At 53.5% G+C, this 57671-nt stretch carries 53 protein-coding genes (2 of these 53 cut by a window edge); 29 read left to right on the forward strand and 24 right to left on the reverse strand.

Annotated elements, in window-relative coordinates:
* A protein-coding gene (gene purM, locus ACJHWR_RS12395; protein ID WP_001295474.1) for a phosphoribosylformylglycinamidine cyclo-ligase crosses the window boundary here: on the reverse strand, positions 1-384 show its 5' end (the start). It extends 654 nt beyond the left edge of the window; 384 of the gene's 1038 nt are visible here — the first part of the coding sequence; it begins with the start codon at positions 382-384; its stop codon lies off the left edge, out of view.
* Positions 385-708: 324 nt separating this feature from the next.
* Here purM and upp point away from each other — a divergent pair, with 324 nt between their 5' ends.
* From upp to ACJHWR_RS12410, 3 genes are all read left to right on the forward strand, one after another.
* Positions 709-1335: a uracil phosphoribosyltransferase gene (upp, locus tag ACJHWR_RS12400; protein WP_001295473.1), complete on the forward strand. Its 627-nt coding sequence runs from the start codon at positions 709-711 to the stop codon at positions 1333-1335.
* 85 nt (positions 1336-1420) lie between these two features.
* Positions 1421-2710: a uracil permease gene (uraA, locus tag ACJHWR_RS12405; RefSeq protein ID WP_000198327.1), complete on the forward strand. Its 1290-nt coding sequence runs from the start codon at positions 1421-1423 to the stop codon at positions 2708-2710.
* Between the two features lie 94 nt (positions 2711-2804).
* Positions 2805-3506, forward strand: coding sequence for a DnaA inactivator Hda (locus ACJHWR_RS12410; protein ID WP_001307333.1), 702 nt, complete (start codon positions 2805-2807; stop codon positions 3504-3506).
* A 105-nt stretch (positions 3507-3611) separates the two neighbouring features.
* Here ACJHWR_RS12410 and arsC read toward each other — a convergent pair whose 3' ends face one another.
* Complete coding sequence (gene arsC / locus ACJHWR_RS12415) at positions 3612-3971, reverse strand: arsenate reductase (glutaredoxin) (protein WP_000166465.1); 360 nt, start codon at positions 3969-3971, stop codon at positions 3612-3614.
* Between the two features lie 20 nt (positions 3972-3991).
* Complete coding sequence (bepA, locus tag ACJHWR_RS12420) at positions 3992-5455, reverse strand: beta-barrel assembly-enhancing protease (protein WP_000489677.1); 1464 nt, start codon at positions 5453-5455, stop codon at positions 3992-3994.
* 212 nt (positions 5456-5667) lie between these two features.
* On the opposite strand from bepA, the gene ACJHWR_RS12425 reads away from it, so the two are divergent.
* On the forward strand, positions 5668-6729 hold the full coding sequence (locus ACJHWR_RS12425) for an AI-2E family transporter (protein WP_000892044.1): 1062 nt from the start codon (positions 5668-5670) through the stop codon (positions 6727-6729).
* Positions 6730-6765: 36 nt separating this feature from the next.
* Here ACJHWR_RS12425 and focB read toward each other — a convergent pair whose 3' ends face one another.
* From focB to ACJHWR_RS12495, 14 genes are all read right to left on the reverse strand, one after another.
* Positions 6766-7614, reverse strand: a complete 849-nt coding sequence (focB, locus tag ACJHWR_RS12430; protein WP_001244756.1) for a formate transporter FocB — start codon at positions 7612-7614, stop codon at positions 6766-6768.
* A 21-nt stretch (positions 7615-7635) separates the two neighbouring features.
* Positions 7636-9648 carry a DNA-binding transcriptional regulator HyfR gene (gene hyfR / locus ACJHWR_RS12435; RefSeq protein WP_001251553.1) on the reverse strand — a complete coding sequence of 671 codons (2013 nt, stop codon included), beginning with the start codon at positions 9646-9648 and terminating at the stop codon, positions 7636-7638.
* 29 nt (positions 9649-9677) lie between these two features.
* On the reverse strand, positions 9678-10091 hold the full coding sequence (gene hyfJ, locus ACJHWR_RS12440) for a hydrogenase 4 assembly chaperone HyfJ (protein ID WP_012311761.1): 414 nt from the start codon (positions 10089-10091) through the stop codon (positions 9678-9680).
* Entirely contained in the window at positions 10084-10842 is a 759-nt protein-coding gene (gene hyfI / locus ACJHWR_RS12445) for a hydrogenase 4 catalytic subunit HyfI (RefSeq protein WP_000075546.1), read from the reverse strand. Before hyfI ends, hyfJ begins: the two co-directional genes overlap by 8 nt.
* On the reverse strand, positions 10839-11384 hold the full coding sequence (gene hyfH / locus ACJHWR_RS12450) for a hydrogenase 4 subunit H (RefSeq protein WP_000916073.1): 546 nt from the start codon (positions 11382-11384) through the stop codon (positions 10839-10841). The genes hyfI and hyfH overlap by 4 nt, the downstream gene beginning before the upstream one ends.
* Positions 11385-11393: 9 nt before the next feature.
* Positions 11394-13109, reverse strand: a complete 1716-nt coding sequence (hyfG, locus tag ACJHWR_RS12455; protein WP_001102312.1) for a hydrogenase 4 catalytic subunit HyfG — start codon at positions 13107-13109, stop codon at positions 11394-11396.
* Positions 13099-14679: a hydrogenase 4 subunit F gene (gene hyfF / locus ACJHWR_RS12460; RefSeq protein ID WP_000122529.1), complete on the reverse strand. Its 1581-nt coding sequence runs from the start codon at positions 14677-14679 to the stop codon at positions 13099-13101. The genes hyfG and hyfF overlap by 11 nt, the downstream gene beginning before the upstream one ends.
* Positions 14680-14683: 4 nt before the next feature.
* Positions 14684-15334, reverse strand: a complete 651-nt coding sequence (gene hyfE / locus ACJHWR_RS12465; RefSeq protein ID WP_000147993.1) for a hydrogenase 4 membrane subunit — start codon at positions 15332-15334, stop codon at positions 14684-14686.
* 11 nt (positions 15335-15345) lie between these two features.
* On the reverse strand, positions 15346-16785 hold the full coding sequence (hyfD, locus tag ACJHWR_RS12470) for a hydrogenase 4 subunit HyfD (RefSeq protein WP_000429084.1): 1440 nt from the start codon (positions 16783-16785) through the stop codon (positions 15346-15348).
* A gap of 16 nt (positions 16786-16801) precedes the next feature.
* Positions 16802-17749, reverse strand: coding sequence for a hydrogenase 4 subunit HyfC (gene hyfC / locus ACJHWR_RS12475; RefSeq protein ID WP_001361594.1), 948 nt, complete (start codon positions 17747-17749; stop codon positions 16802-16804).
* A 10-nt stretch (positions 17750-17759) separates the two neighbouring features.
* The gene (gene hyfB, locus ACJHWR_RS12480) at positions 17760-19778 is read right to left on the reverse strand and encodes a hydrogenase 4 subunit B (RefSeq protein ID WP_000339473.1); all 2019 of its coding nucleotides are present in this window, start codon (positions 19776-19778) and stop codon (positions 17760-17762) included.
* Entirely contained in the window at positions 19778-20395 is a 618-nt protein-coding gene (gene hyfA / locus ACJHWR_RS12485; RefSeq protein WP_012311936.1) for a hydrogenase 4 subunit HyfA, read from the reverse strand. Before hyfA ends, hyfB begins: the two co-directional genes overlap by 1 nt.
* Before the next feature lie 252 nt (positions 20396-20647).
* Positions 20648-21118: a thioredoxin-dependent thiol peroxidase gene (bcp, locus tag ACJHWR_RS12490; RefSeq protein ID WP_001068682.1), complete on the reverse strand. Its 471-nt coding sequence runs from the start codon at positions 21116-21118 to the stop codon at positions 20648-20650.
* Positions 21118-21690 carry a glycine cleavage system transcriptional repressor gene (locus tag ACJHWR_RS12495; protein ID WP_000176187.1) on the reverse strand — a complete coding sequence of 191 codons (573 nt, stop codon included), beginning with the start codon at positions 21688-21690 and terminating at the stop codon, positions 21118-21120. Before ACJHWR_RS12495 ends, bcp begins: the two co-directional genes overlap by 1 nt.
* 145 nt (positions 21691-21835) lie before the next feature.
* Here ACJHWR_RS12495 and dapA point away from each other — a divergent pair, with 145 nt between their 5' ends.
* The 6 genes from dapA to ypfH all read left to right on the forward strand — a co-directional run bounded on the left by dapA (position 21836) and on the right by ypfH (position 28524).
* A complete protein-coding gene (dapA, locus tag ACJHWR_RS12500) occupies positions 21836-22714 on the forward strand; it encodes a 4-hydroxy-tetrahydrodipicolinate synthase (RefSeq protein WP_001295469.1) in 879 nt (292 codons plus the stop codon).
* A 16-nt stretch (positions 22715-22730) separates the two neighbouring features.
* Positions 22731-23765: an outer membrane protein assembly factor BamC gene (gene bamC / locus ACJHWR_RS12505; protein WP_001297320.1), complete on the forward strand. Its 1035-nt coding sequence runs from the start codon at positions 22731-22733 to the stop codon at positions 23763-23765.
* Positions 23766-23977: 212 nt separating this feature from the next.
* A complete protein-coding gene (gene purC / locus ACJHWR_RS12510; RefSeq protein ID WP_001295467.1) occupies positions 23978-24691 on the forward strand; it encodes a phosphoribosylaminoimidazolesuccinocarboxamide synthase in 714 nt (237 codons plus the stop codon).
* A 167-nt stretch (positions 24692-24858) separates the two neighbouring features.
* A complete protein-coding gene (locus tag ACJHWR_RS12515; RefSeq protein WP_001267498.1) occupies positions 24859-25722 on the forward strand; it encodes a neutral zinc metallopeptidase in 864 nt (287 codons plus the stop codon).
* Positions 25723-25736: 14 nt separating this feature from the next.
* Positions 25737-27752, forward strand: coding sequence for a tRNA cytosine(34) acetyltransferase TmcA (tmcA, locus tag ACJHWR_RS12520; protein ID WP_000829312.1), 2016 nt, complete (start codon positions 25737-25739; stop codon positions 27750-27752).
* A gap of 73 nt (positions 27753-27825) precedes the next feature.
* Positions 27826-28524 (forward strand): esterase, encoded by a 699-nt coding sequence (gene ypfH / locus ACJHWR_RS12525; RefSeq protein ID WP_000679812.1) that lies wholly within the window; start codon positions 27826-27828, stop codon positions 28522-28524.
* A gap of 80 nt (positions 28525-28604) precedes the next feature.
* Here ypfH and ACJHWR_RS12530 read toward each other — a convergent pair whose 3' ends face one another.
* From ACJHWR_RS12530 to ACJHWR_RS12540, 3 genes are read right to left on the reverse strand one after another with little or no spacing between them, the layout of a single operon-like run.
* A complete protein-coding gene (locus ACJHWR_RS12530) occupies positions 28605-28805 on the reverse strand; it encodes a YpfN family protein (protein ID WP_000383836.1) in 201 nt (66 codons plus the stop codon).
* Between the two features lie 27 nt (positions 28806-28832).
* Positions 28833-29960, reverse strand: coding sequence for a succinyl-diaminopimelate desuccinylase (dapE, locus tag ACJHWR_RS12535; protein ID WP_001277801.1), 1128 nt, complete (start codon positions 29958-29960; stop codon positions 28833-28835).
* Between the two features lie 3 nt (positions 29961-29963).
* Positions 29964-30320 carry an ArsC family reductase gene (locus ACJHWR_RS12540; protein ID WP_000258253.1) on the reverse strand — a complete coding sequence of 119 codons (357 nt, stop codon included), beginning with the start codon at positions 30318-30320 and terminating at the stop codon, positions 29964-29966.
* A 380-nt stretch (positions 30321-30700) separates the two neighbouring features.
* On the opposite strand from ACJHWR_RS12540, the gene ypfM reads away from it, so the two are divergent.
* A complete protein-coding gene (ypfM, locus tag ACJHWR_RS12545; protein ID WP_001386977.1) occupies positions 30701-30760 on the forward strand; it encodes a protein YpfM in 60 nt (19 codons plus the stop codon).
* A gap of 98 nt (positions 30761-30858) precedes the next feature.
* On the opposite strand, the gene acrD is transcribed toward ypfM, so the two are convergent.
* Together acrD and narQ are read right to left on the reverse strand one after the other, a co-directional pair.
* Positions 30859-33972 (reverse strand): multidrug efflux RND transporter permease AcrD, encoded by a 3114-nt coding sequence (gene acrD, locus ACJHWR_RS12550; protein ID WP_001273112.1) that lies wholly within the window; start codon positions 33970-33972, stop codon positions 30859-30861.
* Between the two features lie 163 nt (positions 33973-34135).
* On the reverse strand, positions 34136-35836 hold the full coding sequence (narQ, locus tag ACJHWR_RS12555; protein ID WP_001296285.1) for a nitrate/nitrite two-component system sensor histidine kinase NarQ: 1701 nt from the start codon (positions 35834-35836) through the stop codon (positions 34136-34138).
* Between the two features lie 205 nt (positions 35837-36041).
* Here narQ and aegA point away from each other — a divergent pair, with 205 nt between their 5' ends.
* The 3 genes from aegA (at position 36042) to ACJHWR_RS12570 (ending at position 39833) form a co-directional block, all read left to right on the forward strand.
* On the forward strand, positions 36042-38021 hold the full coding sequence (aegA, locus tag ACJHWR_RS12560; protein WP_001078911.1) for a formate-dependent uric acid utilization protein AegA: 1980 nt from the start codon (positions 36042-36044) through the stop codon (positions 38019-38021).
* 67 nt (positions 38022-38088) lie between these two features.
* Positions 38089-38664 carry a GDP-mannose pyrophosphatase NudK gene (gene nudK, locus ACJHWR_RS12565; protein WP_001330582.1) on the forward strand — a complete coding sequence of 192 codons (576 nt, stop codon included), beginning with the start codon at positions 38089-38091 and terminating at the stop codon, positions 38662-38664.
* A 125-nt stretch (positions 38665-38789) separates the two neighbouring features.
* Positions 38790-39833 carry a DUF1176 domain-containing protein gene (locus tag ACJHWR_RS12570; RefSeq protein ID WP_001270513.1) on the forward strand — a complete coding sequence of 348 codons (1044 nt, stop codon included), beginning with the start codon at positions 38790-38792 and terminating at the stop codon, positions 39831-39833.
* 102 nt (positions 39834-39935) lie between these two features.
* Here ACJHWR_RS12570 and tkt read toward each other — a convergent pair whose 3' ends face one another.
* Both tkt and tal read right to left on the reverse strand, forming a co-directional pair.
* The gene (gene tkt / locus ACJHWR_RS12575; RefSeq protein WP_000087280.1) at positions 39936-41939 is read right to left on the reverse strand and encodes a transketolase; all 2004 of its coding nucleotides are present in this window, start codon (positions 41937-41939) and stop codon (positions 39936-39938) included.
* 19 nt (positions 41940-41958) lie between these two features.
* Positions 41959-42909, reverse strand: a complete 951-nt coding sequence (tal, locus tag ACJHWR_RS12580) for a transaldolase (RefSeq protein ID WP_001003709.1) — start codon at positions 42907-42909, stop codon at positions 41959-41961.
* Positions 42910-43197: 288 nt separating this feature from the next.
* Here tal and maeB point away from each other — a divergent pair, with 288 nt between their 5' ends.
* The 15 genes from maeB to eutC form a co-directional block, all read left to right on the forward strand.
* Positions 43198-45477 (forward strand): NADP-dependent oxaloacetate-decarboxylating malate dehydrogenase, encoded by a 2280-nt coding sequence (maeB, locus tag ACJHWR_RS12585; RefSeq protein ID WP_000342643.1) that lies wholly within the window; start codon positions 43198-43200, stop codon positions 45475-45477.
* A 292-nt stretch (positions 45478-45769) separates the two neighbouring features.
* Positions 45770-46105, forward strand: a complete 336-nt coding sequence (gene eutS, locus ACJHWR_RS12590) for an ethanolamine utilization microcompartment protein EutS (protein ID WP_000356956.1) — start codon at positions 45770-45772, stop codon at positions 46103-46105.
* A 12-nt stretch (positions 46106-46117) separates the two neighbouring features.
* Positions 46118-46597: an ethanolamine utilization acetate kinase EutP gene (gene eutP / locus ACJHWR_RS12595; RefSeq protein WP_000820782.1), complete on the forward strand. Its 480-nt coding sequence runs from the start codon at positions 46118-46120 to the stop codon at positions 46595-46597.
* Entirely contained in the window at positions 46572-47273 is a 702-nt protein-coding gene (eutQ, locus tag ACJHWR_RS12600) for an ethanolamine utilization acetate kinase EutQ (protein ID WP_000733881.1), read from the forward strand. Before eutP ends, eutQ begins: the two co-directional genes overlap by 26 nt.
* Positions 47270-48073: an ethanolamine utilization cob(I)yrinic acid a,c-diamide adenosyltransferase EutT gene (eutT, locus tag ACJHWR_RS12605; protein WP_000651281.1), complete on the forward strand. Its 804-nt coding sequence runs from the start codon at positions 47270-47272 to the stop codon at positions 48071-48073. Before eutQ ends, eutT begins: the two co-directional genes overlap by 4 nt.
* Positions 48070-49086 (forward strand): phosphate acetyltransferase, encoded by a 1017-nt coding sequence (gene pta, locus ACJHWR_RS12610; protein WP_000582993.1) that lies wholly within the window; start codon positions 48070-48072, stop codon positions 49084-49086. The genes eutT and pta overlap by 4 nt, the downstream gene beginning before the upstream one ends.
* A 38-nt stretch (positions 49087-49124) precedes the next feature.
* On the forward strand, positions 49125-49418 hold the full coding sequence (gene eutM, locus ACJHWR_RS12615) for an ethanolamine utilization microcompartment protein EutM (RefSeq protein ID WP_000387713.1): 294 nt from the start codon (positions 49125-49127) through the stop codon (positions 49416-49418).
* A gap of 106 nt (positions 49419-49524) precedes the next feature.
* Positions 49525-49812: an ethanolamine utilization microcompartment protein EutN gene (eutN, locus tag ACJHWR_RS12620; RefSeq protein ID WP_000762196.1), complete on the forward strand. Its 288-nt coding sequence runs from the start codon at positions 49525-49527 to the stop codon at positions 49810-49812.
* Positions 49813-49823: 11 nt separating this feature from the next.
* Positions 49824-51227 carry an aldehyde dehydrogenase family protein gene (locus tag ACJHWR_RS12625; protein ID WP_001075695.1) on the forward strand — a complete coding sequence of 468 codons (1404 nt, stop codon included), beginning with the start codon at positions 49824-49826 and terminating at the stop codon, positions 51225-51227.
* 10 nt (positions 51228-51237) lie between these two features.
* Complete coding sequence (gene eutJ / locus ACJHWR_RS12630; RefSeq protein WP_000929699.1) at positions 51238-52074, forward strand: ethanolamine utilization protein EutJ; 837 nt, start codon at positions 51238-51240, stop codon at positions 52072-52074.
* Positions 52064-53251 (forward strand): ethanolamine utilization ethanol dehydrogenase EutG, encoded by a 1188-nt coding sequence (gene eutG, locus ACJHWR_RS12635; RefSeq protein WP_001178776.1) that lies wholly within the window; start codon positions 52064-52066, stop codon positions 53249-53251. Before eutJ ends, eutG begins: the two co-directional genes overlap by 11 nt.
* 169 nt (positions 53252-53420) lie before the next feature.
* Positions 53421-54647, forward strand: a complete 1227-nt coding sequence (eutH, locus tag ACJHWR_RS12640; RefSeq protein ID WP_000512405.1) for an ethanolamine utilization protein EutH — start codon at positions 53421-53423, stop codon at positions 54645-54647.
* The gene (gene eutA, locus ACJHWR_RS12645; RefSeq protein WP_001097471.1) at positions 54644-56047 is read left to right on the forward strand and encodes an ethanolamine ammonia-lyase reactivating factor EutA; all 1404 of its coding nucleotides are present in this window, start codon (positions 54644-54646) and stop codon (positions 56045-56047) included. The genes eutH and eutA overlap by 4 nt, the downstream gene beginning before the upstream one ends.
* An 11-nt stretch (positions 56048-56058) precedes the next feature.
* Positions 56059-57420: an ethanolamine ammonia-lyase subunit alpha gene (gene eutB / locus ACJHWR_RS12650; RefSeq protein ID WP_000769961.1), complete on the forward strand. Its 1362-nt coding sequence runs from the start codon at positions 56059-56061 to the stop codon at positions 57418-57420.
* Between the two features lie 20 nt (positions 57421-57440).
* Positions 57441-57671 carry the 5' end (the start) of an ethanolamine ammonia-lyase subunit beta gene (eutC, locus tag ACJHWR_RS12655; RefSeq protein ID WP_000372327.1) on the forward strand. The gene runs 657 nt beyond the window's last position, so only the first 231 of its 888 coding nucleotides appear in the window; its start codon is at positions 57441-57443; the stop codon falls past the right edge of the window.

Genomic DNA, 57671 nt, shown 5'->3' on the forward strand with positions numbered 1-57671 from the left:
TTCCGCGATGCCGCTGATCACCGCTGAAGCGGTATCAACATCCAGTTTTCCGGTTGCGTAATAGTCGAGGAAAAACAGCGGTTCCGCACCTTGCACCACCAGGTCATTAACGCACATGGCGACCAGATCAATACCAATGGTGTCGTGACGTTTTAAGTCCATCGCCAGACGCAGCTTGGTACCTACGCCGTCAGTGCCGGAAACCAGCACAGGTTCACGATATTTTTGCGGCAATGCACACAGCGCACCGAAGCCGCCCAGACCGCCCATCACTTCCGGACGACGCGTTTTCTTCACTACGCCTTTGATTCTTCCAACCAGAGCATTACCCGCGTCAATATCAACACCGGCATCTTTGTAGCTAAGAGAGGTTTTATCGGTCACTGCTTGGGTCCCCACGCGTTACTTGCGGTAGAAAAATAAAATTCGGCGCAATTCTAACAGGGAAAGCAAACGTTTGCGAGACTGCTTTACACAACCTTTTTGTACGTCTTTTCCCCAGGCGCGCGGCAAAAGAATACTTGTACCAGGGTAAAGGTTAGTTTTCGGATGGAATAATCTTCTTCCATAACCATTTGAATATAAAATAACTTTATCTCAAACCGTTATCATTTTGACTAAAGTCAACGAAAATAATATTGCCGCCTTGAAGAAAGGAGGTACAATCCGTCGATTTTTTTTGTGGCTGCCCCTCAAAGGAGAAAGAGTATGAAGATCGTGGAAGTCAAACACCCACTCGTCAAACACAAGCTGGGACTGATGCGTGAGCAAGATATCAGCACCAAGCGCTTTCGCGAACTCGCTTCCGAAGTGGGTAGCCTGCTGACTTACGAAGCGACCGCCGACCTCGAAACGGAAAAAGTCACTATCGAAGGCTGGAACGGCCCGGTAGAAATCGACCAGATCAAAGGTAAGAAAATTACCGTTGTGCCAATTCTGCGTGCCGGTCTGGGGATGATGGACGGTGTGCTGGAAAACGTTCCGAGCGCGCGCATCAGCGTCGTCGGTATGTACCGTAATGAAGAAACGCTGGAGCCGGTACCGTACTTCCAGAAACTGGTTTCTAACATCGATGAGCGTATGGCGCTGATCGTTGACCCAATGCTGGCAACCGGTGGTTCCGTTATCGCGACCATCGACCTGCTGAAAAAAGCGGGCTGCAGCAGCATCAAAGTTCTGGTGCTGGTAGCTGCGCCAGAAGGTATCGCTGCGCTGGAAAAAGCGCACCCGGACGTCGAACTGTATACTGCATCGATTGACCAGGGACTGAACGAGCACGGATACATTATTCCGGGCCTCGGCGATGCCGGTGACAAAATCTTTGGTACGAAATAAAGAATAAAAATAATTAAAGCCGACTTTAAGAGTCGGCTTTTTTTTGAGTAAAGCGCCTATAACACATAATACAGAGGATAATACTATGACGCGCCGTGCTATCGGGGTGAGTGAAAGACCGCCACTTTTACAGACAATCCCGCTTAGTTTGCAACATTTGTTCGCCATGTTTGGTGCAACCGTCCTGGTGCCCGTCTTATTTCATATTAACCCGGCGACTGTACTGTTATTTAACGGTATAGGAACGCTGCTGTATCTCTTCATCTGTAAAGGGAAAATCCCGGCTTATCTTGGTTCCAGCTTTGCCTTTATTTCACCGGTATTGTTACTGTTGCCGTTAGGGTATGAAGTCGCGCTGGGCGGCTTTATTATGTGCGGCGTGCTGTTCTGCCTGGTTTCTTTTATCGTGAAGAAAGCGGGGACCGGCTGGCTGGACGTGCTGTTTCCACCTGCGGCAATGGGCGCAATCGTTGCCGTCATCGGTCTGGAGTTGGCGGGCGTAGCTGCCGGTATGGCAGGTTTACTCCCGGCTGAAGGGCAAACGCCAGACTCCAAAACCATCATCATCTCCATTACCACCCTGGCGGTCACGGTTTTAGGTTCCGTGCTGTTTCGTGGTTTCCTGGCAATTATCCCGATTTTAATTGGCGTGCTGGTGGGCTACGCGCTCTCTTTCGCAATGGGAATTGTCGATACCACGCCGATTATTAATGCTCACTGGTTTGCGCTGCCAACCCTCTATACGCCGCGCTTCGAGTGGTTTGCCATTCTGACTATTCTACCAGCGGCGTTAGTGGTTATTGCCGAACACGTAGGGCACCTGGTGGTAACGGCTAATATCGTCAAAAAAGATCTGCTGCGCGATCCAGGTCTGCACCGTTCGATGTTTGCTAACGGCTTGTCGACCGTGATCTCCGGCTTCTTTGGCTCCACGCCAAACACCACTTACGGAGAAAACATTGGCGTGATGGCGATCACCCGTGTTTACAGTACCTGGGTTATCGGCGGTGCGGCGATTTTCGCTATCCTGCTTTCCTGCGTCGGTAAACTGGCTGCTGCTATCCAGATGATTCCATTGCCGGTGATGGGCGGCGTTTCGCTGCTGCTTTACGGTGTCATCGGTGCTTCCGGTATTCGTGTGTTGATCGAATCGAAAGTGGATTACAACAAAGCACAGAACCTGATCCTGACTTCCGTTATTTTGATCATCGGCGTCAGTGGCGCGAAGGTAAACATTGGCGCGGCGGAGCTGAAAGGTATGGCGCTGGCGACCATCGTCGGTATCGGCTTAAGTTTGATCTTCAAACTGATTAGTATGCTGCGCCCTGAAGAAGTGGTGCTGGACGCAGAAGACGCGGATATAACAGACAAATAATGTACCGACCGGGCAGTGTTGCTGCCCGGTTCAAACATCATGGGATTCTGTGGTAAACTTCTCGCGATTTTGTGAAATCCTGGTTGAGGTATCTCTGAACACACCGGCACAGCTCTCTTTGCCACTTTATCTTCCTGACGACGAAACCTTTGCAAGTTTCTGGCCGGGGGATAACTCCTCTTTACTGGCCGCGCTGCAAAACGTGCTGCGTCAGGAACATAGCGGTTACATCTATCTCTGGGCACGCGAAGGCGCGGGGCGCAGCCATCTGCTGCACGCGGCTTGCGCGGAATTGTCACAGCGTGGCGATGCGGTGGGTTATGTCCCGCTGGATAAACGCACCTGGTTTGTTCCGGAAGTGCTCGACGGTATGGAGCATTTGTCGCTGGTCTGTATCGACAACATTGAGTGTATTGCAGGTGATGAGTTGTGGGAGATGGCGATTTTCGATCTCTACAATCGAATTCTGGAATCGGGTAAAACACGGTTGTTGATCACCGGCGATCGTCCACCGCGGCAGTTGAATCTGGGATTACCGGATCTCGCGTCGCGTCTCGACTGGGGGCAGATCTACAAATTGCAGCCACTTTCTGATGAAGATAAGTTGCAGGCGCTACAGTTACGCGCTCGTTTGCGTGGTTTTGAACTGCCGGAAGATGTGGGGCGTTTCTTGCTGAAGCGGCTCGACAGAGAAATGCGCACGTTATTTATGACGCTGGATCAGTTGGATCGTGCGTCGATTACCGCGCAACGTAAGCTGACCATTCCGTTTGTGAAAGAAATTCTGAAGTTGTAGACAAGACGTTTATTGTCGGAAATGCACCCATAGTATTCGTCGGCCGGATAAGACGCGGCAAGCGTCGCATCCGGCAATGTGCTTCAACTAGCGATGGAGCACTTCTTAACCCACGATTTCCAGTACCTGCTCCGGTGGACGACCAATCCGCGCTTTGCCATTCGCGACCACAATCGGGCGCTCCATTAGCTTTGGATTATCCACCATTGCCTGAATCAGCGCCCCTTCGCTAAGCGAACTGTCAGCCAGGTTCAGTTCTTTATAAAGATCCTCTTTCTGGCGCATCAATTCACGAGCGCTATTCATTCCCAGCATTTTCAGCAAATCACGCAGCGTTGCCGCATCGGCGGGTGTCTGAAGGTAGAGCACCACTTCTGGCTCCACGCCGTTTTCTTTCAGCAGGTTCAGCGTTTCCCGGCTCTTTGAACAGCGTGGGTTATGGTAGATTTTTACCTGTTTGGTCATTGTTCTTCCTTTAATGCGAATTACATCTTGGTATAAGGCTTAAAGCGTTCCTGCAGCTGGCGCAACTGGTCGATGCGCGCATCGTAACGCGCTTGTTGCAGGCTGCCTAATTTCACCTGCGAACTGGCGCTACTCAACAAGGAAATGGCCTGATCGAGTCGCCCGGCGAGCGCATAACCTTCTGCTCGCGCAGCCAGTTCCTGATCGCGGTTATTTAGCGCGGCTTCCGCCTGTGCCAGTAAATCCCAGCCGTTGCTGTCATCTTTATTATTAAAAGTGTAGCGATTCAGAATATTGGCCGCTTCTTGTGGTTGACCGCCTTGCAGATAAGCGTTCGCCAGGTTGAGCTGCAACACCGGATTGGTGCGCAAATCACGGGCATTTTTCAGGCGATTGATTGCCTCATTGGCTTTGTTTTGCCCAAGATCGATATCGGTAGCCAGATCGAGATACCATGCGTTACCAGGTTCTGCCGCCAGTAACGGTTGCAGCGTTTTACGCGCCTCATCGTATTTATTGGCTTCCATCGCCTGTAGAGCACGACCATATTGCGCCGCTCGTTGCTGACGAACGTTTCCTTTCGCCCATTCATCCAGCAAATCACTGGTGAGCTGGTTACGTCCGGAATTATACATCCCCAGTGTGCGCACTTTTGCCAGATAGAAATCTTCTGACGATTGCACCACCATCGGGCGCATCTGATTGGCACGGTTACGGGCATCAGCCAGACGGCTTTCCGGTAGTGGGTGAGTGAGCAGAATTTCTGGTGGGCGCGAGGAGTAACGCGCCTGATCGAGTAATTTTTCGAGGAAGGTCGGCATCGCCTGCGGATCGAATCCCGAGCGTTGCAGCACCTGAATACCAATGCGGTCCGCTTCCTGTTCATTTTGCTGGGTGAAACTGATCATCCCCTGGCGCGTTCCCGCCAGTGTACCGGTCAGCGCCGCCATCCCCGCCTGCGGACTGGCCATCGCCAGTAAAATAGAACCTAACGCGCCGACCCAGGTCAGCGGCGCGCTGCGCTGCTGATCTTCCATCGCTCGCGCCAGGTGACGTTGGGTGACGTGGGAGATTTCGTGCGCCATAACTGAAGCCAGTTGACTTTCGTTATCGGAATAACGGAACAGGGCAGAGTGCAGCACCACGTTGCCGCCAAAGAAAGCAAAGGCGTTAATTTCGTCGTTGTTGATCAGAAAGAAATGAAACGGTGTCTTAACCGAATTGGCATGCGAAACCAGACGCATCCCCAGCGAATTAATATATTGCGTTAACAGCGGGTCATTAATTAACGGCGCGCTGCCGCGTAGCTGGCGGACATAATAGTCGCCCATCTGCATTTCCTGGCCAATGGAAAGCGTGCTTCCTGCGGAGGTTCCCATATCCGGCAAGGTGTCTGCGCTGTCGGCAAACGCCGGGGCTACCTGACCAATGGTCATAGCAGCAATGAGGGTTGCAACCAGGTTTTTTTTCAACTGCCTGAACATAACCTCTATCCTGTATTTCTGAAGATAGTCATTTGACCGATACTGTGAAATATCGTTCCCACCGCGCCGCCTTTGAGTGTAACGGCGAAGATTAGCCCACTCAAATGACTTTTCAGTTTCCTGAATCCGTCATAAAAAGCGAAGTCTTTTTTGTGACATTTCGATACAATTGCGGATCGCAATCCCGCTCTTGAGGTTCAGGGAAGGTCTTTATGCTCGAAATGTTGATGCAATGGTATCGCCGCCGTTTTAGCGACCCGGAAGCGATTGCCTTGCTGGTTATTTTAGTTGCCGGATTTGGCATTATCTTTTTCTTTAGTGGCCTGCTTGCTCCGTTGCTGGTGGCTATTGTGCTGGCCTATTTGCTGGAATGGCCAACCGTGCGCCTGCAATCTATTGGCTGCTCCCGCCGCTGGGCGACGTCGATTGTATTGGTGGTTTTCGTCGGTATATTGCTACTGATGGCGTTCGTGGTGCTGCCTATCGCCTGGCAACAGGGCATCTACTTAATCCGCGATATGCCGGGGATGCTCAATAAGCTTTCTGACTTTGCCGCCACGTTGCCGCGCCGCTATCCGGCGTTAATGGACGCGGGCATTATTGATGCAATGGCCGAAAATATGCGCAGTCGGATGCTGACCATGGGCGATTCGGTGGTGAAAATTTCCCTCGCCTCGCTGGTCGGTTTGCTGACCATAGCCGTCTATCTGGTGCTGGTGCCATTGATGGTCTTCTTCCTGCTGAAAGACAAAGAGCAGATGCTGAACGCCGTTCGTCGGGTGCTGCCGCGTAACCGTGGGCTGGCAGGACAGGTGTGGAAGGAGATGAATCAACAAATCACCAACTATATCCGCGGCAAAGTGCTGGAGATGATCGTGGTGGGGATCGCCACCTGGCTGGGGTTCTTACTCTTCGGGCTGAACTATTCGCTGCTGCTGGCGGTGCTGGTCGGCTTCTCGGTACTTATTCCGTACATTGGTGCATTTGTGGTGACCATTCCGGTGGTTGGCGTGGCGCTATTCCAGTTTGGTGCTGGCACGGAATTCTGGAGCTGCTTCGCGGTGTATCTGATTATTCAGGCGCTGGACGGCAACCTGTTAGTACCTGTGTTGTTCTCCGAAGCGGTTAACCTGCATCCGCTGGTCATTATTTTATCAGTAGTGATCTTCGGTGGTTTGTGGGGATTCTGGGGCGTATTCTTCGCCATTCCATTGGCGACGCTGATCAAAGCCGTGATTCACGCCTGGCCCGATGGGCAAATCGCGCAAGAATAATCTTCAGCCCGACGAACTGTTTCGCCGGGCTGATTTTTAGGGTTCCTGACGTAAATAAATAGCCCGATAACAAATACTCACCAGCACTGCACCGCCGATAATATTACCCAGCATCACCGGGAGCAGATTGGCGGTAATAAAATGGCTGACCGTCAGTGCCGGAAAATGGTCTGCGCTACTGTGCGCCAGTTGCCAGAAGGAGGTAGGGGCGAAATGGCGAATGGCAATGGCGAACGGAATCACAAACAAATTGGCGATACAGTGCTCAAAACCACTGGCGACAAACAGGGTGATGGGCAAAATCATGGCGACGATTTTGTCGCATAACGAACGTCCGCAATAACTCATCCACAGCGCCAGGCAAACCATCACATTGCACATAATGCCGAGGCTGACTGATTCAGTAAATGTATGATGCATTTTGCCCTCGGCGCAGTGTAAAACCGCGACTCCCCACATCGCGTTTTCACTCATCACCAGCCCGGAAAACCAAATTAACAAACTGAAACAGGCAATACCTGCCAGATTACCGCAGGCCACCAGAAGTGCATTAATCAGCCATGTTCGCCAGCTAATAACGCCCCGACTTTTTGCCATCACCGTCATTACCGACGAGGTGAACAGGCTGGTGCCGCAAACCGCCAGCAAAATAAAGCCGAGCGTAAAGCAAAGGCCTCCCACCAGATGGGTTAATGCCTGTGAAGACGGGGCATCGGCGATAACGGTAAGGTAAAAAGTAAATCCGATCGCCATAAACACGCCTGCGGACATCGCCATTAAAAAGACCGACACTTTGCTGCGGGCAATTTTATGGGCGGCAATCCGTTCAGCGATTGCCGCTTTTCTGGCGCTCAACTGCAAGTCGAAAGAGAGTTTGTTTCTCATGAATACTCCTGCAAAAGCAGATTACAACACCTCGCGAACCGAGATCCCCAGACGCTGCATTCGTGACAGCAGCGTGGTGCGCTTCATCCCTAATCGTGTCGCCGCGCCACGGGGCCCGGCAACAATGCCATTGGTTTCTCGCAATACCTGAACAATGCGCTGACGTTCTTCTTCGTCATTCTCTGGCGTCGTCGGGTGCAGCAACTGCGCCATTGAACTGCGAAGCGCTGAATCTTCATTTAGCGTCGGCAGTAAACGGCTTTGTCGGACATTAAGATGTAAATTCAGACTGTTACCGCGAGTCAGTAGTACCGCTCGCTCAATCACGTTTTCCAGCTCGCGCACGTTGCCCGGCCAGTCCCACGACATCAACTGGCGTAGCGCCTCGGTCGGGATGGCGTCAATTGCGCGATTCATATGGCGCGCCATTTTTTGCGTGAAATGCTTTGCTAAAAGAGGGATATCTTCCGGACGGTCGCGCAGTGGCGGCAGTTCCAGTGGGAAGACATTCAGGCGATAAAAGAGATCGCTGCGAAACTGGCGATCTTCAACCATTTGCCACAAATCACGGTTGGTGGCGGCAATGACTCTGACATTTACCGGGATCGTTCTACTCCCGCCGAGACGCTCAATCTCCCGTTCCTGCAATACGCGCAGCAGTTTAGGCTGAAGTTCTAACGGCAGATCGCCAATTTCATCGAGAAACAACGTGCCGCCATCGGCAATTTCAAAACGACCACGATGGGTATTAATCGCACCAGTAAATGCCCCTTTGTCATGACCGAATAACTCACTTTCCAGAAGACTGGCGGGGATGGCAGCGCAGTTGATTTTGACCAGTGGCTTGTCGCGTCGTGGGCTAAGTTGATGGATCGCTCTGGCGATCACCTCTTTGCCGGTTCCGGTTTCACCACAAATCAACACCGTACTGTCGCTCTTCGCCACAATATCTACCTGCTGGAGCAGGTCTTCCATTGCCTGGCTTTGATAGATAATGTCACCGACGCCCAGATTCGAAAGGAGCTGCTCGCTAAGCTGGTGGTTTTCTTGCTGCAAGCTTTCCTGCAAATCGGTCATGCTGCGCCAGGCATCGGCATTGCCAACGGCAATAGCGATGCGATCGGCAATATGTTGTAGTAGCTGGCAGTTTTCCTCACTAAAGAGAGTGGAAGAGGTATGCGCCAGCAACAATGCACCCGGTGTATGGTTGCCAAAGGTGAGCGGTATAAGGAGCGCAGATTCGCAGCCGTTAGATGCAAGTAAGTGTAATAACGGGTCGCGTTGCCAGAGAAACAGATCGTCTGCACGGTGCGTCAAGGTCGGTTGTCGGGTTTGTAGCGTTTGTGTCAGCAATACACTGTCGCCAGCCATATTGCGTGGCAGACACGCACAATGTGAGGCAGAAAGATCGCTGCACCACAGGCTGAACTTCTCGTTCTTTCGATGATCGCCCAGTACCATACTGACTGAAGCCAGACCGAAAAAATGATGGATCTCACGAGCGACGTCAGCGATCAGATTGTCGAGATCAAGATGTGACAACACTGCATTAGTGATATCCACCAGTACCCGATGATGATCGCGATCTTTCTCCAGCAAACGCAGCGCCACCTGCTGTTCTTCATCATTGAGCCATGATTGCAGAACCGGAGTGATTATGTGTGCCAGCCAGTTAAACAGTGTGCAATCCTGGGGAGTAAAACGACTGCCGTGGGTGCGAATAAAGCGTAGCTCCGCCATTCCACTACTGCCGAGAAGGACGGCGTGGCGCGAATAATCGACCATCTCACCCTGATACTTTGTTGTTGCCGTCACATCGCTGCCATCATCATGGTAGCGGTAATAGAAGTTGCTTTTGAGAACATGCAGTTCAATAAGTTGTACCGGGCTGAACGGCGGCGGCAGCGGGATGAAGGCGCGTAATAAAGACGCCTTGCCGTGTTTCTGCGCTAACCGCTCCGCGAGCATTCCGTTTACCGCTTCAATTGTTATTCCTTGCGGCGGGGCAAACATCGCCTCGTCTGACATAGCCATCAACAGTCCTTATTAATGAGAAATCCTTCTCACGCAATTTTTCTGGCCATCAGATAGATGGCCGGTTCCTGCACAATTTCATCCAACAGATGAATGAATTGAATGCTACGCGCCTGCCACGCCGACGTCGCGTCATCTGCCAGTGGCGCGAATGCCCGGGTCAACAGGGCGGTGTGGCTGGCGTCAATAACAATCTCACCAAAAGTCATCACCCCCAGCATCTTACGTCGGGCTTGCTCCTCTTCGACCAGTGCAAGCCAATCTTCGTATTCCGTCAGTGGGCAGCGGAAGGCGACATTCAGACAATCAATCACGCCAACGTGATGGCCGATAGCTAGCGAGTAATACATTACCTGAGAGCTGTGTTCCGGCATCTCGTCGCTACTGGCGACAAACTTTTTTCGCAGCGTCCAGAAAACAATTTCCCCGCACTCTTCAGTCATGTAACCCCCGGAGTACGCGAAAGAGTTGCTGAACGATACTATTGAGACGTGGATCGTCGGCATCGCGCAACCAGGTGTTAACCCGATTTCCTGTAGGATCGTCGCTTAAATGGCGCAGGAGTCGATCGCAAATTTCTCGCCCTTGACGATAGCCCGCCAGCCGCCTCGCTTCTCGCTCAATGGCGATACGCTGTGATGGCGGGATCTGCGGCCACAGCGGTTGCATGGTCACCCCGGTGGGATCGCGATAATCCACCGCGTGAATCTTCTGTTGCAGCAAACCGAGCGCCACGGCGAAACCGTGAATGGTGGCGGCCGGTGTTGGCGGGCAGCCGGGGATCCAAACATCAATGGGGACAATGGTGTCGCTGCCGCCCCAGACGCTGTAAAGATCGTGGAAAATACCGCCGCCGACACCGCACGCGCCGTAGGAAACACAAATTTTATGATCGGGGGCAGACTCATATGCCCGAAGTGCAGGCATACGCATCGCACGGGTGACTGCGCCAGTAAATAACAAAATATCGGCGTGACGCGGTGATGAAACAACCTTAATGCCAAAACGTTCTGCGTCGAATACGGGTGTGATGGCGGCAAAAATTTCGATTTCGCAGGCGTTACAGCCGCCGCAATCGACGCGATAAACGTAAGCCGAGCGACGGATATCCTGTAGCAAATGCTGCTTCATCTTTTGCGTTTGCTCGTCCAGCGTAATGGGCTGGCTGACATGTTGCGTAAGCACTGGACTCATAGCTGCTCCTTAGCCACCAGCGGTTCATTTGTGTCGTCGTTGATCAGCGTCGCGCGTTGTTTGCATTCCGGGCAGACGCTCGCTTGCGCCCGTAACATTTCGCGGTTTTGTGGTGCATTTTGTTGCTGTGCCAACAGTTCTGCAGCCAGTGCGACGGTTTTTTGCGGGGCAAACGGGCGTTCGCAACGGCTGCAACGTTGTAGATGGAACGTCGCGCGGGTATAGAGATCGGCTTTATTGGTGACGGTCAGTTCAAAGTTATTGGTAAGCTGAATGGCTCTGGTCGGGCACACTTCTTCACAACGTCCGCAGTAAATACAACGCCCCAGATAGAGCTGCCAGGTGCGCGTATTTTGCTGGTCGTCGGTCTGGATAGTCAGCGCATTTGCCGGACAAGCACAGGCGCAGGCACCGCAGGCAATACATTGGCTGGGCATCAGGTCCGGTTTCCCGCGAAAGCCTGGGCTGACCTCCAGTGGCGCGAAGGGATACTTCACCGTCGCGGTTCCGGCGCGCATAATAGTTTTCAGTAACTTCAGCATTTTCTGTCCTTACTTCAGCGGCGAACGGTTACGATCAATGCCGTAGCGTTCGATCTCTTTATACGGCACGGTTTTTGACTGGCGCTTGCGCACATCAACCAGCGTCACACGGTCGGTACAGGAGTAACAGGGATCAAGGCTACCGATAATCAGCGGTGCGTCAGAAACGGTATTGCCGCGCAGCATGTAACGCAGCACTGGCCAGTTGGCGTAGGTGGCGGCACGACAGCGCCAGCGGAACAATTTTTGGTTATCACCGAGCATGCTCCAGTGCACGTCTTCACCGCGTGGCGCTTCAACAAAGCCCAGCGCGAATGCGTGAGGTTTATAGCTAAAGCCTTCGGTCAGCAGTGGGGTATCCGGCATGTTGTCGAGGGCAAATTCCAGCATTGCCAGCGAATCAAACGTCTCTTTGACACGGACCATCACGCGGGAGAAGACATCGCCGCCGGTAAAGGTAAACAGCGTTTTGGGAATATTACCGTAGTCGGCGTAGGGGTGATCAAAGCGCAAATCACGGGCAAAACCACTGCCGCGGATCAGCGGCCCGACAGGGCTATAATCACGGGCGATTTGTCGGTCGAGAATGCCAATGCCCTGAGTGCGTTGTTCCATATTCGGCGTGGCAAGCAGCATCTCTACCAGCTCCGACACGTCGGCGCGCATCTCGCGCACCAGTTTCAGCGTTTGCAGACGTTGCTCTTTGAGAATATCGCGGCGAACACCACCAATCAGATTCAGACCGTAGGTTTTACGCGACCCGGTCAGCAATTCCGCCATCGTCATCGACTTTTCCCGCACGCGGAAAAATTGCATAAAGCCGGTATCAAAACCAACAAAATGGCAGGAGAGGCCAAGGTTGAGCAAATGACTATGCAGCCGTTCGACTTCCAGCAGAATCGAGCGAATAGTATGCGCTCGTTGCGGCACCTCAATCCCCAGTGCATTTTCAACCGAGTTGGTATAGGCCACACTGTGGGCAAAACCGCAAATCCCACACACGCGGTCGGATAAGAAGGTCACTTCGTTGTAGCCCATCCGCGTTTCTGCCAGTTTCTCCATGCCGCGATGGACATAAAACAGGCGGTAATCAGCATCGACAATTTGCTCGCCATCCACAAACAAGCGGAAGTGACCTGGTTCATCGGAGGTGATATGCAGCGGGCCGACAGGGATCACCCGCGCATCGCTGTTGCCCTCGTTGATAAACGGATACGTTTCGGTATCAGTCGTCGGTTCTGGGCGCAGTCGATAATCCATCGCGTCTTTGCGCAGCGGATGCATATCTTCCGGCCAGTCATCGGGCAACACCAGCCGACGCTGATCCGGCAGGCCAACCGGAATCAGCCCGTACATATCGCGAATTTCTCGCTCGCCCCAGACCGCGGCAGGGACGCGCGGTGTGACTGACGGAAACTCCCGACTGTCGGCATCGACCAGTGCCTTCACCACGATCCAGCATTTTTCGGCCCCTTCCATAGAAAGGGCATAATAAACCGCGTAATGACCGTTAAGTGTCCGCTCGTCGTTGCCAAACAGGACTGGAAGCCAGCCATCATGTTGATAATAAAGATAATGCACAACGTCAGGCAGCAGATTGATTTTCACCGTAATGGTGACCTGTTCAGGCGTTTGTCGCTCTTCATCCAGCACCGCGCCGGGGAACTGCGTTTTCAGGGCGGCGAGAATCGCTTCGCCACGATTTGACGATGAATTAACGTTCACTGTGTTTCTCCGAAACAGATGCGGTGCCTGAAGGCAAAAAATCATGCCAGGTGCTACGTTGTGCAGGCAGGTCGTGCGTCCCTGAGAGGACTATAGTGGAAGCGCCCGCCAGGATCCTGATGACAGGTTGTGGAATATGCGTTCCCATCGCCAGCATCATGACCAGCAGAATCACCATTGGCGAGGTGGTCAACCAGCCAAGTTCACCCCGGTTAACGGCCTGCGGCGGTTTCGCCATTAACACCCGCGCAGCCATCCGTACCAGGCCCGCCAGCACCAGCGTTAACAGCAATAACAGCAGGACGATAAGCAGCAGATGATTACGCGCCAGCCCTGCGGTAACGGTCATAAATTCGCTAAGAAAAATGTTGAAGGGCGGCATCCCGGCCAGCGCCAGCGCACCGCCGCCAAACAGCACGGCGGTAAATGGCATGATTTTGAGCATTCCGCAGACGACGTTGAGATCGCGCGTGCCGTACTTGAGCAGTACATTGCCGGAACCGCAGAACAGCAGCGTTTTTGCCAGACTGTGGTTTAAGGTGTGCAGCAGCGCGGCAAAAATTCCCAGCGGCCCGCCAATGCCTAACGCCACCGCGACCAGTCCCATGTTCTCCACGCTGGAGTACGCCAGCAGACGCTTAATGTCCCGCTGTACCAGAATGAAAAATGCCGCCACGGCAACCGACAACATGCCGAAGATGAGCAACAACCGGTTGGGGAAATCGCTGCCGATGGCCTGGCAAATAATGATGTAATAGCGAATCAGCACCAACAGCGCGCAGTTCAGCAATACGGCGGAGAGCAGGGCGCTGACCGGACTCGGCGCTTCACTGTGAGCATCTGGCAGCCAGGCGTGCATGGGGAATAGCCCGGTTTTAGTGCCAAAGCCAATTAGCACAAACACAAAGGCCAACAGCATTAATGTTGGGTCAAGCAAGGACGATTGCTTAAGAACCTCGCTCCAGAATATCGCCATTTCTGCCTGCGGCATAACGCTGGCGGCGTTGGCGTATACCAGCACGGTACCGAACAGACCAAAAGCGACACCAACAGTACAAATAATGATGTACTTCCATGCAGCTTCCAGCGATGAACGCTGACCGTAAATGCCTACCAGAAACGCCGAGCTTAAGGTGGTGGCTTCGATCGCCGCCCACATCACAATCAGGTTATTGCTGGTAACAACCAGCAGCATGGTGAACAAAAACAGATGGAAGAAACCGTAGTAATCGCACAGCGTAACGGGTGAAAGCTCGCCGTGCTCCACTTCATGACGCATGTAGCCAATCGAGTAAACACCGGTGAGAAAGCCAATCACACCAAGAATGGCGAGGAACAAACCGCCCAGACCATCAATATGAAGCCACAGTCCCGCAGCGAATATTTCTCCCGCATCAGCGGCTGTTTGGACCACCCAGAGTGCCAGAATCAGCAGCAGTGTGATCCCTAAGCTATGTAATACTGTCACCGCGCGAGTCGGAGAGTGCCCCCGTTTCCGGCAGGCAAAACAGAGCAGCGAAAAAAGCAGCGGCGTGAGCAGGAGTAAAGCGAACATCACAGAATAACTCATCTCATTATCCCTTCAGCGCGGTCAAGTTGTTCACGTTCAGCGTGCCGTGGGTACGCCATATTTTTCTTGCCAGTAACACCATCACAATGACGGCGAAGATGGCGTCGGTAGCGATACCAATTTCCACCAGTTCCGGTGCACGCCAGGCAAGAAGCGCCAGCACCAGATGGGAGCCGTTTTCCATCAGGCAGTAACCAAAAATTTGCCGCAGGATATTGCGCTGGCTGACAATGCACAGCAGGCCAAGCAGAAAATGACCTAACGCCACCGCCAGCGCCGGTTTCAGCCCGGTAGCCATCGGTAGCTTCACGGGCTGAACGACAAATGCGCAAAGCAGGACAATTAACGCCGCGAGCAGTGTCATCATTGCCGGACCGAATAACGCTTTTTCCGGGAGGTTCTGGGGAATATTTCGTGCAGCGTAAGTCATGATTAACGGTACCAGCAGCACTTTGGTGATAAAGGCGCTGGCGGACCAGATCAGCAGTTGCTCTGCGGCGAACAGGCACGAGAGAGTGGCGAAAATAGACACCAGCACCAGCGACTGGCAGGCGTAAAATCCGCATGACAGGCGATAGCTTTTGACACTAATCACAAACAGCGATGTCAGCATCATCAGTCCCGCCAGATTATTTACGATCATAGAACCGGTCATTCATCATCTCCTTACTGCAACCAGGTCGCGGCGATTACGCTGGAAATCAGCGACATCACAATCAGTACAATCAACACCAGGCGCATTGATCCTGGCAGCGGTGCGGCATCGGCGACGGCCTCGCTCGGTTTGCCAGGCACGACGCGACCAAACCAGCGAATAAACCAGGCGAAACTGGCGACCGATTCAATCATCAGCAGAATCATGGCGGGCAGCAGGATCCAGTACTCCACTGACAACGAAAAACCGGCAGCAAACAGCGGGAATTTACTGAAGAAGCCGTTGAACGGCGGTACGCCAGTAATCGCCAGCGCGGCTACGCAGAAACCCACGCCTGGCAACGGCAGGGTGTGCAATACGCCACGCAGACGCGGCAACAAGCGCGTGCCGCAGCTGTAACTCAGCGCACCTGCTACAAGGAAAAACAGGCTTTTAGCGAACGCGTGGTTGACGATGTAGGCGATGCTGCCCTCCAGCGACAGCCGCGAGCCGAAGATGGAGAGCGACAAGCCGAAAAACATCCAGCCAAGTTGAGTGATGGTCGACCAGGCCAGCAACCGCTTCATATCCTGCTGTGGCAAATACATCAGGAAGCCGTAAAGAATGGTGACCAGTGCCATAACCATGCCAACGCCGCCAATCACATGCGGGATATTGCCGCCGTCGATAATGGCACGGGCAAAAATGTAAACGCCCACTTTCACCATCGATGCGGCGTGGAGATAGGCGCTGATCGGTGTTGGCGCTTCCATTGCATCCGGTAGCCACGCTTGCATCGGTAGCTGGGCCGATTTCCCCCACGCGGCAAACAGAATGCCGCCATAAACCAGATAACGTGCGTCGCCGTGTAACTCGCTCATCGCGCTAAGCGCAAACGTTCCGGTCTGCAAAAACAGCGTGGCGGCGGCAAGATACAACCCCAGCGAACCGATATGAGTGATAAGTAACGCTTTTAGTGCTGAACGCTGCGCTTTATCGCTCTGGTAATAACTGATCAACGCCCAGGAGCAGCCGCCCGTAATTTCAAAAAACAACAACTGACCGAGCAGCGTTGAGGAGAGTACCAGTCCCGCCATCGCGCCGATAAACACCAGCAAAAATGCGTAATAACGATTCGTGCCGTTATGCGGGTGTTCGCGATTTTTATCCGTCAGATAACCCGTGGAGTAGATCGTGACCAGCAAACCGAGGAACACCACCACAAACAGAATCAGCGTACTCACGCGATCAATGACCAGGCCAAACAACGCCACATCCCCCACGTTGACCAACGTCAACGTGACGGCAACTTTATCGGCCTGATAAAACGCGGAGATCAGCGACAACATGCACAGCGTGGTCAGCGCGGCGAACAAAATCCCCCATTCGGCGGCCCGACGTTGTGGCGAAAACGAAACGACCAGTGCGCCGATAAAAGGCAGCAATAACGTCGTCAGAGCAAGATTTTCCATATTCCGTCAGTGCTCCTTACAGACCGGTTAACCAGAAGACCCAGGCAAGCGCAGCAAGGCTGAAGCCAAGCCAGGTCACATGGTGAATGAGTAAAAAACGCCCGCGTGCCAGCGTGTTTTCTGCGATAGAGGCCAGAACAAAAATCAGCAAAACCTTGAGCAGCGTAACGACAAGTGAAGTCAGCAGGCAGGTGAGAGAAAGCTCTTGCGCGCGCCCAAAGGGCAGAAACAGGGCCACAAACAGTGATGCCATCACGACCTGTTTCAGCCCCAGCCCCAACTTCGCCAGCGCCAGCCCGGCACCGGAATATTCGGTCAGCGGGCCTTCCTGTAATTCCTGTTCTGCTTCAGCAACATCAAAGGGAATTTTTCCCATCTCAATGAAGCAGGCAAAACCACAGGCCAGTAACGCCAGTACGGTGGTTAGCGGCGAGTTCCAGCCCGTCGCCAGCGTCTTGCTGATCATCTCGATATGCGTGGAATCCGCTATCAGCGCCAATACCAGCAGTGAGAGAATGAGCATGGGTTCGACCAGAATGCCGAGCGTTAACTCGCGACTGGCACCGATTCCCGCAAAGGGGCTTCCGGTATCCAGCCCGGAAAGAGCAAAGAAAAAACGAAATAGGGCAAGAAGATAGATAAGGGTGATCAGATCGCCGCCGCCCGCAAAAGGGGAAACAGTAATAAATAGTGGTAGGGCCATCGCCAGCACCAGCATGCTGCTGATTAATACCCACGGCATCAGGCGGAACATCAGACCTGAAGATGTCGGCGCAACTTCCTGGCGTTTAAACAGTTTGTGGATATCGCGATAATCCTGCCAGATCCCCGGTCCGCGACGGGAGTGCATACGCGCGCGTATCTGCCGGGAAATCCCCGTAAAAAGCGGGGTTAGCGCCAGCAGAATCACGGCCTGTGCTAACGCAAAAATGATCAGATATCCGTCGCAAAGAGTTTGTCTCATGGTGATTTCCTTAGACGGCAATAGCGATTAGCAGCACAACCAGTGCGGCGACCACATACAGGCAATAGAGACGAAAGTCGCCGCTTTGCAGATGCTGTATTTCTTTGGCCAGCCGTTGGGTGGCGCTCACGATGGGGCGGATCACCCGCTCATCCCAGAAGGGTTCTGTGCTCTGAGCCCTGGCGGTGACGTGCGCAAGACCTTTGTTCAGCCTCAGCGTAGGGTCGAGCTGTTGTCGTAGACGAAATAGCGCACAAAAGACCACACGCAGCGGCTGCATCACGCCATTGCCTGACGGGGCCATCGCATTATCCCAGCCGTAGCCGCATGCCCAGGCATCTCCTGTGCGACGAAACGCTGCGCGGCGCGAACGACACCACAGCCAGTAAAGGCCAGGCAGCAAAGGCATCGCCAGTAGTAACAGCAACAGTAATGAGGGAGTGACCCGTGTATGAAACGTGCCGGGTACAAGTGCTATTCCGCTGGCGACAGTGACGGGAGGGGTATTGGTAAACGCATGGGCAATGTGCATTATCTTCGGTGCCAGCCAACTGGCACTAAGCGCAATGAATACGCAGAGTGCCGCGAGCAGTAGCATGGCGACGATCATCGTATTTGGCACGTCCTGTGCCTCTTCAGCGTGTGTACTGCGCGGCGCACCACAGAAAGTAATGCCGTACATTTTGACGAAGCACATTACTGCCAGCCCACCAGTGACTGCCAGCATCACCATAGCAATAGGACCCGCAAGTTGTAGCGCTACGGCTTCCACACGACTTAGTGAGAACAGCGACTGCCAGGTGTACCATTCGCTGATAAAACCATTCAGCGGAGGAATGGCTGATATCGCGAGGCAACCAATCAGGCATGCTGCGGCTGTCCACGGCATCCGTTTTGCCAGTGCCCCCATTTTTTCCATGTCGTGGGTATGCAAACGCGAAATAATCGCACCCGCGCCGAGAAATAGCAGCCCTTTGAACAGCGCATGGTTGAGCAGATGAAACAGTGCGCCGAGCAGTCCAACCATGGTGAGCAGCGGGTCGTGCAGTGACAGACCGACCATGGACACACCGACCGCCAGCAAAATAATGCCGACGTTTTCGACGGTACTCCAGGCCAGCAGCCGTTTGATATCCTGTTCCGCCAGCGCATACAGCACGCCCAGGAGCGCGGAGATTGCGCCGATCGCCATCACCAGAATGCCCCACCACAGCGGCAAACCCGTTTGCGCCAGCAGATCCATCGCCACTTTCAGGATGCCGAAAATACCGATTTTGACCATTACGCCAGACATCAACGCCGAAGCGTGCGATGGTGCGGCAGGGTGAGCGCGCGGCAACCAGCTGTGCAACGGCATCATCCCGGCTTTCGCGCCAAAACCGAAGAAGGCCAGCAGGAACACCGCCGACGCCAGCCCCGGAGAAAGTGAAAGCGTGCGGAAACTGGCAAAATCGAGGCTGCCGCTTTCGCGCCCCATCAGCAAGAAGGCGATCATAATCAGCACCGATCCGGCGTGGGCGATAAAAACGTAGAGCATGCCAGCGTTGATTGACGTTTTATCCTGCCTGGCAATGACCAGAAACCAGGAAGACAGCGACATCATTTCAAACAGCACGATGAACCAAAAAGCGTTATCCATCACCAGCAGGGCAACCATCGAGGCGATGAAAAGATTCATAAAGAAGCCCATCGCCGCCGCGCCTTTGCCCTCGTATTCGCGCATATAAGTCAATGAATAGAGCGAACAAACCACCACCAGCAAGGAGATAACCAGCACCATAAATGCCGAGAGGCTATCCATTCGCAGGGTTAAATCGGCAAAGTCAAAAGGCGTGGCAAAACGGGCGACTAAAGTTACGCCTGCATGTAATTGCGTAATTCCGCTGATGATGCCAATCACGCCGCCCACCAGCGATGTGATGCCGGAAAGCTTAATAGCCAGTCTGTCCAGACCGAGTAAAAACAGCGAAGCCAGACTGGCAAACAGATAGAGGATCAGCGACCAGGTTAATAATTGCAGGGCATCCATTAGCGTTGCTCCTGAGTGAGGGAAAGGGGATCCTCCCCGCCATTGGCAAACCAGCTTGCGGCAAGGCGCTGTTTTTCTTTCATCTGACGTTGCAGTCTATCGTCGGTGATCAGCCGTAACGCCTGATTCGGACAAGCGCGAACGCAGGCCGGACCTTCTGGCAAGAAATCACACAGGTCGCATTTCACCGCGACGGTCTGGACACCCGGTTCCCAGCGCAGCAAAGCATGTTGGGTCGACACGTTTTCTTCGCCGTCTTTGAGTGAGCCCTCAGCCTGAAAAACATATTGCGCAGGGGCATTCACCGGACGGCTTCCTGAAGCGCTGATTGCGCCAAATGGGCAGACCACGGCGCAAAGCTTGCAACCAATACAAAGGCTTTCGTTGAGTTGGATCGCATCATCCCTCTGGGAGATGGCATTGACCGGGCAGACCTGCAGGCAAGGGGCTTCCTCACAGTGATGACACACGACAGGGGCAGTGAGTGTTGACGTCTTCGCCAGGGCCAGGCGCGGGTGTTGCTGTAAACCTTGCGTTTTATGCACGTCCGAACAGGCAGCGAGACAGGTATTACATCCTGTACACCACAGTGGTTCGGCCACCACAAAGCGGTTCATGTCGGCTCCTTGAAAATGATATGAAACATTGCATTTCATATTGCATAAAGAATGCCAGTCTGATTAATTTAATATATTCAATAAGTTATGAATTAACTGTATTCTGAACGGTACAAAAATGATGGTCATTAACGTTCAGCAATAAATGGATTCGACACCCGTGTCGCAGGGGAAAGCGAGAATGTGATCTTGATCACGAGAAGTGAGGTGTGCTGGCCGCAAGCACAGCCAGCACGGAATGGAGCAAAGTAATCAGGCGTGTTCTTTCAGCCAGTTCAGCACAACGTCGTGGTGATTGCTGGTTTTGAAATCGTCAAAGACATGTTCGATTTTGCCATCAGCGTCAATCAGGAAGCTGATGCGATGAATACCATCGTAGGTTTTGCCCATGAAGGACTTTTCACCCCAGACGCCGAATTGTTCGCACACCTGGTGGTCCTCATCAGACAGGAGCGTAAAGTTAAGCAGCTCTTTTTCCGCAAAACGGGAGAGTTTTTCGGGTTTATCGGTGCTGATACCCAGCACATCGACGCCCGCTTTTTTCAACTCATCCATGTTATCGCGTAAGCCGCAGGCCTGTACGGTACAGCCGGGGGTCATGGCTTTCGGGTAGAAATAAACCAGAACACGCTGTCCCTGGAAGTCGGTCAAATTAACTTGTTCTCCGTCTTGATCCGGCAAGCTAAATTTCGGTGCGATATCACCGGCTTTCAGTGGATTCATTACTTAACTCCATCCTGTTCATCATGTTGGGAATAATTGACGACGTTAATACTGCCTTGTGCATTGAGTTCTGTACATAGGGCTTTGAACGCTTGCTCAATATTTGCTGCGTCCGCAGATGCGGGGCTGTGGGCAGTTATCTGAATATGCAACTGCGCAGCCCGTTCATTTTCAGCAGGTTGCGTGCGCGACACCAGCTCCGCAATGTTCATATGATGCGCGTCGAAAAGTGCTGTGAAGCGTTCAATTAAATGCGGGGAGTCTGCCACATCGACCTGAACCCAGACAGATGCTGGCATTGGCGGACGCGGACGCGCCGTCGTGCGCTTCATCACGATTAAAAGATCCAGTTCGGCACCTTTCAACGGTAACGTTGATTCAATCAGAGTAATGGCATTCCATGAACCGGAAAGCAGCATGATAAACGTGAACTCTTCTCCCAGCATCGCCAGGCGACTGTCTTCAATATTACAGCCGCAACTACTGACATGACGGGTGATGGTGTTCACTATTCCAGGGCGATCGGCACCCAACGCAGTGATCACCAGATAATGTTGCGATGACAGTGTCAAACTGGTTATTCCTTCAAGGGGTGAGTTGTTCTTAAGGAAAGCATAAAAAAAACATGCATACAACAATCAGAACGGTTCTGTCTGCTTGCTTTTAATGCCATACCAAACGTACCATTGAGACACTTGTTTGCACAGAGGATGGCCCATGTTCACGGGAAGTATTGTCGCGATTGTTACTCCGATGGATGAAAAAGGTAATGTCTGTCGGGCTAGCTTGAAAAAACTGATTGATTATCATGTCGCCAGCGGTACTTCGGCGATCGTTTCTGTTGGCACCACTGGCGAGTCCGCTACCTTAAATCATGACGAACATGCTGATGTGGTGATGATGACGCTGGAGCTGGCTGACGGGCGCATTCCGGTGATTGCCGGGACCGGTGCTAACGCTACTGCGGAAGCCATTAGCCTGACGCAGCGCTTCAATGACAGCGGTATCGTCGGCTGCCTGACGGTAACCCCTTACTACAATCGTCCGTCGCAAGAAGGTTTGTATCAGCATTTCAAAGCCATCGCTGAACATACTGACCTGCCGCAAATTCTGTATAATGTGCCGTCCCGTACTGGCTGCGATCTGCTCCCGGAAACGGTGGGCCGTCTGGCGAAAGTAAAAAATATTATCGGAATCAAAGAGGCAACAGGGAACTTAACGCGTGTAAACCAGATCAAAGAGCTGGTTTCAGATGATTTTGTTCTGCTGAGCGGCGATGATGCGAGCGCGCTGGACTTCATGCAATTAGGCGGTCATGGGGTTATTTCCGTTACGGCTAACGTCGCAGCGCGTGATATGGCCCAGATGTGCAAACTGGCAGCAGAAGGGCATTTTGCCGAGGCACGCGTTATTAATCAGCGTCTGATGCCATTACACAACAAACTATTTGTCGAACCCAATCCAATCCCTGTGAAATGGGCATGTAAGGAACTGGGTCTTGTGGCGACCGATACGCTGCGCCTGCCAATGACACCTATCACCGACAGTGGTCGTGAGACGGTCAGAGCGGCGCTTAAGCATGCCGGTTTGCTGTAAAGTTTAGGGAGATTTGATGGCTTACTCTGTTCAAAAGTCGCGCCTGGCAAAGGTTGCGGGTGTTTCGCTTGTTTTATTACTCGCTGCCTGTAGTTCTGACTCACGCTATAAGCGTCAGGTCAGTGGTGATGAAGCCTACCTGGAAGCGGCACCGCTTGCGGAGCTTCATGCCCCGGCTGGAATGATTTTGCCGGTGACCTCCGGTGATTATGCAATCCCGGTGACCAACGGTAGTGGTGCTGTCGGTAAGGCGCTGGACATTCGTCCACCAGCCCAGCCGCTGGCACTGGTTTCTGGCGCGCGTACCCAGTTCACGGGCGATACCGCTTCATTGCTGGTGGAAAATGGTCGTGGCAATACTCTGTGGCCGCAGGTGGTTAGCGTGCTGCAGGCGAAAAACTACACCATCACCCAACGTGATGATGCTGGTCAGACACTGACCACCGATTGGGTACAATGGAACCGTCTGGACGAAGACGAGCAGTATCGTGGTCGTTATCAAATCTCTGTTAAGCCGCAGGGTTATCAGCAGGCGGTTACGGTTAAACTGCTGAACCTGGAACAGGCGGGCAAACCGGTTGCAGACGCGGCTTCCATGCAGCGTTACAGCACGGAGATGATGAACGTTATTTCCGCCGGTCTGGATAAATCTGCCACTGACGCCGCGAACGCTGCGCAAAATCGTGCCTCCACCACTATGGACGTACAAAGTGCAGCTGATGACACCGGTTTACCGATGCTGGTCGTACGCGGGCCGTTCAATGTGGTTTGGCAACGTCTGCCAGCGGCGCTGGAAAAAGTGGGCATGAAAGTGACCGACAGCACCCGTTCGCAGGGTAACATGGCCGTAACTTACAAGCCGCTGTCTGACAGCGACTGGCAGGAACTGGGCGCGAGCGATCCAGGCCTGGCATCCGGTGACTATAAACTGCAGGTTGGCGATTTAGATAACCGCAGCAGCCTACAGTTCATCGATCCGAAAGGTCATACTCTGACTCAGAGTCAGAATGACGCGCTGGTAGCTGTCTTCCAGGCTGCGTTTAGCAAGTAAAAATACAGGGCTGGAGTCATCCGGCCCTTTTTTCTGATATGATACGCAAACGTGTGCGTCGGCAGAAAAACGCGATTTTAGCGGTAATTCGCACGAAATTTGTTTGTCGGACGTAGGTCGGATAAGGCGTTCACGCCGCATCCGACAAAACATCTGGCACACCAGACAGCAATAGATTTTAAAACGTTAATTCACACCCAGGAGTGATAAAGATGCAAAAGCAAGCTGAGTTGTATCGTGGTAAAGCGAAAACCGTATACAGCACGGAAAACCCGGACCTGTTGGTGCTCGAATTCCGCAATGATACGTCAGCAGGGGATGGCGCGCGCATTGAGCAGTTTGATCGCAAAGGTATGGTGAACAACAAGTTCAACTACTTCATTATGAGCAAACTGGCTGAAGCGGGTATCCCGACTCAAATGGAGCGTCTGCTCTCCGATACCGAATGTCTGGTGAAAAAGCTGGATATGGTGCCGGTTGAGTGTGTCGTGCGTAACCGTGCTGCTGGCTCTCTGGTGAAACGTCTTGGAATCGAAGAAGGTATTGAGCTGAACCCGCCACTGTTCGATCTGTTCCTGAAAAACGACGCCATGCACGATCCGATGGTCAACGAATCTTACTGCGAAACCTTTGGCTGGGTGAGCAAAGAGAACCTGGCGCGTATGAAAGAGCTGACCTACAAAGCGAACGACGTGCTGAAAAAACTGTTCGATGATGCTGGTCTCATTCTGGTCGACTTCAAGCTGGAGTTTGGTCTGTACAAAGGCGAAGTGGTTCTGGGCGATGAGTTCTCCCCGGACGGCAGCCGCCTGTGGGACAAAGAAACGCTGGAGAAAATGGACAAAGACCGTTTCCGCCAGAGCCTCGGTGGCCTGATCGAAGCCTATGAAGCCGTTGCCCGCCGCCTGGGTGTACAGCTGGACTGATTTTTCTATTCATCATCTTGCCGTGCTGCTGGCACGGCAAGACAACCGCTCTCATAAGATGTGCATTGAACGCTCATTCCTCCGCCATTTCATCCCGCTTTCCTGTGGTAATCTTCCTCTGAACCACCTACGATCATTTCTATAATGAATATATTGTTGAGGTATCTATGCGTTGGCAAGGGCGACGTGAAAGTGACAATGTTGAAGACAGGCGCAATAGCTCCGGCGGTCCGTCAATGGGCGGTCCCGGTTTTCGCCTGCCAAGCGGTAAAGGCGGGCTGATTTTACTGATAGTCGTGCTGGTTGCAGGCTACTATGGCGTTGATTTAACCGGGTTGATGACCGGACAGCCGGTTTCCCAACAGCAATCAACGCGGTCAATTAGCCCTAATGAAGACGAAGCCGCAAAATTCACCTCGGTGATTCTGGCAACCACGGAAGACACCTGGGGACAGCAATTCGAGAAGATGGGTAAAACCTATCAGCAACCGAAGCTGGTCATGTACCGTGGAATGACGCGTACCGGCTGCGGGGCGGGACAGTCCATAATGGGGCCATTCTATTGCCCGGCGGATGGCACAGTTTATATCGATCTCTCCTTCTATGATGACATGAAAGACAAACTTGGCGCGGATGGCGATTTTGCCCAGGGGTACGTTATCGCTCATGAAGTCGGTCATCATGTGCAGAAACTGCTAGGCATCGAGCCGAAAGTTCGTCAACTGCAACAAAACGCGACGCAGGCGGAAGTAAACCGCTTATCTGTGCGTATGGAACTCCAGGCCGACTGTTTTGCCGGTGTCTGGGGGCATAGTATGCAGCAGCAAGGTGTTCTGGAAACCGGCGATCTGGAAGAGGCGCTGAACGCGGCGCAGGCCATCGGCGATGACCGTTTACAACAGCAAAGTCAGGGGCGAGTAGTACCAGACAGTTTCACTCATGGCACTTCTCAGCAACGCTACAGCTGGTTTAAACGTGGTTTCGACAGCGGCGATCCGGCACAATGCAATACTTTTGGTAAAAGCATTTAACTTCCGGGGCAGGGATGGCTGAACTGACTGCGCTTCACACATTAACAGCGCAAATGAAACGTGAAGGGATCCGCCGCTTGCTGGTGTTGAGCGGGGAAGAGGGTTGGTGTTTTGATCATGCGCTTAAGTTGCGTGATGCCTTACCTGGCGACTGGCTGTGGATTTCGCCGCAGCCAGATGCTGAAAACCACTGTTCTCCCTCGGCACTACAAACTTTACTTGGGCGCGAGTTCCGGCATGCGGTATTCGACGCCCGCCACGGCTTTGATGCCGCTGCCTTTGCGGCACTTAGCGGAACGTTGAAAGCGGGAAGCTGGCTAGTGTTGTTACTCCCTGTATGGGATGAGTGGGAAAACCAACCTGATGCCGACTCGCTGCGCTGGAGTGATTGCCCTGACCCTATTGCGACGCCGCATTTTGTCCAGCATTTCAAACGCGTACTTACGGCGAATAACGACGCTATCCTCTGGCGGCAAAACCAGCCGTTCTCGTTGGCGCATTTTACTCCCCGTACTGACTGGCACCCCGCGACCGGCGCACCACAGCCAGAACAACAGCAACTCTTACAGCAGCTACTGACCATGCCATTGGGCGTGGCGGTGGTAACGGCTGCGCGTGGGCGCGGTAAATCGGCGCTGGCAGGGCAACTCATTTCTCGTATTGCGGGTAGTGCGATTGTCACCGCGCCCGCAAAAGCGGCAACGTATGTACTGGCACAATTTGCGGGCGAGAAGTTTCGCTTTATTGCACCGGATGCCTTGTTAGCCAGCGATGAGCAAGCCGACTGGCTGGTGGTCGATGAAGCCGCAGCCATACCTGCGCCGTTGTTGCATCAACTGGTATCGCGTTTTCCTCGAACGTTGTTAACCACTACGGTGCAGGGCTACGAAGGCACCGGACGTGGTTTTTTGCTGAAATTTTGCGCTCGCTTTCCGCATTTACACCGTTTTGAACTGCAACAACCGATCCGCTGGGCGCAGGGATGCCCGCTGGAGAAAATGGTCAGCGAGGCACTGGTGTTTGACGATGAAAACTTCACTCACGAACCACAAGGTGACATCGTCATTTCTGCTTTTGAACAGACGTTATGGCGAAGCGAACCAGAAACGCCGTTAAAGGTATATCAGCTATTGTCTGGCGCGCACTACCGGACCTCGCCGCTGGATTTACGCCGGATGATGGATGCACCAGGGCAACATTTTTTACAGGCGGCTGGCGAAAACGAGATTGCCGGAGCGCTGTGGCTGGTGGATGAGGGGGGATTATCTCAACAACTCAGTCAGGCGGTATGGGCAGGTTTTCGTCGCCCTCGGGGTAATCTGGTGGCCCAGTCGCTGGCGGCGCACGGCAGCAATCCACTGGCAGCGACATTGCGTGGACGGCGGGTAAGCCGGATAGCAGTTCATCCGGCGCGTCAGCGGGAAGGCACAGGGCGGCAACTTATTGCTGGTGCTTTGCAATATACGCATGACCTCGACTATCTTTCGGTGAGTTTTGGTTACACCGGGGAGTTATGGCGTTTCTGGCAACGCTGCGGTTTTGTGCTGGTGCGAATGGGTAATCATCGTGAAGCCAGCAGCGGTTGCTATACGGCGATGGCACTGTTACCGATGAGTGATGCGGGTAAACAGCTGGCTGAACGTGAGCATTACCGTTTACGTCGCGATGCGCAAGCTCTCGCGCAGTGGAATGGCGAAATGCTTCCCGTTGATCCACTAAACGATGCCGTCCTTTCTGACGACGACTGGCTTGAACTGGCCGGTTTTGCTTTCGCTCATCGTCCGCTATTAACGTCGTTAGGTTGCTTAATGCGTCTGTTACAAACCAGCGAAATGGCATTACCGGCGCTGCGTGGGCGTTTACAGAAAAACGCCAGTGACGCGCAGTTATGTACCACACTTAAACTTTCAGGCCGTAAGCTGTTACTGGTCCGTCAGCGGGAAGAGGCCGCGCAGGCGCTATACGCACTTGATGATGTTCGCACTGAGCGTTTGCGCGATCGCATAACGCAATGGCAATTTTTTCACTGACTCCTTCAATTTTCTCCCATGGTCATTGTGAGTCAGCGGCGTAAAATTAATGACATCAGTTAAGGAGTTCGCCATGAAACATGACCATTTTGTTGTTCAAAGCCCGGATAAACCTGCGCAACAATTGTTACTGCTTTTCCACGGTGTCGGGGATAACCCGGTGGCAATGGGGGAAATAGGCAGCTGGTTTGCGCCGCTATTTCCTGATGCGCTGGTGGTGAGTGTCGGAGGCGCGGAGCCGAGCGGTAATCCGGCGGGGCGTCAGTGGTTTTCGGTGCAGGGTATTACGGAAGATAATCGCCAGGCGCGTGTGGATGCCATCATGCCGACGTTTATTGAAACGGTGCGCTACTGGCAGAAACAGAGCGGAGTAGGGGCTAACGCCACGGCGCTAATCGGTTTCTCTCAAGGCGCGATTATGGCGCTGGAGAGCATTAAAGCCGAACCGGGCCTTGCCTCACGCGTCATTGCCTTTAACGGACGGTATGCGAGCCTGCCGGAAACTGCGTCTACAGCCACGACAATTCACCTGATTCATGGCGGTGAAGATCCGGTTATCGATCTGGCGCATGCGGTTGCGGCGCAGGAAGCGTTAATCAGTGCCGGTGGTGACGTGACGCTGGATATCGTGGAGGATTTAGGCCATGCGATCGACAATCGCAGTATGCAATTTGCTCTGGATCACTTGCGTTATACCATTCCGAAACATTATTTCGACGAAGCGCTAAGCGGCGGTAAGCCTGGCGATGATGATGTGATTGAAATGATGTAATAATAGCCGGGTAGGTCTGATAAGACTGTATCAGGCATCATGGCCGGATGCGGCGTTAACGCCTTATCCGGCCACTTAGCTTACTTCTTCGGTTGATCCTTTTTCGGCCAGTCGTCGTCATCGTCCCACTTATCGTTGAAATCACGATGCGGGGGAAGCTCCGGCTTGTTGGCGAGAAATTTCTTATGGTCGACGCGCTTGAGATCTTTAATCACGTTCAGCAGGACGCCTACCAAAAAGACAATCACCAGAATCCACCAATATTTAGCCAGCCAGTCCATGCTTATTTCCTCTTGCGGAACCACTCATCACGCGACGAGCTGTTCCATGATACGTTGATACATACGGGCAAGTAGCTGCAGGTCGGCAGCGTTCACACATTCATTAATTTTATGAATAGTGGCATTGACCGGCCCGAGTTCCACCACCTGCGCCCCCATGCGGGCAATAAAGCGCCCGTCGGACGTTCCGCCTGTGGTCAGTAGCTGCGGTTTAATTTCATTATAGTGCTCAACCGCGTTAACGACCGCATCCACCAGTTTACCGCGTGCGGTCAAAAATGGCTGCCCGGAAAGCCACCAATCCACCGTATAGCGCAGTTGATGTTTTTCAAGCAGGGCAAGTACCTGCGCTTTGATCATCTCATCCGTCAGTTCGGTGCTGAAGCGGAAGTTAAACTGCACAAACAGTTCACCCGGAATAACGTTGTTACTGCCCGTTCCCGCCTGAATATTGGCAATCTGCATACTGGTCGCCGGGAAAAATTCATTGCCCTGATCCCACTCAATAGCCACTAATTCATTAAGGAAAGGTGCTGCGCGATGTACCGGATTGTCAGCCAGATGCGGGTAGGCAACATGCCCCTGAACGCCATGAATGGTAAGGTTGCAGGTTAATGATCCGCGACGACCATTTTTCACCACATCACCTACCACTTCGATACTCGACGGTTCGCCGACCAGGCAGTAATCGAGACGCTCATTACGTGCCATTAACGCCTCGACGACTTTTACCGTACCGTTGTGGGCACTGGCTTCTTCATCAGAGGTGATCAGAAATGCCAGTCGCCCCGTATGGTTGGGATGTTGTGCGACAAAACGTTCTGCCGCTACCACCATCGCCGCCAGCGAGCCTTTCATATCTGCCGCACCGCGCCCGAATAACATGCCGTCACGAATGGTGGGTTCAAACGGCGGATTGATCCAACGGTCGGCGTCGCCAGGCGGCACCACGTCGGTATGCCCGGCAAAGGCTAACGTTTCACCTTGCCCACGCCATGCCCAAAAATTCTGCGTATCGGCAAAGTCCATGCGTTCAACGGTAAAACCGATCGCCTGCAAACGTTCAATCAACAAAGCCTGGCATCCTGCGTCATCAGGACTCAGGGAAGGGCGGCGAATAAGCTGTTGTGTCAGCTCAATAACCGGGCACGACATAGACTACACCTCATGGAAAAATTGCTGATAACTGGATTCACTGAAACCCAGCAGCATAGGCTTACCAGGCGCGCAGAGCAATGGACGTTTGATAATTGCAGGCATTTCAGTCATTAATGTCGCCGCAGAGGCCGCATCGGTGATTTTATTGCGGGTGGTTTCGTCCAGTTTACGCCAGGTTGTACCACGGGTGTTGAGTAACGCTTCCCAGCCTAATTCGTTGATAAAACCGTTCAATAATTCGCTGTCCAATCCATCGACGCGGTAATCATGAAAGCGATAGTCGATGTTATTGGCTTCCAGCCAACGGCGAGCCTTTTTAATGGTGTCACAATTTTTGATGCCGTAAAGTGTAACCATAATGAATCCTTTTTCGATTTATGAGAATAAATACTCATTTAAGGGTGAAAACATTTTGCCTGCAAATGATCATCAGGAAATATAACATTATCGAAGTATTCAAATTAACAACTATTAAATAACATTAAACATTTTTAACGTAAACATTAAGAATATTCATCTTGTTATCTGTCTGTATTTTAACCAGAATTAAATCAGTATTAGATGCCGTATGAATATCTCGAAATGTTGCTGTGTATCACATACAAATTATCACCGCAGGACCATAGTATTTACATAAGGTTTGTCCCCCGGAGGTAGTCATCGCAGCAATCGAGTAAATTAGCTTCACCACGGTATATTGTTTCCGTAGAATACCCATAATTATAAGAGAGGTTGTTATGATTGAACGTGAACTGGGGAACTGGAAAGACTTTATCGAAGTTATGCTTCGTAAGTAATTCCTGAGACAAAGTACAAACAGCAAGAACCCGCTGAGCAGGTTCTTAATCGGAAAGTTGAAAAAGGCGACACATTAGCATGTCGCCTTTTTTATTGCTTATTCCGGGCGCGGCTTCAGCGGGAAGCGGCGGCGCACCAGCACAAAGAACAGCGGCACGAAGTAAATAGCCAGAATAGTGGCCGAAATCATCCCGCCCATTACGCCAGTACCCACCGCATGCTGACCACCGGAACCGGCACCCGTGCTGGTTGCCATTGGCAATACGCCGAAGATAAATGCCAGCGAAGTCATCAGAATCGGGCGTAAACGCTGACGGCAGGCGTGGAGCGTCGCTTCAAACAGGTCGTGGCCTTTTTGGTTCATCTCGTTAGCAAACTCGACGATCAGGATGGCGTTTTTCGCCGATAAACCAATGACCGTTAACAGGCCCACCTGGAAGTAAACGTCGTTTTCCAGCCCGCGCATCCAGGTTGCCAGCAGCGCGCCGATAACCCCCAGCGGCACGACCAGCATTACCGAGAACGGCACCGACCAGCTTTCATACAACGCCGCAAGACACAGGAATACCACCAGCAAGGAAATGGCGTACAGCGCCGGAGCCTGCGCGCCGGAAAGCCGCTCCTGATACGACATCGCCGTCCACTCCAGACCAAAGCCGTTTGGCAACTGCTTCACTAACGATTCCATAATATCCATCGCCGTACCGGTACTGACCCCCGGTGCGGCTTCCCCTACAATCTCTACCGCAGAATAACCGTTATAGCGTTCCAGACGCGGCGAGCCTGTCTCCCAGCGTGAGGTCGCGAAAGCAGAGAAGGGCACCATGCCGCCATCTTTATTTCGGACATACCAGAGATTGATGTCATCTGGCAGCATGCGATACGGCGCAGCTGCCTGCACATAGACTTTCTTCACGCGACCGCGATCCATAAAGTCATTCACATAGCTCGAACCCCAGGCGGTTTGCAGTGTGTCGTTAATATCGTCGATAGCAACGCCCAGCGCCTGAGCTTTACGCTGGTCGATATCAATCTGCAACTGCGGACTGTCGTCGAGGCCGTTATGGCGCACACGGGTTAGCTCCGGGTTTTCCGCCGCCAGCGCCAGCAACTGGTTACGTGCTGCCATCAGCGCATCGTGACCCGCTCCAGCGTGGTCCTGCAACTCCATATCAAAACCCGCAGAACTACCAAGACCGCTAATTGCTGGCGGGCTGCTGGCGATAACGCGAGCTTCTTTAATCTTGTTAAACGCCTTCGTTGCACGCTCGATAATGGCAAACGAGGTGCCGGTCTTACTGTCGCGTTCGCTCCAGTCTTTCAGGCGGATAAACATTCTCGCCACGTTTTGCCCGTTACCCCCAGGGCCAGAACCAACAGTGGCAAACACCGACATGATGTTGTCTTTTTCATGGGTGAAGTAGTATTTCTCGATTTGCTCAACGACTTTCAGGGTCTGTTGTTGGGTTGAACCGCTGGGCAACTGTACCGAGGTAGTAAACATGCCACGGTCTTCCAGTGGCAAGAACGACGTCGGCAAACGCAGGAACAGGAACACCATGCCGCCAAGCAGCAGGACATAAATCACAATCCAGCGCAGGCTACGGTGGAGAATTTTCGCCACCCCTTTTTCGTAGCGTTCGGCGTTGCGGTTAAACATCTGGTTAAACCAGGCAAAAAAGCCTTTTTGCCCGTGATGCTCACCTTTTTTCAGTGGCTTAAGTAGCGTGGCACACAGAGCCGGAGTGAGGATCATCGCTACCAGTACTGACAGCACCATCGCTGCAACAATGGTAATAGAGAACTGGCGATAGATGGCACCGGTGGTGCCGCCGAAGAAGGCCATTGGTACAAATACCGCCGAAAGCACCATCGCAATCCCGACCAGTGCCCCCTGGATCTGCCCCATCGATTTACGTGTGGCTTCGCGAGGAGTGAGTCCTTCCTCACTCATAATACGTTCGACGTTTTCCACCACCACGATGGCGTCATCCACCAGCAGACCGATCGCCAGCACCATCGCGAACATGGTTAAGGTGTTGACGCTGTAACCGAAGGCATAAAGTACGGAGAAGGTTCCCATCAACACCACCGGCACGGCGATAGTGGGTATCAGCGTGGCGCGGAAGTTTTGCAGGAACAGATACATAACGAGGAAAACCAGAGCGATAGCTTCCAGCAGCGTTTTCACCACGTCTTCAATGGAGGCTTTAACAAACGAGGTGGTTTCATACGCCACCTTGTATTCCAGTCCGTGCGGGAAATACTGCGCCAGCTCGTCGAGACGATTGAGCACCAGCTCCGCTGTCGCCATTTCGTTCGCGCCGGAGGCCAGTTTTACCCCCAGCCCGGAGGCTGGCATACCATTGAAGCGGCTAAGATAATCGTATTTTTCCGCCCCCATTTCGATGGTGGCGACATCGCCCAGCCTTACCTCTGAGCCGTCCTGATTCACCCGCAAGGTGATATCGCGGAACTGTTCTGGTGTTTGTAGCAGTGACTGGGCGTTAATGGTGGCGTTGAGCGCCTGCTTATCGACGGAAGGCGTACCACCAAGTTGCCCAACCGCAATCTGCGCGTTCTGTGACTCAATGGCATCAGTGACATCTTTAGCCGTCATCTGGAAACTGTTGAGTTTCGCCGGGTCCAGCCAGATACGCATGGAATATTGCGAACCATAGGCATCGATATCCCCGACGCCATTCACGCGGCTTAACGGATCCTGAATATTACTGGCAACGTAATCGGCAATATCCTGTTTATCCATCGAACCATCGGTAGAGACGAAGGCAATGGTCAGAATATTGGTATCGCCGGTTTTACGCACCGTCACGCCCTGATTTTGCACCGCCTGCGGTAACTTTCGCATGGCTGATTGCAGCTGGTTTTGTACTTGCTGCACGGCTTCGTCCGGATCGGTGCCTGCTTTAAAACTTAAAGTGACAGATGCCTGGCCGGTGCCACTGCTCTGAGACGACATATACATGAGATTATCGAGGCCGGTCATATTTTGCTCGATAACCTGGGTCACGGTGTTTTCCAGCGTCTGGGCCGATGCGCCGGGATAGTTAGCGGTCACTCGCACATTCGGTGGCGCGAGATCGGGGTATTGTTCAACGGGCAATGAAAAAATCGCCAGGGTACCTGTCAGACACAACAGGATTGCCAGCACCCAGGCAAAAATGGGGCGATCAATAAAGAAATTCGCCATTAAAAGAGGACCTCGTGTTTCTGCGTATCGTTGTAGGCTTGACTTGCTTCACTGTAGCGGCAAGGTACGAGCCAATCGTGGAGAAAAAAAGGAGTTAATGTAAATTATCATGCCCTTTTATACTGAACCTTAAGTGCCACTATTCTTTGGTCAATAAGAGGCATTACATCAGCTGACTTTCCTCACCCTCCGCAGAGCGAAAGCTAATACTCACTAACGTGCCGCCGCCGGAAGGTTGCGAAAAAGTCAGCGTCCCACCCAATCTTTCCGCGCGTTCGCGCATGATATTCAGACCATAATGGCCTTCGGGTTCTTTCGGTTCACCGATGCCAATCCCGTTGTCGCGAATATAGACTGTGTGATTGCCATCCGGCGCGGTGACGCAGCTAACGGCGATTTCGCTGGCGTTGGCGTGCTTCATCGCATTCAGCACCGCTTCGCGAATAATTTGCAACAAATGCACCTGCATTTGCGCATCCAGCGCCAGGGTTGGCAGACGGCAGTCGAGGGTCAGTTTGGCGCTGGTTTGATTTTGTAACGTATCCAGCATTTCCCTCAACGCGGAGGGGAGATCCGCCTGCTGCAGCGTCAGGCGGAAAGTAGTTAACAGCTCGCGTAACTGCCGATAAGCATCATTCAACGCCTGGGAAAAATCGGCCATGATACTTTGTGCGGTGGCATTATCTTCCGGTATCGAACGCTTCAGTAACGTCAACTGGATACGTAAGTAAGAAAGTACCTGAGCCAGCGAGTCGTGCAATTCGCGGGCGATGGTCGCACGTTCTTCCATCAACAATAACTGCTGAAAATGCTTCTGCGCCTGATTAAAGTACAAACCGCGTCCCAGCATCGACGAAACGCTGTTAAGCAGCGGTTCTGATGATGAAACGTGACTATTTTGCCAGTGCAGTTCGCCGTAAACCGTCTCTTGCATTGTCACCGGTAAAATCTGCATCGGCAATTCCGGGTTTGGCTGCCCTTCGCTAATCCGCCAGTTGTCACCGACATTTAACTCCAGATATTCAGCCGCTTCATTGTCGCGAACAATCTGCAAAATATGGCGGAAACAATGCACATCAATCTGGCTGGTGTTTAGCGCCTGCGAACACTGATACAACACCTCCAGACGACGCTTGGCCTCGTGGAGATCGCGGGTCTTTTCTTCTACTGACGCCTCCAGCGAACGGTACAATTTATGCAGTTCGCTCGACATCTGGTTAAAGGTTTTTGCAAGCAGGCCAAGCTCATTCGGCAGGCTGGTATCCAGCGGCGGCGAGTCGAACTGCCCGTGTTCAATACGCTGACTGGCGGTAACCAGCTGATTCAGCGGGGCAACCACCTGATGGCGTATGCGGCGCAAAGTAAAAAAGACCAGCGTGAAAATACCGATGCCGCCAGCCAGGGAAATCGCCACCACCAGCAGCATTTTGCGTTCAGCGTAGTGCTGTAAAGCCAGCACGAACAGGTCTATCTGATTAACATAATTATTAATATTGGCCTGATACCACGGCAAGTCGCCCTTGCTGAGCCGATTATTCATCTCCAGCCAGTTGGCATTCAGATGCGCATAGCGGGTTTTTACTGCCTCTGGCACATACCAGACGTTGAGATTGGTTAATACCGGTGAATGCAGTGCCTGCTGAAATAACTGGCGATGTGCATTGAGTTGTGGACTGCCACTTTGCAAATCGTAGCCCAGGCGGTAACTCTGCATACGCAGCGATCCGGCAATATTGATAGCCTCAGCGTCGCGCAAACTGCTCGCCAGAGTTAGCAGAGCGATACCCGTGGAAAGAATCGACAGCAGCACAATGTAAAAAAAGGCCCGGGCCAGACTGGCCGAGACGGGTCGTTTAACAATCACACGCGTCTTCTCCACAAAAAATCATTAATGTTCCAGTTCGCTGAAACGCAATTTAGTCAGTGATGGGATTATTTGATCTGCCACAGTTTATAGCGAAATAGTTACTTATTCTGGGCACATGAACATTGCCGATTCCCCTGTAAGTCGGGTAATAACAACACTCATATAAAGAATAAGGTTTTTACAACCAAAAAAGAAGGTCGTTATGAATCGTTTTATTATGGCCAACAGTCAGCAATGTCTGGGTTGTCATGCTTGTGAAATCGCCTGTGTCATGGCTCACAATGACGAGCAACATGTCCTGAGCCAACGCCATTTTCATCCCCGAATTACGGTTATCAAACATCAGCAGCAACGTAGTGCAGTGACCTGTCACCATTGTGAAGATGCGCCCTGCGCCCGTAGCTGCCCTAATGGCGCAATCAGCCACGTTGATGACAGCATTCAGGTCAATCAGCAAAAGTGTATTGGCTGTAAATCCTGCGTGGTGGCCTGTCCATTTGGTACGATGCAAATCGTCCTGACACCCGTTGCGGCTGGCAAAGTTAAAGCCACGGCGCATAAATGCGACCTTTGTGCAGGGCGCGAAAACGGTCCTGCCTGTGTCGAAAATTGCCCGGCGGACGCGCTGCAACTGGTCACTGACGCCGCACTCTCCGGCATGGCGAAATCCCGCCGCTTACGCACCGCACGTCAGGAACATCAACCGTGGCATGCCAGTACCGCGGCACAAGAAATGCCGGTAATGAGTAAAGTCGAGCAAATGCAGGCAACGCCCGCGCGTGGCGAGCCGGACAAACTGGCGATTGAAGCGCGCAAAACCGGTTTTGATGAAATTTATCTGCCATTCCGTGCCGATCAGGCACAACGGGAAGCCTCGCGTTGCCTTAAGTGTGGCGAGCACAGCGTTTGTGAATGGACCTGCCCGCTGCATAACCATATACCGCAGTGGATTGAACTGGTGAAAGCAGGAAACATCGACGCCGCCGTCGAGCTTTCTCACCAGACCAACACCCTGCCGGAAATTACCGGACGCGTTTGCCCGCAAGACCGTTTGTGTGAAGGTGCCTGTACTATTCGCGATGAGCACGGCGCAGTAACTATCGGCAACATTGAACGCTACATTTCAGATCAGGCGTTGGCGAAAGGTTGGCGTCCTGACTTAAGTCATGTCACCAAAGTGGACAAGCGAGTGGCGATTATCGGTGCGGGTCCGGCAGGGCTGGCCTGTGCGGATGTTCTGACCCGCAATGGCGTAGAGGTGACGGTGTACGATCGCCATCCAGAAATCGGTGGCTTGCTCACTTTCGGCATTCCTTCTTTCAAACTGGATAAATCCCTGCTGGCACGCCGTCGGGAAATCTTCAGCGCGATGGGGATTCACTTCGAACTCAATTGTGAAGTGGGTAAAGATGTCTCTTTGGATTCGCTTTTGGAACAATACGACGCGGTCTTCGTTGGCGTAGGCACTTACCGTTCCATGAAAGCGGGTTTACCCAATGAAGATGCGCCGGGCGTTTATGACGCCCTGCCGTTCCTCATCGCCAACACTAAACAGGTGATGGGACTCGAAGAGCTACCGGAAGAGCCGTTTATCAATACCGCCGGACTCAACGTCGTGGTACTGGGCGGCGGCGACACCGCGATGGACTGTGTGCGTACCGCGCTGCGCCACGGCGCGAGTAACGTCACCTGCGCTTATCGTCGTGATGAAGCTAACATGCCAGGCTCGAAGAAAGAGGTGAAGAACGCCCGCGAAGAGGGGGCCAACTTTGAATTTAACGTCCAGCCGGTGGCGCTTGAGCTGAATGAGCAAGGTCACGTTTGCGGAATTCGTTTCCTGCGCACGCGTCTTGGCGAGCCGGATGCCCAGGGGCGTCGGCGTCCAGTGCCGGTGGAAGGCAGTGAATTTGTCATGCCAGCCGACGCGGTGATTATGGCGTTTGGCTTCAATCCGCACGGGATGCCGTGGCTGGAGTCGCACGGTGTAACGGTAGACAAATGGGGTCGCATCATCGCGGATGTGGAAAGCCAGTACCGTTACCAGACCACCAATCCGAAAATCTTCGCTGGTGGTGACGCCGTGCGTGGTGCGGATCTGGTGGTTACCGCAATGGCAGAAGGACGTCATGCGGCACAGGGGATTATTGACTGGCTGGGGGTAAAATCAGTCAAATCTCACTGATAGCCTGCGCAGACAAACCCGACTTCACAGCGTAAGATAATTGTTCATTTCGCGCTGTGGAGTCGGTATGACGCAACAAATCACCCTCATTAAAGACAAAATTCTCTCCGATAACTATTTCACCCTGCACAACATTACTTACGATCTCACGCGCAAAGATGGCGAAGTTATCCGTCATAAACGTGAAGTTTACGATCGCGGTAATGGTGCGACGATCCTCCTGTACAACGCGAAGAAAAAGACCGTGGTTCTGATTCGTCAGTTCCGTGTCGCTACCTGGGTTAATGGCAATGAAAGCGGGCAGCTGATTGAAACCTGCGCCGGGCTGCTGGATAACGACGAACCGGAAGTGTGCATTCGCAAAGAAGCAATTGAAGAGACGGGCTATGAAGTGGGCGAAGTGCGCAAATTATTTGAACTGTATATGTCGCCTGGCGGTGTGACTGAGCTAATCCACTTTTTTATCGCCGAATACAGTGACAGCCAGCGCGCTAACGCCGGTGGTGGTGTCGAAGATGAAGATATTGAAGTGCTTGAGCTGCCGTTCAGCCAGGCGCTGGAGATGATTAAAACCGGCGAGATACGTGACGGTAAGACGGTGTTATTGCTTAACTATTTGCAAACGTCACATTTAATGGACTGAAAAATAACAATAATATTTCGTTGTTTATTATTGGCTCAATCCGACAAATCCGATTGAGCCGCGCTACCTGCGCAACGAAGATACGACTTGTGCTGTTTGTTTGAACTTCTGGGGTCGTACCGTCCATGCGCTATCGCATTTTCCTTCTCTTTTTTTTCGCTTTGTTGCCGACGTCTTTGGTGTGGGCGGCACCAGCGCAACGGGCGTTTTCCGACTGGCAGGTCACCTGTAATAACCAAAACTTCTGCGTGGCGCGTAATACGGGCGATCATAACGGACTGGTGATGACCCTGAGCCGCAGCGCCGGGGCGCATACCGATGCCGTTTTACGTATTGAGCGCGGCGGGTTGAAGTCGCCGGATGCGTCTGAAGGGGAGATAGCGCCACGGCTGCTGTTAGATGGTGAGCCGTTGGCGTTAAGTGGTGACAAGTGGCGGATTTCACCATGGTTACTAGTAACCGATGATACGGCAACCATCACCGCGTTTTTGCAGCTGATTCAGGAAGGGAAGGCAATCACCTTACGCGATGGCAATCAGACCATTTCTCTGAATGGCTTAAAAGCGGCGTTGTTGTTTATTGATGCTCAGCAAAAGCGCGTTGGCAGTGAAACCGCGTGGATAAAGAAAGGGGACGAACCGCCGCTCAGCGTACCGCCCGCGCCTGCGCTGAAAGAGGTCGCGGTGGTTAACCCAACGCCGACGCCACTCTCACTCGAAGAACGCAACGATTTGCTGGATTATGGAAACTGGCGGATGAATGGTCTGCGCTGCTCGCTTGATCCGTTACGTCGTGAGGTGAATGTCACTGCGCTGACCGATGATAAAGCACTGATGATGATTAGCTGTGAGGCAGGGGCCTATAACACCATTGATTTGGCATGGATTGTGTCGCGTAAAAAGCCGCTAGCCTCGCGCCCGGTTCGGTTGCGTTTGCCGTTCAACAACGGTCAGGAGACGAATGAACTGGAACTGATGAACGCAACATTTGATGAGAAATCGCGTGAACTGGTGACCTTAGCGAAAGGGCGCGGATTAAGCGATTGTGGCATTCAGGCGCGCTGGCGCTTTGACGGTCAGCGTTTTCGCCTGGTGCGTTACGCCGCAGAACCCACCTGCGATAACTGGCATGGGCCAGACGCCTGGCCCACGTTGTGGATCACCCGTTAAACAAAATCCCAGATGCGCCCCTAAAAAGCGCACAGACTGTCTCCTCGCCCCTCTGGGGAGAGGGTTAGGGTTAGGGGAACATACAGCATCCGGCGATCACCATCAGGCACCTTTCACTCCCAGCACCTTATGCGCTTTTGCCACAATATTCTCGGCGGTAAAGCCAAAGAACGGGAACAGCTTATCCGCCGGAGCAGATTCCCCGTAACCCGTCATCCCGACAATTGCCCCTTTCAGACCAACATACTTGTACCAGTAATCGGCGATGCCTGCTTCCACCGCTACGCGAGCCGCAACGTTAGAAGGCAACACCGACTCCCGATATTCCTCATCCTGGGCGTCGAAAATATCGGTCGAGGGCAGGGAAACTACGCGTACATTGCGACCTTCTCCCGCTAATTTCTCTGCCGCTTGCAGGGTGATTTCCATCTCTGAACCGGTGGCAATCAAAATAATATCTGGCTTACCGCCGCTGTCTTTCAACACATAACCACCACGAGCAATCTCTTTAACCTGATCCGGCGTACGTTCCACCTGGGCCAGATTCTGCCTGGAGAGGATCAGTGCCGTCGGTCCGTTGTGGCGCTCAACCGCCAGCTTCCAGCCCACCGCTGCTTCCACCTGATCGCACGGTCGCCAGGTGCTGAAATTTGGCGTTAAGCGCAGACTGGCCAGTTGCTCAACAGCCTGGTGCGTAGGACCATCTTCGCCCAGGCCAATTGAGTCGTGGGTATAAACCATAATCTGCCGCGCTTTCATCAGTGCCGCCATCCGCGCGGCGTTACGGGCGTATTCAACAAACATCAGGAACGTCGCGGTATACGGCACAAAGCCGCCGTGGTGCGCAATGCCGTTGGCGATAGCGGTCATGCCAAATTCACGCACCCCGTAGTGAATGTAGTTGCCCGCCGGATCTTCCTTCAGCGAAACAGAACCTTTCCAGATGGTCAGGTTGCTGGGAGCCAGATCCGCCGAACCGCCGAGCAGCTCCGGTAGCATAGGCCCGTAAGCGTTAAGCGTATTTTGCGAAGCCTTACGGGTAGCGATTTTCGCCGGATTCGCCTGCAACTCATTGATATATTTCTGAGTCGTTTTCTCCCAGTCCTTCGGTAAACCACCGCTCATCCGACGGGTAAACTCTTCTGCCAGTTGCGGATGAGCCTTTTTATAGGCGGCAAACTTCTCATTCCAGCTCTGCTGCGCTTTTTCGCCTTTTTCGCGGGCATCCCAGGCGTGATAAATCTCTTTAGGGATCTCAAATGGCGGATGGTGCCAGCCCAGTTTTTGCCGTGCCAGCGCCACTTCTTCTTCCCCCAGTGGTGCGCCGTGCGCCTCTTCCTTACCTGCTTTATTCGGCGAACCAAAGCCAATCACCGTACGGCAGATAATCAGCGACGGCTTATCTTTCACGCTTTGCGCTTCAAGGATCGCTTCCTTCACCGCCTGCGGATCGTGGCCGTCGATCTCGTGGATCACATGCCAGTGATAGGCTTCAAAACGTTTTGCTGTATCGTCGGTAAACCAGCCTTCGGTTTCACCGTCGATGGAAATACCGTTGTGATCGTAAAAACCAATCAGCTTGCCCAGTCCCAGCGTGCCCGCCAGCGAACAGACTTCGTGGGAAATACCTTCCATCAGGCAGCCGTCGCCCATAAACACATAGGTGAAGTGATCGACAATTTCATGATCTGGCTGGTTAAACTGCGCCGCCAGCGTACGCTCTGCTATCGCCAGCCCGACGGCGTTCGCCAAACCTTGTCCAAGTGGACCGGTGGTGGTTTCAACACCAGGCGTATAGCCGATTTCCGGGTGACCAGGGGTTTTCGAATGCAACTGACGAAAGTTCTTCAGTTCTTCCAGCGGCAGGTCGTAACCGGTCAGATGCAGCAAACTGTAGAGCAGCATCGACGCGTGACCGTTGGAAAGAATAAAGCGGTCGCGATCATACCAGGTTGGGTCGGTAGGATTATGTTTAAGAAAATCGTTCCACAGCACTTCGGCAATATCAGCCATGCCCATCGGCGCGCCGGGATGACCAGAATTGGCTTTTTGTACCGCATCCATACTGAGTGCGCGAATCGCATTGGCAAGGTCTTTTCGGGACATATAACACTCCGTGGCTGGTTTATAGTTTGGCGGCAAGAAGATCTTCCAGTTTGCGTTGATCAACGGCGAACAGACGAATGCCTTCAGACAGTTTTTCTACCGCCATCGCATCCTGATTGTGCTCCCAACGGAACTCCGCTTCGCTCATGGGAGCTGGGCGTGGGAACGTCTGAGAAGGTGGGATTAATTTACGTACCACTGGCGAAACTTTTTCCTGCAGCTCCTTTAGCAAATTCGGTGCGATAGTCAGTCGATCGCAGCCGGTTAAGGCGAGGATTTGTTCGGTGCGACGGAAACTCGCGCCCATCACAATGGTTTCATAGTGGTGTTGCTTATAGTAGTCGTAGATATTGCGTACTGATTTAACGCCTGGATCTTCTTCCACCACATACGGGTCCATCGGCTTGCGTGCCTGATACCAGTCATAAATACGCCCGACAAACGGCGAAATCAGAAATACGCCTGCTTCTGCACAGGCCCGCGCCTGTGCAAAAGAAAACAGCAGCGTCAGGTTGCAGTTAATACCTTCTTTTTCCAGCTCTTCTGCCGCGCGAATTCCTTCCCAGGTTGAAGCCAGCTTGATCAAAATGCGTGATTTCTCAACGCCTTGTTGCTGATACAAGTCCACCAGATGGCGGGCCTTTTCAATACTCTTTTCTTTATCAAAAGAGAGGCGTGCATCAACTTCTGTTGACACGCGACCGGGTACGATTTTGAGAATTTCAGCACCGAAATTGACCGCCAGTTTGTCACACGCTGCGACCACCTGTTGTTCCTGGGTTTTGCCATTTTTTTTACCCCAGGCGATAGCATCGTCTATTAAATGCTCATATTGTGATAATCCGGCAGCCTTGAGTAACAGCGAAGGATTGGTGGTGGCATCCTGGGGATGATAATGGCGAATGGACTCAATATCGCCGCTGTCTGCCACGACAGTGGTGAACTGTTTGATGCCGTCTAACTCGTTCATAGGAAATACTCCTTGAAAAGTAAAGTGTTAGATGAGTGCGTTAATTCACACTTCTGAGAAATTTCGCTAAACGCATCAAAAAAGCATAGCAGACAGGCATGGTATTGCTGGATTAAGCAGGTAACATCAGTGTTATAGGATTATTACCAAAACATTATATTAATGGTGAGAGTTTGGACTTGCTCAAAGTCTGTAGACTCCGGCAAGGTAATAATGTGCGCCACGTTGTGGGCAGGGGCTGTTGCCCACACACTTTATTTGTGAACGTTACGTGAAAGGAACAACCAAATGGATGACCAGTTAAAACAAAGTGCACTTGATTTCCATGAATTTCCAGTTCCAGGGAAAATCCAGGTTTCTCCAACCAAGCCTCTGGCAACGCAGCGCGATCTGGCGCTGGCCTACTCACCAGGCGTTGCCGCACCTTGTCTTGAAATCGAAAAAGACCCGTTAAAAGCCTACAAATATACCGCGCGTGGTAACCTGGTGGCGGTGATCTCTAACGGTACGGCGGTGCTGGGGTTAGGCAACATTGGCGCGCTGGCAGGCAAACCGGTGATGGAAGGCAAGGGCGTTCTGTTTAAGAAATTCGCCGGGATTGATGTATTTGACATTGAAGTTGATGAACTCGACCCGGACAAATTTATTGAAGTCGTCGCCGCGCTTGAACCGACCTTCGGCGGCATCAACCTCGAAGACATTAAAGCGCCAGAATGTTTCTATATTGAACAGAAACTGCGCGAGCGGATGAATATTCCAGTATTCCACGACGATCAGCACGGCACGGCAATTATCAGCACTGCCGCCATCCTCAACGGATTGCGCGTGGTGGAGAAAAACATCTCCGACGTGCGGATGGTGGTTTCCGGCGCGGGTGCAGCAGCAATTGCCTGTATGAACCTGCTGGTGGCGCTGGGGCTGCAAAAACATAACATCGTGGTTTGTGATTCAAAAGGCGTTATCTATCAGGGCCGTGAGCCAAATATGGCGGAAACCAAAGCCGCATATGCGGTGGTGGATGACGGCAAACGTACCCTCGATGATGTGATTGAAGGTGCGGATATTTTCCTCGGCTGTTCCGGCCCGAAAGTGCTGACCCAGGAAATGGTGAAGAAAATGGCTCGGGCACCAATGATCCTGGCGCTGGCGAATCCGGAACCGGAAATTCTGCCGCCGCTGGCGAAAGAAGTGCGTCCGGATGCCATCATCTGTACCGGCCGTTCCGACTACCCGAACCAGGTGAACAACGTCCTTTGCTTCCCGTTTATCTTCCGTGGCGCGCTGGACGTTGGCGCAACCGCCATCAACGAAGAGATGAAACTGGCGGCAGTACGCGCGATTGCAGAACTGGCCCATGCGGAACAGAGTGAAGTGGTGGCTTCAGCGTATGGCGATCAGGATCTGAGCTTTGGTCCGGAATACATCATTCCAAAACCGTTTGATCCGCGCTTGATCGTTAAGATCGCTCCTGCGGTGGCGAAAGCGGCGATGGAGTCGGGCGTGGCGACGCGTCCGATTGCTGATTTCGACGTCTACATCGACAAGCTGACGGAGTTCGTTTACAAAACCAACCTGTTTATGAAGCCGATTTTCTCCCAGGCTCGCAAAGCGCCGAAGCGCGTAGTTCTGCCGGAAGGGGAAGAGGCGCGCGTTCTGCATGCCACTCAGGAATTGGTAACGCTGGGACTGGCGAAACCGATTCTTATTGGTCGTCCGAACGTGATCGAAATGCGCATTCAGAAACTGGGCTTGCAGATCAAGGCGGGCGTTGATTTTGAGATCGTCAATAACGAATCCGATCCGCGCTTTAAAGAGTACTGGACCGAATACTTCCAGATCATGAAGCGTCGCGGTGTCACTCAGGAGCAGGCGCAGCGTGCGCTGATCAGTAACCCGACAGTGATCGGCGCGATCATGGTTCAGCGTGGCGAAGCCGATGCAATGATTTGCGGTACGGTGGGCGATTATCATGAACACTTTAGCGTGGTGAAAAATGTCTTTGGTTATCGCGATGGCGTTCACACCGCAGGTGCCATGAACGCGCTGCTGTTGCCGAGTGGTAACACCTTTATTGCCGATACCTACGTCAATGATGAGCCTGATGCAGAAGAGCTGGCGGAGATCACCTTGATGGCGGCAGAAACTGTTCGTCGTTTTGGTATTGAACCGCGTGTGGCTCTGTTGTCGCACTCCAACTTTGGTTCTTCTGACTGCCCGTCGTCGAGCAAAATGCGTCAGGCGCTGGAACTGGTCAGGGAACGTGCGCCAGAACTGATGATTGATGGTGAAATGCACGGCGATGCAGCGCTGGTGGAAGCGATTCGCAACGACCGTATGCCGGACAGCCCTTTGAAAGGTTCCGCTAATATTCTGGTGATGCCGAACATGGAAGCTGCCCGCATTAGTTACAACTTACTGCGCGTTTCCAGCTCGGAAGGTGTGACTGTCGGTCCGGTGCTGATGGGCGTGGCGAAGCCGGTTCACGTGTTAACGCCGATCGCATCGGTACGTCGTATCGTCAACATGGTGGCGCTGGCCGTGGTTGAAGCGCAAACCCAACCGCTGTAATTCTTTTTTAACTCTCACGCTTACCCTGAATATTCAGGGTAAGCGGTTTAGCTGCAATATATTAGTAAAGTTTATTACTGAGTTTGCGAATAATAAAAAAAACAGTATATAAAATATCTCGATATTATTTTATTTATATTCATGCGTTGCATATGAAAGTTTATGCACCACAGCAAATATCTCTCCATTCTTAGTGATCTACCTCACCTTTTAAACGCGCTTGCCGAATTTTGTTATTTACTCTGACGAAATATTGTCACGATACACGAAAGTTTTTCACAGGCGGCGACTCATGGATAAAGAACGCATCATTCAGGAATTTGTGCCCGGTAAACAGGTCACACTGGCGCATCTCATCGCGCATCCCGGCGAGGAACTGGCGAAGAAAATCGGCGTTCCGGATGCGGGCGCAATTGGCATTATGACGCTAACTCCCGGAGAAACGGCGATGATCGCCGGTGATTTAGCGCTGAAAGCTGCCGATGTGCATATCGGTTTTCTCGACCGTTTTAGCGGCGCGCTGGTGATTTATGGCTCGGTGGGTGCAGTAGAAGAAGCGTTATCACAAACCGTCAGTGGTTTAGGTCGCTTATTAAATTATACGCTTTGTGAAATGACCAAAAGTTAATACGAGGCATTCATGAAACGAATTGCGTTTGTGGGTACCGTCGGGGCAGGAAAAACAACGTTATTTAATGCGTTGCAGGGGAATTATACCCTCGCCAGAAAAACACAGGCCGTGGAATTTAATGATAAGGGCGATATTGATACGCCGGGTGAATATTTTAGCCATCCCCGCTGGTATCACGCCTTAATTACCACGCTACAGGATGTGGACATGCTGATCTATGTCCACGGCGCGAATGACCCGGAAAGTCGGTTGCCTGCCGGGTTGCTGGATATTGGCGTCAGCAAACGGCAAATCGCCGTCATCAGTAAAACGGACATGCCAGATGCTGACGTCGCCGCAACGCGAAAGTTATTGCTTGAGACGGGCTTCGAAGAGCCGATTTTCGAGCTAAACAGCCACGACCCGCAAAGCGTGCAGCAACTGGTGGATTATCTGGCATCTCTCACCAAACAGGAGGAAGCAGGTGAAAAAACTCATCACAGCGAATGATATTCGTGAAGCACACGCGCGCGGCGAACTGGCAATGTCCGTGGTTCTGCGCGCCAGCATTATTACCCCGGAAGCTCGTGAAGTGGCTGATCTGTTGGGTTTTACCATCACCGAATGTGATGAATCGACTGCGGTAACGACGTCCGTTCCCGCCAGCGTGCCAGCCGATAAAACCGAAAGCCAGCGCATCCGCGAAACCATCATCGCCCAGCTACCGGAAGGCCAGTTTACCGAAAGCCTGGTCGCGCAGCTGATGGAAAAAGTGATGAAGGAAAAACAGTCACTGGAGCAGGGTGCAATGCAGCCGAGTTTCAAATCGGTGACCGGCAAAGGCGGCATCAAAGTGATTGATGGCAGCAGCGTCAAGTTTGGTCGTTTCGATGGCGCGGAACCGCACTGCGTAGGCTTGACTGATCTCGTGACCGGAGACGACGGCAGCAGTATGGCCGCTGGTTTCATGCAGTGGGAGAACGCCTTCTTTCCGTGGACCCTGAACTACGACGAAATCGACATGGTGCTGGAAGGGGAACTGCATGTTCGCCACGAAGGCGAAACTATGATCGCCAAAGCGGGCGATGTGATGTTTATCCCGAAAGGCTCCAGTATCGAATTTGGTACGACATCCAGCGTGAAATTCCTGTATGTCGCCTGGCCGGCTAACTGGCAATCCCTATGAAAGATTTCATCACCGAAGCATGGCTAAGAGCGAACCATACGCTCAGCGAAGGCGCAGAGATCCATCTCCCTGCGGACAGTCGCCTGACGCCCTCTGCCCGGGAGTTACTGGAAAGCCGCCATCTGCGCATCAAGTTTATTGACGAGCAGGGCCGCCTGTTTGTTGACGATGAACAGCAGCAGCCGCAGCCCGTTCATGGGCTGACCAGTAGCGATGAACATCCGCAGGCGTGCTGCGAACTGTGCCGCCAGCCGGTGGCAAAAAAGCCGGATACGCTGACTCACCTGTCGGCGGAAAAAATGGTTGCCAAAAGCGATCCGCGCCTGGCTTTTCGCGCTGTTCTCGACAGCACCATTGCGCTGGCAGTGTGGCTGCAAATTGAACTGGCGGAACCGTGGCAGCCGTGGCTGGCGGATATCCGTTCGCGTCTTGGCAACATTATGCGTGCCGATGCGCTGGGGGAACCGCTGGCCTGCCAGGCGATTGTCGGGCTTTCTGACGAAGATCTGCATCGGCTTTCTCACCAGCCGCTGCGTTATCTCGACCACGATCATCTGGTGCCGGAAGCCAGCCACGGGCGCGATGCGGCGTTGCTAAATCTGCTACGCACCAAAGTGCGGGAAACCGAAACCGTAGCGGCGCAGGTCTTTATCACCCGCAGCTTTGAAGTATTACGCCCGGACATCTTGCAGGCGCTGAACCGCCTTTCCAGCACGGTCTACGTGATGATGATCCTGAGCGTAACGAAGCAGCCGCTAACGGTGAAGCAGATCCAACAACGACTGGGGGAAACGCAATGATTATTGAACGTTGTCGTGAACTGGCGTTGCGAGCGCCCGCCAGAGTGGTTTTTCCGGATGCGTTAGATCAGCGTGTGCTGAAAGCTGCGCAATATTTACATCAACAAGGTCTGGCAACGCCCATTCTGGTCGCTAATCCGTTTGAACTTCGTCAGTTTGCGCTCAGTCATGGCGTAGCGATGGACGGGCTACAGGTGATTGATCCGCATGGCAACCTCGCAATGCGGGAAGAATTTGCTCATCGCTGGCTGGCCCGCGCGGGCGAAAAAACGCCGCCGGATGCGCTGGAAAAACTCACCGAACCGCTGATGTTCGCCGCCGCAATGGTCAGCGCCGGTAAAGCGGATGTCTGTATCGCGGGCAATCTCTCTTCCACGGCGAATGTGCTGCGTGCCGGATTACGCATTATTGGCTTGCAGCCAGGCTGTAAAACGCTCTCATCCATTTTCCTGATGCTGCCACAGTACAGCGGTCCGGCGTTGGGTTTTGCCGATTGCAGCGTGGTGCCACAGCCGACGGCGGCGCAGTTGGCGGATATCGCGCTTGCCAGCGCCGAAACCTGGCGCGCCATCACCGGAGAAGAACCGCGCGTGGCGATGCTGTCGTTTTCCAGCAACGGTAGTGCCCGTCACCCCTGCGTTGCCAACGTGCAGCAGGCGACAGAAATCGTCCGTGAGCGCGCACCAAAGCTGGTTGTCGATGGCGAGTTGCAGTTTGACGCCGCCTTCGTGCCGGAAGTGGCGGCGCAAAAAGCGCCTGCCAGCCCGCTACAAGGCAAGGCCAATGTGATGGTTTTTCCGTCGCTGGAAGCCGGAAATATTGGCTACAAAATCGCACAACGACTTGGCGGATATCGTGCCGTCGGGCCATTGATACAAGGACTTGCCGCGCCGATGCACGATCTCTCTCGTGGTTGTAGCGTGCAGGAAATTATCGAACTGGCGCTGGTGGCAGCTGTGCCGCGTCAGACAGAAGTGAACCGCGAAAGCAGTTTACAAACACTGGTTGAATGAACGGTCCCGTTCTGGACCCTGATAAAGAGGAAAGCACAATGGAAGCATTAGGAATGATCGAAACCCGGGGCCTGGTTGCACTGATTGAGGCTTCTGACGCGATGGTTAAAGCTGCGCGCGTCAAGCTGGTTGGTGTTAAGCAGATTGGCGGCGGCCTGTGTACTGCCATGGTTCGTGGTGATGTTGCAGCCTGTAAAGCCGCGACCGATGCAGGTGCCGCAGCGGCACAGCGTATCGGCGAGCTGGTATCTGTACACGTTATCCCGCGTCCGCACGGCGACCTGGAAGAAGTGTTCCCGATCGGCCTGAAAGGCGATAGCAGCAACCTGTAATCACCCTGTGTGACGTCGATTCGGGCGTCACGCTCTCTCCTTTTTCATTTTACCTTCTGCGGAGGGTAGGGGGAGCTTTTACCTGAAATACGCTACGGAGGCGGGTATGAAACTGGCAGTCGTCACTGGACAAATTGTTTGTACCGTACGCCATCACGGACTGGCGCATGACAAATTGCTGATGGTGGAAATGATTGATCCACAAGGTAATCCTGACGGGCAATGCGCTGTCGCCATCGACAATATTGGCGCGGGAACCGGGGAGTGGGTGTTGCTGGTGAGTGGCAGTTCCGCCCGCCAGGCGCATAAAAGCGAAACGTCACCGGTCGATCTGTGCGTGATTGGCATCGTCGATGAGGTGGTGTCTGGCGGTCAGGTCATTTTCCACAAATAAGGCAGAACATCATGAATCAACAGGATATTGAACAGGTGGTGAAAGCGGTACTGCTGAAAATGCAAAGCAGTGACACGCCGCCCGCCGCCGTTCATGAGATGGGCGTTTTCGCGTCCCTGGATGACGCCGTTGCGGCAGCCAAAGTCGCCCAGCAAGGGTTAAAAAGCGTGGCAATGCGCCAGTTAGCCATTGCTGCCATTCGTGAGGCAGGCGAAAAACACGCCAGAGATTTAGCGGAACTTGCCGTCAGTGAAACCGGCATGGGGCGCGTTGAAGATAAATTTGCCAAAAACGTCGCTCAGGCGCGCGGCACACCAGGCGTTGAGTGCCTCTCACCACAGGTGCTGACCGGTGACAACGGCCTGACCCTGATTGAAAACGCGCCCTGGGGCGTGGTGGCTTCGGTGACGCCTTCCACTAACCCGGCGGCAACCGTAATTAACAACGCCATCAGCCTGATTGCCGCGGGCAACAGCGTCATTTTTGCCCCGCATCCGGCGGCGAAAAAAGTCTCCCAGCGGGCGATTACGCTGCTCAACCAGGCGATTGTTGCCGCAGGCGGGCCGGAAAACTTACTGGTTACTGTGGCCAATCCGGATATCGAAACCGCGCAACGTTTGTTCAAGTTCCCGGGTATCGGCCTGCTGGTGGTGACCGGCGGCGAAGCGGTAGTGGAAGCGGCGCGTAAACACACCAATAAACGTCTGATTGCCGCAGGCGCTGGCAACCCGCCGGTAGTGGTGGATGAAACCGCCGACCTCGCCCGTGCTGCTCAGTCCATCGTCAAAGGCGCGTCTTTCGATAACAACATCATTTGTGCCGACGAAAAGGTACTGATTGTTGTTGATAGCGTAGCCGATGAACTGATGCGTCTGATGGAAGGCCAGCATGCGGTGAAACTGACCGCAGAGCAGGCGCAGCAACTGCAATCGGTGTTGCTGAAAAATATCGACGAGTGCGGAAAAGGCACCGTCAGCCGTGACTGGGTTGGTCGCGATGCGGCGAAAATCGCGGCGGCAATCGGCCTTAAAGTTCCGGAACAAACGCGACTGCTGTTTGTAGAAACCACCGCAGAACATCCGTTTGCCGTGACCGAACTGATGATGCCGGTGCTGCCCGTCGTGCGCGTCGCCAACGTGGCGGATGCCATTGCGCTGGCGGTGAAACTGGAAGGCGGTTGCCACCACACGGCGGCAATGCACTCGCGCAATATCGAGAACATGAACCAGATGGCGAATGCCATTGATACCAGCATTTTCGTTAAGAACGGACCGTGCATTGCCGGGCTGGGGCTGGGCGGGGAAGGCTGGACCACCATGACCATCACCACGCCAACCGGTGAAGGGGTAACCAGCGCGCGGACGTTTGTCCGTCTGCGTCGCTGTGTATTAGTCGATGCGTTTCGCATTGTTTAAGGAGTAACCGATGGCGCACGATGAACAATGGCTCACCCCACGTCTGCAAACGGCGGCAACGCTGTGTAACCAGACGCCCGCCGCGACGGAATCTCCGCTGTGGCTGGGGGTGGATCTGGGCACCTGCGATGTGGTGTCGATGGTTGTCGACCGCGACGGTCTGCCGGTGGCGGTATGCCTCGACTGGGCCGATGTGGTCCGCGACGGCATCGTCTGGGATTTCTTCGGTGCGGTCACCATTGTTCGTCGCCATCTCGACACCCTCGAGCAGCAATTCGGTCGCCGTTTTAGCCATGCGGCGACCTCTTTTCCTCCAGGTACGGACCCGCGTATTTCCATCAACGTGCTGGAGTCTGCCGGACTGGAAGTGAGCCATGTACTGGATGAGCCAACCGCAGTCGCGGATCTGCTGCAACTGGACAACGCCGGTGTAGTGGATATCGGCGGTGGCACTACTGGTATTGCCATCGTGAAAAAGGGCAAGGTGACGTACTCGGCGGATGAAGCGACCGGCGGACATCACATCTCTCTGACTCTCGCCGGAAATCGTCGTATTTCGCTGGAAGAGGCAGAGCAGTACAAGCGCGGTCACGGTGAAGAGATTTGGCCCGCGGTGAAACCGGTGTACGAAAAAATGGCGGACATTGTCGCCCGGCATATTGAAGGGCAGGGCATTACGGATTTATGGCTGGCGGGCGGCTCTTGTATGCAACCGGGCGTGGCGGAACTGTTTCGCAAACAATTTCCGGCGTTACAGGTGCATTTACCGCAGCACAGTTTGTTTATGACCCCGCTGGCGATCGCCAGTAGCGGGCGAGAGAAAGCGGAGGGGCTATATGCAAAATGAATTGCAGACCGCGCTCTTTCAGGCGTTCGATACCCTGAATCTGCAACGGGTAAAAACATTTAGCGTTCCACCGGTGACGCTTTGCGGTCCGGGCGCGGTGAGCAGTTGTGGGCAGCAAGCGCAAACGCGTGGGCTGAAACATCTGTTCGTGATGGCAGACAGCTTTTTGCATCAGGCAGGGATGACCGCCGGGCTGACACGTAGCCTGGCCGTTAAAGGTATCGCCATGACGCTCTGGCCATGTCCGGTGGGCGAACCATGCATCACCGACGTGTGTGCAGCCGTGGCGCAGTTGCGTGAATCAGGCTGTGACGGGGTGATTGCGTTTGGCGGCGGCTCGGTGCTGGATGCAGCAAAAGCCGTGGCGTTGCTGGTGACGAACCCGGATAGCACGCTGGCAGAGATGTCAGAAACCAGCGTTCTGCAACCGCGCCTGCCGTTGATTGCCATTCCGACTACCGCCGGAACCGGCTCTGAAACCACCAACGTAACGGTGATTATCGATGCGGTGAGCGGGCGTAAGCAGGTGTTAGCCCATGCCTCGCTGATGCCGGATGTGGCGATTCTCGACGCCGCATTGACCGAAGGTGTGCCGTCGCATGTCACGGCGATGACTGGCATTGATGCGTTAACCCATGCCATTGAAGCGTACAGCGCGCTGAACGCCACACCATTTACCGACAGCCTGGCGATTGGCGCCATTGCGATGATTGGTCAATCGCTGCCGAAAGCGGTGGGCTACGGTCACGACCTTGCCGCGCGCGAGAGCATGTTGCTGGCTTCATGTATGGCGGGAATGGCGTTTTCCAGTGCGGGGCTTGGGTTGTGCCACGCGATGGCGCATCAGCCAGGGGCGGCGCTGCATATTCCGCACGGTCTGGCGAACGCTATGTTGCTGCCAACGGTAATGGAATTTAACCGGATGGTTTGTCGTGATCGGTTTAGTCAGATTGGCCGGGCGCTGAGAACTAAAAAATCCGACGATCGTGACGCTATTAACGCGGTAAGTGAGCTGATTGCGGAAGTCGGGATTGGTAAACGACTGGGCGATATTGGTGCGACATCTGCGCATTACGGCGCATGGGCGCAGGCCGCGCTGGAAGATATTTGTCTGCGCAGCAACCCGCGTACCGCCAGCCTGGAGCAGATTATTGGTCTGTATGCTGCGGCGCAATAAAAGTGTACGGACAGTCCCCTCGCCCCTTTGGGGAGAGGGTTAGGGTGAGGGGAACAGAGTCGCTCCGGTGCAAACAATTACCCTCACCCCGGTCCCTCGGCTTCCAGAGTGAGGGAAAAACCCACTTTCAGCATTGGCAATAAATAACAACTAACAGGGAGTAAAGGCGATGGGAATTAACGAAATCATCATGTACATCATGATGTTCTTTATGCTGATAGCTGCCGTAGACAGGATCCTGTCGCAGTTCGGCGGTTCTGCTCGTTTCCTCGGTAAGTTCGGTAAAAGTATCGAAGGATCCGGCAGTCAGTTCGAAGAAGGCTTTATGGCAATGGGCGCTTTGGGCCTGGCGATGGTTGGTATGACCGCGCTGGCACCTGTTCTGGCCCACGTACTCGGACCGGTGATTATCCCGGTTTACGAAATGCTCGGCGCAAACCCGTCAATGTTCGCCGGAACACTGCTGGCGTGCGATATGGGCGGCTTCTTCCTCGCCAAAGAGTTGGCGGGCGGCGACGTAGCAGCGTGGCTATACTCTGGATTAATTCTCGGGTCGATGATGGGGCCAACGATTGTGTTTTCCATTCCGGTGGCGCTCGGCATTATCGAACCTTCTGACCGTCGTTATCTGGCGCTCGGCGTGCTGGCGGGCATTGTGACCATTCCGATTGGCTGTATTGCCGGTGGTCTGGTGGCTATGTACTCCGGTGTGCAGATCAACGGTCAGCCAGTGGAATTCACCTTTGCGCTGATCCTGATGAACATGATCCCGGTACTTATCGTTGCGGTGCTGGTGGCGCTGGGGCTGAAATTCATCCCGGAAAAAATGATCAACGGCTTCCAGATCTTCGCCAAATTCCTCGTTGCATTGATCACCCTCGGTCTTGCCGCTGCGGTAGTGAAATTCCTCCTTGGCTGGGAACTGATCCCGGGCCTTGATCCTATCTTTATGGCCCCTGGCGATAAACCCGGTGAAGTGATGCGCGCCATTGAAGTTATCGGCTCGATCTCCTGCGTTCTGTTAGGGGCGTATCCGATGGTGCTGCTGCTGACTCGCTGGTTTGAAAAACCGCTGATGAGTGTCGGTAAGGTGCTGAATATGAACAATATAGCGGCAGCCGGCATGGTGGCAACGCTTGCCAACAACATCCCGATGTTTGGCATGATGAAGCAGATGGATACCCGCGGCAAAGTCATCAACTGTGCCTTCGCCGTTTCCGCTGCTTTCGCCCTGGGCGACCATTTAGGCTTCGCGGCTGCCAACATGAACGCCATGATCTTCCCGATGATTGTCGGCAAGCTGATCGGCGGCGTCACGGCGATTGGCGTGGCGATGATGCTGGTACCTAAAGAAGACGCGAGCGCGGCTAAAACCGAAGCGGAGGCGCAATCGTGAACACTCGCCAGCTACTGAGCGTCGGTATCGATATCGGCACCACCACCACCCAGGTGATTTTCTCCCACCTGGAGCTGGTTAACCGTGCGGCGGTGTCGCAGGTGCCGCGCTACGAATTCATCAAACGCGAAATTAGCTGGCAAAGCCCGGTGTTCTTTACCCCTGTCGATAAACAGGGTGGTTTAAAAGAAGCGGAACTGAAAACCTTAATCCTGGATCAATATCAGGCTGCGGGCATTGCGCCGGAAAGTGTTGATTCTGGTGCCATCATCATCACCGGTGAAAGCGCGAAAACCCGCAACGCTCGCCCGGCGGTGATGACGCTCTCCCAGTCGCTGGGCGATTTTGTCGTCGCCAGCGCCGGGCCGCATCTCGAATCCGTGATCGCCGGTCACGGTGCCGGGGCGCAAACTCTTTCTGAACAACGGCTGTGTCGGGTACTGAATATCGATATCGGCGGTGGCACTGCGAACTACGCCCTGTTCGATGCCGGAAAAATCAGCGGCACCGCCTGCCTCAACGTCGGCGGTCGCCTGCTGGAAACCGACAGCCAGGGGCGCGTGGTTTACGCTCATAAACCGGGGCAGATGATTGTGGATGAGTGCTTCGGCGCAGGCACTGACGCCCGTTCGCTGACCGGCGCGCAGCTGGTGCAGGTTACCCGCCGGATGGCAGAGCTGATTGTCGAAGTGATTGACGGAACGCTTTCGCCGCTCGCGCAGGCATTGATGCAAACCGGTTTGCTGCCCGTAGGTGTTACGCCCGAAATCATTACGCTTTCTGGCGGCGTTGGCGAATGTTATCGCCACCAGCCCGCCGACCCGTTCTGTTTTGCCGATATTGGCCCGCTTCTGGCAACGGCGCTGCATGACCATCCGCGCCTGCGTGAGATGAACGTGCAGTTTCCGGCGCAAACCGTGCGCGCCACGGTGATTGGCGCGGGTGCACATACCCTTTCGCTCTCTGGCAGCACAATCTGGCTGGAGGGCGTACAACTGCCGCTGCGCAACTTGCCGGTGGCGATCCCAATTGATGAAAAGGATCTGGTGAGTGCCTGGCAACAGGCGCTGATTCAGCTGGATCTTGATCCTAAAACTGACGCGTACGTGCTGGCGCTTCCCGCCTCGCTGCCTGTGCGTTACGCCGCGGTACTGACGGTCATCAACGCGTTGGTCGATTTCGTCGCGCGTTTTCCGAATCCGCATCCCCTGCTGGTGGTGGCCGGGCAGGACTTTGGTAAAGCTCTGGGCATGTTGTTGCGCCCACAGCTACAACAACTCCCGTTGGCAGTCATTGACGAAGTGATTGTCCGCGCGGGGGACTATATCGACATTGGTACGCCTCTTTTTGGCGGATCGGTTGTGCCGGTGACGGTGAAATCACTCGCATTTCCTTCCTGAGGGAACGACTTATGAAACTAAAGACCACATTGTTCGGCAATGTATATCAGTTTAAGGATGTAAAAGAGGTGCTGGCTAAAGCCAACGAACTGCGTTCGGGGGATGTGCTGGCGGGCGTTGCTGCGGCAAGCTCACAGGAGCGCGTGGCGGCAAAGCAGGTGTTGTCGGAAATGACCGTAGCGGACATCCGCAATAATCCGGTGATTGCCTATGAAGATGACTGCGTGACGCGGCTGATTCAGGACGATGTTAACGAAACGGCCTACAACCAGATTAAAAACTGGAGCATCAGCGAACTGCGTGAGTATGTGCTGAGCGATGAAACCAGCGTGGACGACATTGCCTTTACCCGCAAAGGGCTGACCTCGGAAGTGGTAGCGGCGGTAGCGAAGATTTGCTCCAACGCGGACCTGATCTACGGCGCGAAGAAAATGCCGGTGATCAAAAAGGCCAATACCACCATCGGTATTCCGGGCACCTTTAGCGCCCGCTTGCAGCCAAACGATACCCGTGACGATGTGCAAAGTATCGCCGCGCAAATCTACGAAGGGCTTTCCTTCGGGGTGGGCGATGCGGTGATCGGCGTTAACCCGGTGACTGACGACGTGGAAAACTTAAGCCGCGTGTTGGATACCATCTATGGCGTGATCGACAAATTCAACATCCCAACTCAGGGCTGCGTACTGGCGCACGTCACCACCCAGATCGAAGCGATTCGTCGCGGCGCACCGGGCGGGCTGATTTTCCAGAGTATTTGCGGCAGCGAAAAAGGGCTGAAAGAGTTTGGCGTGGAGCTGGCGATGCTCGACGAAGCGCGCGCAGTGGGTGCAGAGTTTAACCGTATCGCCGGGGAAAACTGCCTCTACTTCGAAACCGGACAAGGTTCGGCGCTGTCCGCTGGCGCTAACTTCGGCGCTGACCAGGTGACGATGGAAGCGCGTAACTATGGGCTGGCGCGTCATTACGATCCGTTTATCGTCAACACCGTGGTCGGTTTTATTGGGCCGGAGTATCTCTACAACGACCGCCAGATTATCCGCGCGGGCTTAGAAGATCACTTTATGGGCAAGCTGAGCGGCATCTCTATGGGCTGTGACTGCTGCTACACCAACCACGCTGACGCTGACCAGAACCTCAACGAAAACCTGATGATCCTGCTCGCCACCGCAGGCTGTAACTACATCATGGGGATGCCGCTGGGTGATGACATCATGCTCAACTACCAGACTACGGCCTTCCACGACACCGCCACTGTGCGTCAGTTACTCAACCTGCGCCCGTCACCGGAGTTTGAACGCTGGCTGGAAAGCATGGGCATTATGGCAAACGGTCGCCTGACCAAACGGGCGGGCGATCCGTCACTGTTCTTCTGATGACGCGGAGATAACACATCATGGATCAAAAACAGATTGAAGAAATTGTACGCAGCGTGATGGCGTCAATGGGACAAGCGGCCCCCGCGCCGTCAGAAGCAAAGTGCGCCACCACCACCTGTACGACACCAGTGACCTCGGAAAGCTGCGCGCTGGATTTAGGTTCTGCGGAAGCAAAAGCGTGGATTGGTGTGGAAAACCCGCATCGCGCAGACGTATTAACAGAACTGCGTCGCAGCACCGTGGCCCGC

This window comes from Escherichia sp. WS568, assembly GCF_046486085.1.
GTDB lineage: Bacteria > Pseudomonadota > Gammaproteobacteria > Enterobacterales > Enterobacteriaceae > Escherichia > Escherichia coli.

Bases quoted from the DNA above. Each gene is read 5' to 3' on its own strand.
- upp (WP_001295473.1), top strand. From the start codon at position 709: ATGAAGATCGTGGAAGTCAAACACCCACTCGTCAAACACAAGCTGGGA.
- uraA (WP_000198327.1), top strand. From the start codon at position 1,421: ATGACGCGCCGTGCTATCGGGGTGAGTGAAAGACCGCCACTTTTACAG.
- arsC (WP_000166465.1), bottom strand. From the start codon at position 3,971: ATGACCAAACAGGTAAAAATCTACCATAACCCACGCTGTTCAAAGAGC.
- bepA (WP_000489677.1), bottom strand. From the start codon at position 5,455: ATGTTCAGGCAGTTGAAAAAAAACCTGGTTGCAACCCTCATTGCTGCT.
- ACJHWR_RS12425 (WP_000892044.1), top strand. From the start codon at position 5,668: ATGCTCGAAATGTTGATGCAATGGTATCGCCGCCGTTTTAGCGACCCG.
- focB (WP_001244756.1), bottom strand. From the start codon at position 7,614: ATGAGAAACAAACTCTCTTTCGACTTGCAGTTGAGCGCCAGAAAAGCG.
- hyfR (WP_001251553.1), bottom strand. From the start codon at position 9,648: ATGGCTATGTCAGACGAGGCGATGTTTGCCCCGCCGCAAGGAATAACA.
- hyfJ (WP_012311761.1), bottom strand. From the start codon at position 10,091: ATGACTGAAGAGTGCGGGGAAATTGTTTTCTGGACGCTGCGAAAAAAG.
- hyfI (WP_000075546.1), bottom strand. From the start codon at position 10,842: ATGAGTCCAGTGCTTACGCAACATGTCAGCCAGCCCATTACGCTGGAC.
- hyfH (WP_000916073.1), bottom strand. From the start codon at position 11,384: ATGCTGAAGTTACTGAAAACTATTATGCGCGCCGGAACCGCGACGGTG.
- hyfF (WP_000122529.1), bottom strand. From the start codon at position 14,679: ATGAGTTATTCTGTGATGTTCGCTTTACTCCTGCTCACGCCGCTGCTT.
- hyfE (WP_000147993.1), bottom strand. From the start codon at position 15,334: ATGACCGGTTCTATGATCGTAAATAATCTGGCGGGACTGATGATGCTG.
- hyfD (WP_000429084.1), bottom strand. From the start codon at position 16,785: ATGGAAAATCTTGCTCTGACGACGTTATTGCTGCCTTTTATCGGCGCA.
- hyfC (WP_001361594.1), bottom strand. From the start codon at position 17,749: ATGAGACAAACTCTTTGCGACGGATATCTGATCATTTTTGCGTTAGCA.
- hyfB (WP_000339473.1), bottom strand. From the start codon at position 19,778: ATGGATGCCCTGCAATTATTAACCTGGTCGCTGATCCTCTATCTGTTT.
- hyfA (WP_012311936.1), bottom strand. From the start codon at position 20,395: ATGAACCGCTTTGTGGTGGCCGAACCACTGTGGTGTACAGGATGTAAT.
- bcp (WP_001068682.1), bottom strand. From the start codon at position 21,118: ATGAATCCACTGAAAGCCGGTGATATCGCACCGAAATTTAGCTTGCCG.
- dapA (WP_001295469.1), top strand. From the start codon at position 21,836: ATGTTCACGGGAAGTATTGTCGCGATTGTTACTCCGATGGATGAAAAA.
- bamC (WP_001297320.1), top strand. From the start codon at position 22,731: ATGGCTTACTCTGTTCAAAAGTCGCGCCTGGCAAAGGTTGCGGGTGTT.
- purC (WP_001295467.1), top strand. From the start codon at position 23,978: ATGCAAAAGCAAGCTGAGTTGTATCGTGGTAAAGCGAAAACCGTATAC.
- ACJHWR_RS12515 (WP_001267498.1), top strand. From the start codon at position 24,859: ATGCGTTGGCAAGGGCGACGTGAAAGTGACAATGTTGAAGACAGGCGC.
- tmcA (WP_000829312.1), top strand. From the start codon at position 25,737: ATGGCTGAACTGACTGCGCTTCACACATTAACAGCGCAAATGAAACGT.
- ypfH (WP_000679812.1), top strand. From the start codon at position 27,826: ATGAAACATGACCATTTTGTTGTTCAAAGCCCGGATAAACCTGCGCAA.
- ACJHWR_RS12530 (WP_000383836.1), bottom strand. From the start codon at position 28,805: ATGGACTGGCTGGCTAAATATTGGTGGATTCTGGTGATTGTCTTTTTG.
- dapE (WP_001277801.1), bottom strand. From the start codon at position 29,960: ATGTCGTGCCCGGTTATTGAGCTGACACAACAGCTTATTCGCCGCCCT.
- ACJHWR_RS12540 (WP_000258253.1), bottom strand. From the start codon at position 30,320: ATGGTTACACTTTACGGCATCAAAAATTGTGACACCATTAAAAAGGCT.
- acrD (WP_001273112.1), bottom strand. From the start codon at position 33,972: ATGGCGAATTTCTTTATTGATCGCCCCATTTTTGCCTGGGTGCTGGCA.
- aegA (WP_001078911.1), top strand. From the start codon at position 36,042: ATGAATCGTTTTATTATGGCCAACAGTCAGCAATGTCTGGGTTGTCAT.
- nudK (WP_001330582.1), top strand. From the start codon at position 38,089: ATGACGCAACAAATCACCCTCATTAAAGACAAAATTCTCTCCGATAAC.
- ACJHWR_RS12570 (WP_001270513.1), top strand. From the start codon at position 38,790: ATGCGCTATCGCATTTTCCTTCTCTTTTTTTTCGCTTTGTTGCCGACG.
- tkt (WP_000087280.1), bottom strand. From the start codon at position 41,939: ATGTCCCGAAAAGACCTTGCCAATGCGATTCGCGCACTCAGTATGGAT.
- tal (WP_001003709.1), bottom strand. From the start codon at position 42,909: ATGAACGAGTTAGACGGCATCAAACAGTTCACCACTGTCGTGGCAGAC.
- maeB (WP_000342643.1), top strand. From the start codon at position 43,198: ATGGATGACCAGTTAAAACAAAGTGCACTTGATTTCCATGAATTTCCA.
- eutS (WP_000356956.1), top strand. From the start codon at position 45,770: ATGGATAAAGAACGCATCATTCAGGAATTTGTGCCCGGTAAACAGGTC.
- eutP (WP_000820782.1), top strand. From the start codon at position 46,118: ATGAAACGAATTGCGTTTGTGGGTACCGTCGGGGCAGGAAAAACAACG.
- eutT (WP_000651281.1), top strand. From the start codon at position 47,270: ATGAAAGATTTCATCACCGAAGCATGGCTAAGAGCGAACCATACGCTC.
- pta (WP_000582993.1), top strand. From the start codon at position 48,070: ATGATTATTGAACGTTGTCGTGAACTGGCGTTGCGAGCGCCCGCCAGA.
- eutM (WP_000387713.1), top strand. From the start codon at position 49,125: ATGGAAGCATTAGGAATGATCGAAACCCGGGGCCTGGTTGCACTGATT.
- eutN (WP_000762196.1), top strand. From the start codon at position 49,525: ATGAAACTGGCAGTCGTCACTGGACAAATTGTTTGTACCGTACGCCAT.
- ACJHWR_RS12625 (WP_001075695.1), top strand. From the start codon at position 49,824: ATGAATCAACAGGATATTGAACAGGTGGTGAAAGCGGTACTGCTGAAA.
- eutJ (WP_000929699.1), top strand. From the start codon at position 51,238: ATGGCGCACGATGAACAATGGCTCACCCCACGTCTGCAAACGGCGGCA.
- eutG (WP_001178776.1), top strand. From the start codon at position 52,064: ATGCAAAATGAATTGCAGACCGCGCTCTTTCAGGCGTTCGATACCCTG.
- eutH (WP_000512405.1), top strand. From the start codon at position 53,421: ATGGGAATTAACGAAATCATCATGTACATCATGATGTTCTTTATGCTG.
- eutB (WP_000769961.1), top strand. From the start codon at position 56,059: ATGAAACTAAAGACCACATTGTTCGGCAATGTATATCAGTTTAAGGAT.